Source organism: Rhizobium sp. CNPSo 3670, assembly GCF_057784555.1.
Genome location: NZ_JBXSOL010000004.1, coordinates 1 through 55,042, shown reverse-complemented (window position 1 = coordinate 55,042; position 55,042 = coordinate 1). Strand labels below are relative to the sequence as shown.

56 protein-coding genes, 1 tRNA gene and 1 pseudogene are annotated in these 55,042 nt (G+C 61.8%); 35 read left to right on the top strand and 23 right to left on the bottom strand.

Features of this window, described 5'->3' with window-relative positions; genetic code table 11:
• Window positions 1–119: 119 nt before the first annotated feature.
• Both AC13QO_RS04970 and AC13QO_RS04965 read right to left on the bottom strand, forming a co-directional pair.
• Window positions 120–731, bottom strand: a complete 612-nt coding sequence (locus tag AC13QO_RS04970; protein ID WP_085778243.1) for a PilZ domain-containing protein — start codon at window positions 729–731, stop codon at window positions 120–122.
• A 125-nt stretch (window positions 732–856) separates the two neighbouring features.
• Window positions 857–1,471, bottom strand: coding sequence for a PAS domain-containing protein (locus AC13QO_RS04965; protein WP_488540036.1), 615 nt, complete (start codon window positions 1,469–1,471; stop codon window positions 857–859).
• Window positions 1,472–1,756: 285 nt separating this feature from the next.
• On the opposite strand from AC13QO_RS04965, the gene AC13QO_RS04960 reads away from it, so the two are divergent.
• On the top strand, window positions 1,757–2,545 hold the full coding sequence (locus tag AC13QO_RS04960; RefSeq protein ID WP_285193707.1) for a rhomboid family intramembrane serine protease: 789 nt from the start codon (window positions 1,757–1,759) through the stop codon (window positions 2,543–2,545).
• Window positions 2,546–2,640: 95 nt separating this feature from the next.
• Complete coding sequence (locus tag AC13QO_RS04955; RefSeq protein WP_085778240.1) at window positions 2,641–3,075, top strand: CBS domain-containing protein; 435 nt, start codon at window positions 2,641–2,643, stop codon at window positions 3,073–3,075.
• A gap of 50 nt (window positions 3,076–3,125) precedes the next feature.
• Here the strand turns inward: AC13QO_RS04955 and AC13QO_RS04950 are convergent, their stop codons facing one another.
• The 3 genes from AC13QO_RS04950 to folE all read right to left on the bottom strand — a co-directional run bounded on the left by AC13QO_RS04950 (window position 3,126) and on the right by folE (window position 5,297).
• A complete protein-coding gene (locus AC13QO_RS04950) occupies window positions 3,126–4,088 on the bottom strand; it encodes a patatin-like phospholipase family protein (RefSeq protein WP_488540035.1) in 963 nt (320 codons plus the stop codon).
• Window positions 4,089–4,204: 116 nt separating this feature from the next.
• The gene (gene hisI, locus AC13QO_RS04945; RefSeq protein ID WP_085778238.1) at window positions 4,205–4,657 is read right to left on the bottom strand and encodes a phosphoribosyl-AMP cyclohydrolase; all 453 of its coding nucleotides are present in this window, start codon (window positions 4,655–4,657) and stop codon (window positions 4,205–4,207) included.
• Between the two features lie 25 nt (window positions 4,658–4,682).
• Window positions 4,683–5,297 (bottom strand): GTP cyclohydrolase I FolE, encoded by a 615-nt coding sequence (gene folE, locus AC13QO_RS04940; RefSeq protein WP_097599323.1) that lies wholly within the window; start codon window positions 5,295–5,297, stop codon window positions 4,683–4,685.
• 311 nt (window positions 5,298–5,608) lie between these two features.
• Between folE and AC13QO_RS04935 the strand changes: the two genes are divergently transcribed.
• From AC13QO_RS04935 to thrS, 5 genes are all read left to right on the top strand, one after another.
• Window positions 5,609–6,055: an iron-sulfur cluster assembly scaffold protein gene (locus tag AC13QO_RS04935; RefSeq protein WP_088393840.1), complete on the top strand. Its 447-nt coding sequence runs from the start codon at window positions 5,609–5,611 to the stop codon at window positions 6,053–6,055.
• Window positions 6,056–6,060: 5 nt separating this feature from the next.
• Window positions 6,061–6,465 (top strand): membrane protein insertion efficiency factor YidD, encoded by a 405-nt coding sequence (gene yidD, locus AC13QO_RS04930; RefSeq protein ID WP_488540034.1) that lies wholly within the window; start codon window positions 6,061–6,063, stop codon window positions 6,463–6,465.
• Window positions 6,462–6,890: a DUF2267 domain-containing protein gene (locus tag AC13QO_RS04925; RefSeq protein WP_488540179.1), complete on the top strand. Its 429-nt coding sequence runs from the start codon at window positions 6,462–6,464 to the stop codon at window positions 6,888–6,890. Before yidD ends, AC13QO_RS04925 begins: the two co-directional genes overlap by 4 nt.
• The gene (locus AC13QO_RS04920) at window positions 6,887–7,414 is read left to right on the top strand and encodes a DUF1697 domain-containing protein (protein ID WP_285193704.1); all 528 of its coding nucleotides are present in this window, start codon (window positions 6,887–6,889) and stop codon (window positions 7,412–7,414) included. Before AC13QO_RS04925 ends, AC13QO_RS04920 begins: the two co-directional genes overlap by 4 nt.
• Before the next feature lie 120 nt (window positions 7,415–7,534).
• Complete coding sequence (gene thrS / locus AC13QO_RS04915) at window positions 7,535–9,541, top strand: threonine--tRNA ligase (RefSeq protein ID WP_488540033.1); 2,007 nt, start codon at window positions 7,535–7,537, stop codon at window positions 9,539–9,541.
• A gap of 223 nt (window positions 9,542–9,764) precedes the next feature.
• Here thrS and AC13QO_RS04910 read toward each other — a convergent pair whose 3' ends face one another.
• Window positions 9,765–10,868, bottom strand: a complete 1,104-nt coding sequence (locus tag AC13QO_RS04910) for a hypothetical protein (protein ID WP_488540032.1) — start codon at window positions 10,866–10,868, stop codon at window positions 9,765–9,767.
• Between the two features lie 113 nt (window positions 10,869–10,981).
• Between AC13QO_RS04910 and AC13QO_RS04905 the strand changes: the two genes are divergently transcribed.
• The 3 genes from AC13QO_RS04905 to AC13QO_RS04895 all read left to right on the top strand — a co-directional run bounded on the left by AC13QO_RS04905 (window position 10,982) and on the right by AC13QO_RS04895 (window position 13,430).
• Entirely contained in the window at window positions 10,982–11,566 is a 585-nt protein-coding gene (locus tag AC13QO_RS04905; RefSeq protein WP_488540031.1) for a nitroreductase family protein, read from the top strand.
• Window positions 11,566–12,183 carry a flavin reductase family protein gene (locus AC13QO_RS04900; protein WP_488540030.1) on the top strand — a complete coding sequence of 206 codons (618 nt, stop codon included), beginning with the start codon at window positions 11,566–11,568 and terminating at the stop codon, window positions 12,181–12,183. Before AC13QO_RS04905 ends, AC13QO_RS04900 begins: the two co-directional genes overlap by 1 nt.
• A gap of 101 nt (window positions 12,184–12,284) precedes the next feature.
• Complete coding sequence (locus AC13QO_RS04895) at window positions 12,285–13,430, top strand: DUF2336 domain-containing protein (RefSeq protein WP_488540029.1); 1,146 nt, start codon at window positions 12,285–12,287, stop codon at window positions 13,428–13,430.
• Here the strand turns inward: AC13QO_RS04895 and AC13QO_RS04890 are convergent.
• Complete coding sequence (locus AC13QO_RS04890; protein WP_097599330.1) at window positions 13,427–13,846, bottom strand: hypothetical protein; 420 nt, start codon at window positions 13,844–13,846, stop codon at window positions 13,427–13,429. The genes AC13QO_RS04895 and AC13QO_RS04890 overlap by 4 nt on opposite strands.
• Before the next feature lie 129 nt (window positions 13,847–13,975).
• On the opposite strand from AC13QO_RS04890, the gene AC13QO_RS04885 reads away from it, so the two are divergent.
• Window positions 13,976–14,434, top strand: a complete 459-nt coding sequence (locus AC13QO_RS04885) for a GNAT family N-acetyltransferase (RefSeq protein ID WP_285193697.1) — start codon at window positions 13,976–13,978, stop codon at window positions 14,432–14,434.
• An 18-nt stretch (window positions 14,435–14,452) separates the two neighbouring features.
• Here the strand turns inward: AC13QO_RS04885 and AC13QO_RS04880 are convergent, their stop codons facing one another.
• The 3 genes and pseudogenes from AC13QO_RS04880 to parE form a co-directional block, all read right to left on the bottom strand.
• Window positions 14,453–15,655 (bottom strand): AI-2E family transporter, encoded by a 1,203-nt coding sequence (locus AC13QO_RS04880; protein WP_097599332.1) that lies wholly within the window; start codon window positions 15,653–15,655, stop codon window positions 14,453–14,455.
• A gap of 115 nt (window positions 15,656–15,770) precedes the next feature.
• Window positions 15,771–15,953 (bottom strand): annotated as a pseudogene (locus AC13QO_RS04875) (esterase-like activity of phytase family protein); the annotation flags it as partial.
• Between the two features lie 282 nt (window positions 15,954–16,235).
• On the bottom strand, window positions 16,236–18,308 hold the full coding sequence (gene parE / locus AC13QO_RS04870; protein ID WP_085780072.1) for a DNA topoisomerase IV subunit B: 2,073 nt from the start codon (window positions 18,306–18,308) through the stop codon (window positions 16,236–16,238).
• 220 nt (window positions 18,309–18,528) lie between these two features.
• Here parE and AC13QO_RS04865 point away from each other — a divergent pair, with 220 nt between their 5' ends.
• From AC13QO_RS04865 to pyrG, 4 genes are all read left to right on the top strand, one after another.
• Window positions 18,529–19,428, top strand: coding sequence for an alpha/beta hydrolase (locus tag AC13QO_RS04865; protein WP_488540028.1), 900 nt, complete (start codon window positions 18,529–18,531; stop codon window positions 19,426–19,428).
• A 127-nt stretch (window positions 19,429–19,555) separates the two neighbouring features.
• A complete protein-coding gene (gene tpiA, locus AC13QO_RS04860; protein WP_097599334.1) occupies window positions 19,556–20,326 on the top strand; it encodes a triose-phosphate isomerase in 771 nt (256 codons plus the stop codon).
• Between the two features lie 118 nt (window positions 20,327–20,444).
• Window positions 20,445–20,969: a preprotein translocase subunit SecG gene (gene secG / locus AC13QO_RS04855; protein WP_488540027.1), complete on the top strand. Its 525-nt coding sequence runs from the start codon at window positions 20,445–20,447 to the stop codon at window positions 20,967–20,969.
• Window positions 20,970–21,111: 142 nt separating this feature from the next.
• The gene (gene pyrG / locus AC13QO_RS04850; protein WP_004673124.1) at window positions 21,112–22,740 is read left to right on the top strand and encodes a CTP synthase; all 1,629 of its coding nucleotides are present in this window, start codon (window positions 21,112–21,114) and stop codon (window positions 22,738–22,740) included.
• A 59-nt stretch (window positions 22,741–22,799) separates the two neighbouring features.
• Here pyrG and AC13QO_RS04845 read toward each other — a convergent pair whose 3' ends face one another.
• Complete coding sequence (locus AC13QO_RS04845; protein ID WP_285193693.1) at window positions 22,800–23,888, bottom strand: citrate synthase/methylcitrate synthase; 1,089 nt, start codon at window positions 23,886–23,888, stop codon at window positions 22,800–22,802.
• An 83-nt stretch (window positions 23,889–23,971) separates the two neighbouring features.
• Between AC13QO_RS04845 and AC13QO_RS04840 the strand changes: the two genes are divergently transcribed.
• The 5 genes from AC13QO_RS04840 (at window position 23,972) to AC13QO_RS04820 (ending at window position 30,372) form a co-directional block, all read left to right on the top strand.
• Window positions 23,972–25,117 (top strand): citrate synthase, encoded by a 1,146-nt coding sequence (locus AC13QO_RS04840; protein ID WP_488540026.1) that lies wholly within the window; start codon window positions 23,972–23,974, stop codon window positions 25,115–25,117.
• A gap of 124 nt (window positions 25,118–25,241) precedes the next feature.
• The gene (locus tag AC13QO_RS04835) at window positions 25,242–25,760 is read left to right on the top strand and encodes a FecR domain-containing protein (protein ID WP_285193691.1); all 519 of its coding nucleotides are present in this window, start codon (window positions 25,242–25,244) and stop codon (window positions 25,758–25,760) included.
• 5 nt (window positions 25,761–25,765) lie between these two features.
• Window positions 25,766–27,622 (top strand): CHASE2 domain-containing protein, encoded by a 1,857-nt coding sequence (locus AC13QO_RS04830; protein ID WP_488540025.1) that lies wholly within the window; start codon window positions 25,766–25,768, stop codon window positions 27,620–27,622.
• A 98-nt stretch (window positions 27,623–27,720) separates the two neighbouring features.
• Window positions 27,721–29,670, top strand: coding sequence for a DEAD/DEAH box helicase (locus tag AC13QO_RS04825; RefSeq protein WP_488540024.1), 1,950 nt, complete (start codon window positions 27,721–27,723; stop codon window positions 29,668–29,670).
• A 42-nt stretch (window positions 29,671–29,712) separates the two neighbouring features.
• Complete coding sequence (locus tag AC13QO_RS04820) at window positions 29,713–30,372, top strand: class I SAM-dependent methyltransferase (RefSeq protein ID WP_488540178.1); 660 nt, start codon at window positions 29,713–29,715, stop codon at window positions 30,370–30,372.
• Between the two features lie 16 nt (window positions 30,373–30,388).
• Here the strand turns inward: AC13QO_RS04820 and AC13QO_RS04815 are convergent, their stop codons facing one another.
• Genes AC13QO_RS04815 through AC13QO_RS04795 form a run of 5 tightly spaced genes read right to left on the bottom strand, consistent with a single transcriptional unit; the run spans window position 30,389 to window position 35,847 of the window.
• Window positions 30,389–31,612 carry a molybdopterin molybdotransferase MoeA gene (locus AC13QO_RS04815; RefSeq protein ID WP_488540023.1) on the bottom strand — a complete coding sequence of 408 codons (1,224 nt, stop codon included), beginning with the start codon at window positions 31,610–31,612 and terminating at the stop codon, window positions 30,389–30,391.
• Entirely contained in the window at window positions 31,609–32,106 is a 498-nt protein-coding gene (moaC, locus tag AC13QO_RS04810) for a cyclic pyranopterin monophosphate synthase MoaC (RefSeq protein WP_488540022.1), read from the bottom strand. The genes AC13QO_RS04815 and moaC overlap by 4 nt, the downstream gene beginning before the upstream one ends.
• A gap of 1 nt (window position 32,107) precedes the next feature.
• Complete coding sequence (trpC, locus tag AC13QO_RS04805) at window positions 32,108–32,920, bottom strand: indole-3-glycerol phosphate synthase TrpC (RefSeq protein ID WP_488540021.1); 813 nt, start codon at window positions 32,918–32,920, stop codon at window positions 32,108–32,110.
• A 9-nt stretch (window positions 32,921–32,929) separates the two neighbouring features.
• Window positions 32,930–33,946: an anthranilate phosphoribosyltransferase gene (trpD, locus tag AC13QO_RS04800; protein ID WP_085778215.1), complete on the bottom strand. Its 1,017-nt coding sequence runs from the start codon at window positions 33,944–33,946 to the stop codon at window positions 32,930–32,932.
• A gap of 8 nt (window positions 33,947–33,954) precedes the next feature.
• Window positions 33,955–35,847, bottom strand: a complete 1,893-nt coding sequence (locus AC13QO_RS04795; protein WP_221128323.1) for a peptidylprolyl isomerase — start codon at window positions 35,845–35,847, stop codon at window positions 33,955–33,957.
• A 219-nt stretch (window positions 35,848–36,066) separates the two neighbouring features.
• Between AC13QO_RS04795 and AC13QO_RS04790 the strand changes: the two genes are divergently transcribed.
• A complete protein-coding gene (locus AC13QO_RS04790) occupies window positions 36,067–36,348 on the top strand; it encodes a hypothetical protein (protein WP_085780070.1) in 282 nt (93 codons plus the stop codon).
• A 72-nt stretch (window positions 36,349–36,420) separates the two neighbouring features.
• Here the strand turns inward: AC13QO_RS04790 and AC13QO_RS04785 are convergent, their stop codons facing one another.
• Window positions 36,421–36,675, bottom strand: a complete 255-nt coding sequence (locus AC13QO_RS04785) for a GlsB/YeaQ/YmgE family stress response membrane protein (RefSeq protein WP_064802691.1) — start codon at window positions 36,673–36,675, stop codon at window positions 36,421–36,423.
• A gap of 546 nt (window positions 36,676–37,221) precedes the next feature.
• On the opposite strand from AC13QO_RS04785, the gene AC13QO_RS04780 reads away from it, so the two are divergent.
• The 3 genes from AC13QO_RS04780 to AC13QO_RS04770 all read left to right on the top strand — a co-directional run bounded on the left by AC13QO_RS04780 (window position 37,222) and on the right by AC13QO_RS04770 (window position 39,709).
• Entirely contained in the window at window positions 37,222–37,380 is a 159-nt protein-coding gene (locus tag AC13QO_RS04780; protein ID WP_085778213.1) for an entericidin, read from the top strand.
• Window positions 37,381–37,865: 485 nt separating this feature from the next.
• A complete protein-coding gene (locus AC13QO_RS04775; protein ID WP_097599347.1) occupies window positions 37,866–38,759 on the top strand; it encodes a transglutaminase family protein in 894 nt (297 codons plus the stop codon).
• Between the two features lie 143 nt (window positions 38,760–38,902).
• The gene (locus tag AC13QO_RS04770) at window positions 38,903–39,709 is read left to right on the top strand and encodes a transglutaminase-like domain-containing protein (RefSeq protein ID WP_097599348.1); all 807 of its coding nucleotides are present in this window, start codon (window positions 38,903–38,905) and stop codon (window positions 39,707–39,709) included.
• Between the two features lie 38 nt (window positions 39,710–39,747).
• Here AC13QO_RS04770 and AC13QO_RS04765 read toward each other — a convergent pair whose 3' ends face one another.
• Together AC13QO_RS04765 and AC13QO_RS04760 are read right to left on the bottom strand one after the other, a co-directional pair.
• Window positions 39,748–39,972 (bottom strand): alkylphosphonate utilization protein, encoded by a 225-nt coding sequence (locus AC13QO_RS04765; protein ID WP_184459645.1) that lies wholly within the window; start codon window positions 39,970–39,972, stop codon window positions 39,748–39,750.
• 497 nt (window positions 39,973–40,469) lie between these two features.
• On the bottom strand, window positions 40,470–41,156 hold the full coding sequence (locus tag AC13QO_RS04760) for a TetR/AcrR family transcriptional regulator (RefSeq protein ID WP_488540020.1): 687 nt from the start codon (window positions 41,154–41,156) through the stop codon (window positions 40,470–40,472).
• Window positions 41,157–41,352: 196 nt separating this feature from the next.
• Here AC13QO_RS04760 and AC13QO_RS04755 point away from each other — a divergent pair, with 196 nt between their 5' ends.
• Complete coding sequence (locus tag AC13QO_RS04755; protein WP_285193683.1) at window positions 41,353–41,844, top strand: RidA family protein; 492 nt, start codon at window positions 41,353–41,355, stop codon at window positions 41,842–41,844.
• A 46-nt stretch (window positions 41,845–41,890) separates the two neighbouring features.
• Here the strand turns inward: AC13QO_RS04755 and AC13QO_RS04750 are convergent.
• Together AC13QO_RS04750 and AC13QO_RS04745 are read right to left on the bottom strand one after the other, a co-directional pair.
• Window positions 41,891–41,980 (bottom strand) — tRNA-Ser (locus AC13QO_RS04750).
• 169 nt (window positions 41,981–42,149) lie between these two features.
• Window positions 42,150–42,971, bottom strand: coding sequence for a cadherin-like domain-containing protein (locus AC13QO_RS04745; protein ID WP_488540019.1), 822 nt, complete (start codon window positions 42,969–42,971; stop codon window positions 42,150–42,152).
• A 519-nt stretch (window positions 42,972–43,490) separates the two neighbouring features.
• Here AC13QO_RS04745 and AC13QO_RS04740 point away from each other — a divergent pair.
• The 4 genes from AC13QO_RS04740 (at window position 43,491) to AC13QO_RS04725 (ending at window position 47,782) form a co-directional block, all read left to right on the top strand.
• Window positions 43,491–44,591: a septal ring lytic transglycosylase RlpA family protein gene (locus tag AC13QO_RS04740; protein ID WP_285193681.1), complete on the top strand. Its 1,101-nt coding sequence runs from the start codon at window positions 43,491–43,493 to the stop codon at window positions 44,589–44,591.
• Between the two features lie 71 nt (window positions 44,592–44,662).
• Window positions 44,663–45,856 (top strand): D-alanyl-D-alanine carboxypeptidase family protein, encoded by a 1,194-nt coding sequence (locus tag AC13QO_RS04735; protein WP_488540018.1) that lies wholly within the window; start codon window positions 44,663–44,665, stop codon window positions 45,854–45,856.
• 214 nt (window positions 45,857–46,070) lie between these two features.
• Window positions 46,071–46,751 carry a dTMP kinase gene (gene tmk / locus AC13QO_RS04730; protein WP_488540017.1) on the top strand — a complete coding sequence of 227 codons (681 nt, stop codon included), beginning with the start codon at window positions 46,071–46,073 and terminating at the stop codon, window positions 46,749–46,751.
• Window positions 46,752–46,759: 8 nt separating this feature from the next.
• Window positions 46,760–47,782, top strand: coding sequence for a DNA polymerase III subunit delta' (locus tag AC13QO_RS04725; protein ID WP_285193678.1), 1,023 nt, complete (start codon window positions 46,760–46,762; stop codon window positions 47,780–47,782).
• A gap of 16 nt (window positions 47,783–47,798) precedes the next feature.
• Here the strand turns inward: AC13QO_RS04725 and AC13QO_RS04720 are convergent, their stop codons facing one another.
• On the bottom strand, window positions 47,799–48,587 hold the full coding sequence (locus AC13QO_RS04720) for a sulfite exporter TauE/SafE family protein (protein ID WP_285193677.1): 789 nt from the start codon (window positions 48,585–48,587) through the stop codon (window positions 47,799–47,801).
• Between the two features lie 231 nt (window positions 48,588–48,818).
• Here AC13QO_RS04720 and metG point away from each other — a divergent pair, with 231 nt between their 5' ends.
• The 3 genes from metG to AC13QO_RS04705 are packed head-to-tail and all read left to right on the top strand — an operon-like array spanning window position 48,819 to window position 51,978.
• Entirely contained in the window at window positions 48,819–50,369 is a 1,551-nt protein-coding gene (gene metG / locus AC13QO_RS04715) for a methionine--tRNA ligase (protein WP_488540016.1), read from the top strand.
• A gap of 4 nt (window positions 50,370–50,373) precedes the next feature.
• A complete protein-coding gene (locus tag AC13QO_RS04710) occupies window positions 50,374–51,156 on the top strand; it encodes a TatD family hydrolase (RefSeq protein WP_097599356.1) in 783 nt (260 codons plus the stop codon).
• 3 nt (window positions 51,157–51,159) lie between these two features.
• Entirely contained in the window at window positions 51,160–51,978 is an 819-nt protein-coding gene (locus tag AC13QO_RS04705; protein WP_085778201.1) for an MBL fold metallo-hydrolase, read from the top strand.
• Window positions 51,979–52,045: 67 nt separating this feature from the next.
• Here AC13QO_RS04705 and AC13QO_RS04700 read toward each other — a convergent pair whose 3' ends face one another.
• A complete protein-coding gene (locus tag AC13QO_RS04700) occupies window positions 52,046–52,654 on the bottom strand; it encodes a TerC family protein (protein WP_488540015.1) in 609 nt (202 codons plus the stop codon).
• Between the two features lie 256 nt (window positions 52,655–52,910).
• On the opposite strand from AC13QO_RS04700, the gene AC13QO_RS04695 reads away from it, so the two are divergent.
• The 3 genes from AC13QO_RS04695 to AC13QO_RS04685 all read left to right on the top strand — a co-directional run bounded on the left by AC13QO_RS04695 (window position 52,911) and on the right by AC13QO_RS04685 (window position 54,922).
• Complete coding sequence (locus AC13QO_RS04695; RefSeq protein WP_488540014.1) at window positions 52,911–53,576, top strand: hypothetical protein; 666 nt, start codon at window positions 52,911–52,913, stop codon at window positions 53,574–53,576.
• 58 nt (window positions 53,577–53,634) lie between these two features.
• Entirely contained in the window at window positions 53,635–54,006 is a 372-nt protein-coding gene (locus AC13QO_RS04690; protein ID WP_488540013.1) for a hypothetical protein, read from the top strand.
• Between the two features lie 382 nt (window positions 54,007–54,388).
• On the top strand, window positions 54,389–54,922 hold the full coding sequence (locus tag AC13QO_RS04685; protein ID WP_488540012.1) for a GNAT family N-acetyltransferase: 534 nt from the start codon (window positions 54,389–54,391) through the stop codon (window positions 54,920–54,922).
• The last annotated feature ends 120 nt before the right edge of the window (window positions 54,923–55,042 follow it).

Genomic DNA, 55,042 nt, shown 5'->3' with positions numbered 1-55,042 from the left:
CCTGACCCGGTGCACGACAGACCCGGTGCGGCTCCGATTTGACAAACGCTTTCGGAGCTGTCCGTCATCAATGGACCCGCCACAAAGGCTCGCGGCAGGGCATCGGTTTTTTCAGGCTGTCAGAGGAATTCGCGCAGCGTCTCGCGGGACTGGATCGACAGAAATTCGATCGCCACGCCTTCGACGAAGTGACGCACGACGCGGCCGCGCATGTTGCCGAGGCGCACCGCCGTTCCGATCGAGGGACGCATTTCGACGTCAATGGCGGCGCCGGACAGCGACAGGTCCATGATCCGGCAGGTATAGCGCGTGCCATCCTCGAGCGTGAGTTCGGTCTTCGTATCACGCGGCGTCAGACGGTCGTGGCGACGATCTTCCGGCAGGCCGAGCTCGTGCTTGTTGGCAAGCCAGGTGAGCTGGGCGGCGAGCTTCTCGCGCTTGCGCTCGGTGGCGTTGATCGACATGGTGAATCCGCGGCCGTCGAGTGTCTGGACGTAACCTTCAACCCGCCCGAGATGATCGATATAGGCGACGACGCGTTCGTTGGCGCGCGGCCGGCCGGAGCAGGTGACGTACATGTCGCCGGGCGACATGTCGATCACCATGCATTCGAATTCCTCGTAATTCGCAAGCATCAGCCGGCCCTGCATATTGATCGGCACACGCTGGAAAACGCCTTGTTCAGGGCGCGGCGCAGGTCGTTGCGTCTGAGCTGGCTGGAACGAGTGCATCAAAGGGCTTCTTCATGAAAACTGGAGAGATTAATCCTTACCTCCAATCCATTAACAGAAGGTTGTTTCGACCCATTGTGACATAGCCGAAAACGAGTGCGCGCCGTGTCCCGAAACGAGACGCTTTAACGCGCCTCGGCGCTCAGCAGCTGTGACACCATGCGGCGCATGGCCTGGCCGAATCCGATGCCTTTTGCCGCGACGACCTCGTGGATCGAGCGCAGTTCGGTCGGCGTGGCCTTGCTGAATTTTTCGGACAGCAGACGGCTGCGGTCGAGCGCCAGGAATTCCAGCGGCACGATCTCCAGCCAGCTCGCAGCCGCTGTCGGAGCGATCGCGCCGAGCAGCCGGTCGCAGGCGCCGTTAGACGAGCGCAGCGGCATCATGATGATCTCGAAGGAGGCCTGATGACCGACGGTGCTGTAGCCGGTGGTGTTGAACAGGGCCGGCATGGCATGGTCCATGACGCCCATCGCCGTGCGTTCGATGTCCGCATGCTGGCCATGCGCCCAGAGGGATGAAAAATGTTCACCGCGCAGGTCGCGCCCGAAGAAATCGCAGATGCGGGTGCCGGCGAGCCGGAAAACGATGTCTCCGTCGTCGCGCGTCTCAAGGATAAAGAGACTTTGCAGAAGATGGGGAACGGCAGAGGGTTCAACCTGTGATTTCAGCGGCGCATCGGCAGCGCCACGGATACGGTTCCAGTAGTCAAAAATTTCGATGGTCGTTTGCACACGCATTTCACCCTGTCCCATTCCGGAGCATTTTCGGGCAGTCATTGCCCGTACAGCTTTTACCTTGCGGATTTCATGCCAGATCCGGGCCGTTAAGGTTAAGAAAGGGTTTCGGTTGAGGCGCGGTGTCTATCGTGACAATGTCCAGCCATCGCTCCGACTTTCGGAGTTCAGCACAATCTGCCGATCCGGGGTCTTTCCAGGAATTCGGGTTACGCCGCCCGGCACTACGGGCGGCTTTTTTTTTGGTCATGCCTCCTGTATGGCTGAGGCCTCAACGAGGCGATAAAGATGAACGAGCAGACGGGCGCGCCAGACAAGGCGCCCGAACCTTCCGAGGCCGAGCCGCCGGCGCGGCCCCCGCGCGTACCGGTCTTCAACCTTCCGCCGGCGCTGCTCTTCAGCCTATGCCTGCTTATCCTCATCTATGCAGTGCAGGCGCTCGTTCTATCGGACGATGCGGCGGGCTGGCTGCTGTTTACCTTCGGTTTCGTCCCCGCTCGCTACGTGATTCCGCTATCGCAGCAGGGGCTGGAGCTGTTCTGGACGCCCGTTACCTATTCGCTGCTGCACGGCAGCACCCAGCATATCCTCTTCAACGCCTTCTGGCTGATGGCCTTCGGCGCACCGGTCGTGCGCCGCATCGGGACGTTACGCTTCCTGTTCTTCTGGATCTTGTCCGCCGCCGCTTCCGCCGCCCTGCACGCGATCCTGAATTGGGGAGACGTATCGCTGCTGATCGGCGCGTCGGGCGTCATTTCCGGGCTGATGGGGGCCGCCTGCCGATTCGCCTTTCCGGCCGATCGGCGACCGATGCCGGTTGCGCATCTCAACGCCCGGCTTTCTGTCGTCGACGCCCTGAAGAGCCGGACCGTCGTCATTTTCATTCTTCTCTGGTTGGTCGGTAACGCCCTGATCGCCGTCGGCATTCCGCTCGTCGGCGACAGCGACCAGGAGATCGCCTGGGATGCGCATATTGGCGGCTTCGTCTTCGGCTTCCTCTTGTTTTCACTGTTCGACCGGGCGCCACGGCCGCCTGCAGAACCGAAGGGAGCGGAGAAGGATATGTTGCAATCCTGAGCGGGGCAGTGCACGATCGAACGATCCGCGATTGGGGGGAGAAGCCGTCGCGGATGCCTGTGACACATGTCACAGGCTCGACAAAGGAGGTTCGAATGACCAGTTCAGTCAAAGCAATCCTCGACCTGAAGGGCAGGGACGTCGTCACCGCCGGGCCGAACACCACCGTCGCCGAGGCAGCCGCGATTCTGAGCAAGAAGAAGATCGGCGCCATCGTTGTCGTCGGCATGGAGAACCGGATTTCCGGCATGTTCACCGAGCGCGATCTCGTGCATGCCATCGCCAAACACGGCAAGGGGAGTCTCGATCAGCCGCTCTCGCAGGTGATGACTTCAAAAGTCTACCGTTGCCACGAGGAGACGACCGTCAACGAGCTGATGGAACTGATGACCAGCCGTCGCTTCCGCCACGTACCGGTGGAAAGTAACGGTAAGCTTGCCGGCATCATCTCGATCGGCGACGTAGTAAAATCCCGGATCGCCGAAGTCGAGCGCGAAGCCGAGGACATCAAGGCCTATATTGCCGGCTGAGGGTCCGGCTGTTCGTTCAAACGTGCTGTCGCTCCTGTCGGGGCGACGCGTCACGGAGCGTTGGCGTAGACTTCCTGCATGCGCTTGATCTCGGGAAGCCTGGCTCGGGCTTCCTCGTAGCCCCGCTCGATGGCCTCGCCGGCGCGATGGAATTCCGAGAGGCCGATATAGCTCAGGCGCGGCTGCAGCGAAATGTCGGGCGGATCGCCGGCAAGGCGAGCGCGGGCAATTCTGTCCTGGATAATGTTGAAGGCCTGCACCATGACTCCGGTCATGCCGAGGCGGGCATAGGGCGCCTCTTCCTGTTTCTGCACTTCCTGCTGCGAGAGGCTGGCATTGTGCCGGACGACGGCCGAGCGGCCGTAGAGATCGTAATTGAGATTGACGGCGACGACCAGCGGCTGCTCATAGGCGCGGCAGACGGAGACGGGAACCGGATTCACCAGCGCGCCGTCGACCAGCGTGCGGTGATTGCTGCGGACCGGCTCGAAGATGCCGGGTAGCGCATAGGAGGCGCGCAGCGCCGTGATCAGCGAACCATTGGCGATCCAGACCTCATGGCCGGTATTGACCTCGGCCGCGACTGCGACGAACGGCCGGTCCAAATCCTCGACGTTCAGGCCCTCGAGATGCTCCTGCATGCGTTTGGTCAGCCGCATGCCGCCGAACAACCCGCTGCCGCCGATCGTCAGATCGAGCAGACTGGCGATGCGGCGCATGGTCAGCGAGCGCGCGAAGCTTTCGAGTTCATCGAGTTTGCCGGCGAGATAGCAGCCGCCGACCAGCGCGCCGATCGATGTGCCGGCGATCATGCCGATCTCGATCTTTGCTTCGTCCAAAGCACGCAAGACGCCGATATGGGCCCAGCCGCGGGCCGCGCCGCCGCCAAGAGCGAGCGCGATCTTGATCCTGGTGACAGGCGCGGGCGCAGGGATTGTCTCGAGTATCGTCGCCATGCCAGAACCGGAACCTTCGCCTTCAGCGCTTTGACGGTGCAGACTCCAGTTCAGCATTGCGCTCTCCCCTCCAGTAGAACACGTAAGTCTTGATAGTGTGCCCGATCGGTTGCCAAATGGTATATAGAACTGGTTTCTGGCACAATAAGGGGCAAATGCGAGTATAGTTCAGTCTATTTTCCGTAGACGTCCTGCGGATCGAAATGACGCTCGTCATCGACGATGTCGAGCATCGGCTTTCCGTCGCGCAGCGTCACCGTTCGATAGAAGCAGGAACGGCGGCCGGTGTGACAGGTCGCGTCATGGCCGGCGACCTCGACCTTCAGCCATATGGCATCCTGATCGCAATCGGTGCGAATTTCCTTCACCGTCTGAAGATTGCCCGAGGTCTCGCCCTTTTTCCAGATCTTGCCGCGCGACCGGCTGAAGTAATGGGCCGTGCCCGTCTGGATGGTCAACGCCAGGGCCTGGGCATTCATATGCGCCACCATCAGCAGTTCGCCATCGCCGGCGTCGGTGACGATCGCAGTGATCAGGCCACGGTCATCGAAACGCGGCGTGAAATCGCCGGCGTCTTCCAACGCCGACTTGTCCTCGGATGGTTGATTGAAGATCAGTTGACTCATTGCGGCCCTCCCGAGGGAGCCGGTATCAGCGGCTCCGCACCATGCTCATGAAACGGGCCTGATCGGCCGGCTCGGTCTTGAACGTTCCGGTAAACGTCGTGGTCAAGGTGGTCGAACCCTGCTTCTGAACGCCACGCATCGCCATGCACATATGTTCGGCCTCGATGAGTACGGCAACACCGCGCGGGTTAAGCGTATCGTCAATGGCCCGGGCGATCTGCGCGGTCATCGTTTCCTGGGTCTGCAGGCGCCGCCCATAGATCTCGACGACACGGGCAATCTTCGACAGGCCGAGCACGCGGCCATCAGGCATGTAGGCGACATGCGCCTTGCCGATGATCGGAACCATATGGTGTTCGCAATGCGAGTAGAACGGAATGTCCTTGACGAGGACCATGTCGTCGTAACCGGCGACCTCCTCGAAGGTTCGGCCGAGCACGTCTTCCGGCGCCATGTCGTAACCGGCGAAAAGCTCGCGGTATGCTTTGGCGACACGAGCCGGCGTCTCGATGAGGCCTTCGCGCGTCGGATCGTCACCGGCCCAGCGCAACAGAACGCGAACGGCTTCTTCCGCTTCCTGCTGGGAGGGGCGGTCCGATTCACGGTTCGGCTGCGGAAAGTTCTTTACGATGGCGTCCATGATCAATGGTCTCCTGGCCCGCATCGCGGACCCATCTGTCGGAATCGCCACTGGTCAGTCCCATGCGGGAATTCATGCACCTTTGGCAGGCTCCGGGGCTTTCAGGGCTGATTTCAAGCGCCCCTCCGGCACGGTTTCCCAATCAAACTTACACAAGGCCATTGCATTTTCATGGCCTTGGAACGACATACATATAGGAAGACGGCCATTATATGTAAGTATCCTCGGATGACACGGTGTGTTTTTTGTTTCAACGACAATGACAGCCCTATTTAGGCCGATCCGCAGCGATTTTGGAGCGGAAATCCAGCATGGACGACATCTACAACAGCAAAATCCTCGAATTCGCCGGCAATATTCCGTTGACCGGGACGCTTGATGATGCCGATGCGACCGCCCAGGCGCATTCCAGGCTTTGCGGCTCCAAGGTGCGGATCTGGCTGAAGATGGATGGCGATGTCGTGACCGGTTTTTCCCATGACGTAAAAGCCTGCGCGCTCGGCCAGGCCTCGTCCTCGATCATGGCCCGTCATGTCGTCGGCGCGACATCGGGCGAATTGCGGCAGGCGCGACTGGACATGCTCGCTATGCTGAAGGCGGACGGGGCAGGGCCTGGCGGACGGTTCGAAGACATGCGTTATCTCCTGCCCGTGCGGGACTACAAGGCTCGTCACGCTTCCACGATGCTGACCTTCGACGCCGTCGTCGATGCGATCGGGCAGATCGAGGCGAAACGAGCGGAAGTTGTCGAGGCGTAACCGAAATGTGCGAGTCTTGCGTCCGGCATGCTGACGATGAGGACGATGGCGGTGCGGCCGCATCGAGACGGCCGCACGCGAGAACTGCGCACTACTCCCGCAATTATAGCGGACCGTTTCGCAAGACCCCGGACCGCCTGCTCGGCATGGGGTTTATCCGCCTCTATCAGCTGACTCTTTCCGGCTTTGTCGGCAATGCCTGCCGCCATGTCCCCACCTGCTCGGAATATGGTTACGAGTCGATCGCCCGCCACGGATTATGGGCCGGCGGCTGGATGACGCTGTTTCGAGTGGGCCGTTGCGGCCCGGGCGGCACCAGCGGCCTCGATCCCGTTCCGGAAGTGCTTGACGACGGCTTCCGCTGGTGGACACCGTGGCGGTATCTCTCGCTCGGACGCAAGAGAGGTTGAGGATGATGACGATGCCCGGCGAGTACAGGCGTGCATCCTCAGATTTCGACGCCTACCTGGACGACGTCCGCACCGATACGCTGATCGACAGCCGAAATGCGATCTGTACGATAACCCAGGGTGTCTTCCAGACGTTTCGCCGACGGCTTGATAACGAGGAGGCGATCCGCTTTGCCAAGCTGCTGCCGCCGGTGCTGCGGGCGATTTTCGTCGCCGACTGGGATCCCGATGAGGTCCAACGTCCCTTCGAGGATCGCAGGACGATGACTCGCGAAGTTCAGTCACTGCGGAGTGACCACAATTTCTCGCCCGACACCGCCATTCGCGACGTGGCGGCGGCCGTGCGGAAACGAGTCGACGAAACGGCATTCGACAGGGTGCTACAGACCTTGCCAGAAGGAGCAGCGGAGTTCTGGCGGCCATGAGCACGTTCATCGCCCTGCTGCACAGCATCGTCCTGGCGCCAGGTCGCCGGGTGATCATGGAAGAGTTGCGCGCGCTTGCCAGAGAGCTTGGCTATCGCGAGCCGCGCACTCTGGTTTCAACAGGCAATCTCGTTTTCGAGGCCGACGACATGCGTCCGCATGAAATCGAGGTTGCGCTGGAAGAGGCCTTTGAAGAAAAGTTCGGCAAACATGTCGATATCATCGTGCGCAGCGACTGCACCTGGATGGCGCTCTGCGGCACCAACCCCTTCAGGGACGGCAGCGGCGACCAAGTGATCGTCCGGGTGATGCGCCTGCCGATCGATCCTGAGAAGGTGGAGGCGCTGAAGCCGCTGATGGCGGAAGGGCAACGCATCGCCGTCGTCGGCGGCGACCTCTGGATCGATTTCGCCGGCAAACCGAGCCAGTCAAAACTGCTTTCGGCGCTGACGACCAAGCGGCTTGGCGTCGGAACGATGCGCAACTGGAACACCGTTTGCGGTCTTGCGCAAATGATCATGTGAGCCGGTTGCTTCTTTACTCCCGAGCGAAACCTGAGTATCAGGCGGCAGCGCCTCCCGCTTGGGTGTCGCGTCATTTCAACCACCCGCATTCGTTGGCGGGACTGGACAAGGAGAATTTCGATGTCCCAATCCGTTTCCCTGACATTTCCTGATGGCTCCGTGCGCAGCTTCCCGGCTGGCGCAACCGGCAGGGATGTCGCCGAATCCATTTCCAAGTCGCTTGCGAAGAGCGCCGTCGCCATTGCGATCGACGGCGACGTGCGCGACCTTTCCGATGCCGTGACCGACGGCAGGATCGAAATCATCACCCGCAAGGACCCCCGCGCGCTGGAGCTCATCCGCCATGACGCCGCGCATGTGATGGCCGAAGCGGTGCAGGAACTTTGGCCCGGCACTCAGGTTACGATCGGCCCGGTCATTGAGAACGGCTTCTATTACGACTTTGCCAAGAACGAACCCTTCACGCCCGACGATCTGCCGAAGATCGAAAAGAAGATGAAGGAAATCATCGCCCGCAACGCGCCCTTCACCAAGCAGATCTGGTCGCGCGAAAAGGCCAAGCAAGTCTTCGCCGCCAAGGGCGAACAGTACAAGGTCGAGCTTGTCGATGCGATCCCGGAAGGGCAGGATCTGAAGATCTATCATCAGGGCGACTGGTTTGATCTCTGCCGCGGCCCGCATATGGCCTCCACCGGCCAGGTCGGCACGGCCTTCAAGCTGATGAAGGTTGCCGGCGCCTATTGGCGCGGCGACAGCAACAACGCCATGCTGTCGCGCATCTACGGTACGGCATGGGCCGACCAGGCCGATCTCGACAATTACCTGCATATGCTGGCGGAAGCCGAAAAGCGCGACCACCGCAAGCTTGGCCGCGAAATGGACCTGTTCCACTTCCAGGAAGAGGGCCCGGGTGTCGTCTTTTGGCACGGCAAGGGCTGGCGTATCTTCCAGACGCTCGTCGCCTATATGCGCCGTCGGCTTGCCGTCGATTATGAAGAAGTCAACGCGCCACAGGTGCTCGATACGTCGCTCTGGGAAACCTCCGGTCACTGGGGCTGGTATCAGGAAAACATGTTCGGCGTAAAATCGGCGCATGCGATGACGCATCCCGACGACAAGGAAGCGGATAATCGCGTCTTCGCGCTGAAGCCGATGAACTGCCCCGGCCACGTGCAGATCTTCAAGCATGGCCTGAAGTCCTATCGCGAGCTGCCGATCCGTCTGGCGGAATTCGGGCTGGTGCATCGCTACGAGCCTTCGGGCGCGCTGCATGGTTTGATGCGCGTGCGCGGCTTCACGCAGGACGACGCGCATATCTTCTGCACCGACGAGCAGATGGCCGCCGAATGCCTGAAGATCAACGATCTGATCCTCTCAGTCTATGAAGACTTCGGATTCAAGGAAATTGTCGTCAAGCTTTCCACCCGTCCGGAAAAGCGCGTCGGCTCCGACGCCCTCTGGGATCGCGCCGAAGCCGTCATGACCGATGTGCTGAAGACGATCGAGGCTCAGTCAGAGGGCCGCATCAAGACCGGCATCCTGCCGGGCGAGGGCGCCTTCTACGGTCCGAAGTTCGAATATACGTTGAAGGATGCGATCGGCCGCGAATGGCAATGCGGCACGACGCAGGTCGACTTCAATCTGCCGGAGCGCTTCGGCGCCTTCTACATCGACAGCAACTCCGAAAAGACGCAGCCGGTGATGATCCATCGCGCCATCTGCGGCTCGATGGAACGTTTCCTCGGCATCCTGATCGAGAACTTCGCCGGCCATATGCCGCTCTGGGTGTCGCCGCTGCAGGTGGTTGTCGCAACGATCACATCGGAGGCTGATGCCTACGGGCTTGAAGTGGCCGAGGCGCTGCGCGAGGCCGGTCTCAACGTCGAGACCGACTTCCGCAACGAGAAGATCAACTACAAGATCCGCGAGCATTCGGTCACCAAGGTTCCTGTCATCATCGTCTGCGGCAGGAAGGAAGCCGAGGAGCGCACGGTCAATATCCGCCGCCTCGGCAGCCAGGACCAGGTTTCGATGGAGCTTGACGCCGCAGTCGAGAGCCTCACCCTCGAGGCCACGCCGCCCGACATCCGTCGCAAGGCCGACGCAAAGAAAGCCAAGGCGGCCTGAAAATAAGGGGAATACGACAGCGCCGACTTCGGCGCTGTCGGAAATTTCTTTCGCGAAGGGCAGCCGCCCGTGCGCCTCCTGTCTGCACTTCCAGATCTTCCTGTCAATGAATGAAATCCGCGCCTAGCGTATCGGACGATGCGTAGATCCAAAATGACCGCGTCTTTGCGCGTCTGATCAGACGCGCGATCGCTGGCACGCCGCAGAAGCGTGCCTGGTAGAATCAATCCAGGCTGGCGCCGTCGCCGCCGCCCTGCGGCACGAGCTGTTCGTAGGAGGGCAGAGGCTCCTCCGGAGCCGACTGGACACCCGGAGGCGGCGGCGTGCCGGCCGGCGGCTGCTGCACCGTGCGGGCCGCCGGGCTCTCGGGCTGCTGCGGCTCCTGGTCCTTCATTAGAACCTCTACATCGGTATTCCGGCCGGCAACCACTGTAAAATCGCGCTGATAGATCTTGTCCTTGTTGCGGGCGATGGCAGAATATTCGCCTTCGGCAAGGACCATGGTCGGAAAGGCGCTGACGCTTTCGCCGACACTGTCGCCGGCGGCAGTCAGGATCGACCAAGCCGTGTCGGCAATCGCCTCGCCGCCGGCTTCGGAGACCAGCTTGAAGGTCATCTGGGCGGCGCGGTGCTGGATCGTTGCCTCTGTGAGCTTGCCGGCCTCGACCTGGATGTCGGCTCGAATGACGGCGTTGACGCTGCCATATTCGGAAACGATGTGATAGGTGCCGGCATTGAGGCGCACGACGGTGTTCGGCGAGACGTCGGCCATGACGAGGCCACGCTCGCCATCGTCACGCACTTCCGAGGAATAGATCGAGAAGCTCAGCTGGTCGGGGCGGATGCGGGCATCAGTGCCGGAGACGGCATTGAGCAGCAGGCCGCCGGCATCAAGGACCATCACCTGCTTGTCGACCTCGCCGTCAGCAGGCACGGTCAGCTTCTTTGTGACGCCGGCGCGGCCGAAGGAGACATTGACGAAATAATCGCCCGGAGCGAGCTGGAAGGCGGCGGGTCCGCCCTTGGCGCTGGCGATCAGCGGCAGCTTGCCGTCGGCGCCGGCGATCGGGCTGAAGACATACCAGGAAAGGCCATCCTCGACAGGCGTACCGTCGGCCGTCAGTTTGGCTTCCATCGCGACGTCGCGCAGCTTGGCGCCCTCAGGCGCGGCGCCGGGCGCGATGAAGGCATTGAGCTTAGGCATCTTCGACGTCGAGTCGAGCTGTTTGAAATCCTTGAAGGCATCCTGCGCACCGGCGCCGAGGGGCATCAATACCATCAGGGCGATGGCGAGGCCGATGCGTGCAAGAGGCGAAATGCCAAACATCTGTTTCGTGAACCGATTGACTTCTGAAATTGCAAAGGCCACTTCAAGACCAACGCGATGGCAAATTCAAGACCCACGCTTTGCAGCAGCATAAAAATGAAAGTTTCTCCCGCATGAAATCCGATATCAAGCTGATCGATTACCTCGCCGTGCGCCGTTCCATTCCCGCTTTCCAGATGTGCGAACCCGGCCCGGAAAAGGCCGAAATCGAAGAGATCCTGCGGCTTGCTTCGCGCGTTCCCGACCACGGCAAGATCGCTCCCTGGCGCTTCATCGTCTATCGCGGAGATGAGCGTGCGCGCCTTGGCGAGGAGCTTCTCAAACTGGCGCTCGAGGCAAAGCCGGACCTTTCCGAAGAGATGACCCAAGTCGAGCGCACCCGCTTCACCCGCGCGCCGGTCGTGGTCGCCATTGTTAGTAAGGCCGGGCCGCACATCAAGATCCCGGAATGGGAGCAGGTCATGTCGGCGGGCGCGCTTTGCTTCAACGTCATTCTCGCCGCCAATGCCAACGGCTATGTCGCCAACTGGCTGACGGAATGGTTCGCCTATGATGAGCGCGCCTATCCTCTGCTCGGCGTCGGTCCCGGCGAAAAGGTGGCGGGCTTCATCCATATCGGCTCGACGACATTCCCGGCGATAGAGCGGCCGCGGCCGGAGCTTGCCGATACCGTGACCTGGGTCGGCGGAGCGGACTGATGTTCTACACCACCGACAGCAACCGGCACGGCCTTGCACATGATCCGTTCAAGGCGATCGTATCGCCGCGGCCGATCGGCTGGATCGGCAGCAAGGGCAGGGACGGCTCAATCAACCTTGCGCCCTATTCCTTTTTCAACGCTGTCGCCGACCGGCCGAAACTGGTGATGTTTTCTTCCGCCGGTCGCAAGGACAGCCAGCGCAACGCGGGGGAAACCGGCGCCTTCACCTGTAATTTCGTCAGCCGCGATCTCGCCGAAAAGATGAATCTGTCCTCGGCGGCGCTGCCCTACGGCAACAGCGAATTCGATTTCGCCGGGCTGACGCCGAAACAGTCCGAACTGATTGACGCGCCCTATGTCGGCGAGGCTTGCGCCGTGCTCGAATGCAGGGTCACCGAAATCATCGAGCCGAAAACGCTATCGGGGGAGCCGTCTGAAAACGTCCTCGTCTTCGGCGAGGTGGTCGGCATCCATATCGACGAGGCGATCGTCAGGGACGGCCGCCTCGACATGTCGATCGCCCGCCCTGTCGCCCGCATGGGCTACATGGATTACAGCGAAGGCAGCGACGTTTTCGAGATGTTCCGGCCTCAGATACCAAAGGCGAGAGCCTGAGGGCAAGGCATAGAAAGGCTTAAGAAATATGGTGAACCAATCTTAAACCTTTTGTCGCTACGATCTCAGCATTGAATGAAACGCGAAGGAATCGCGTTCAAGTGCTGGGGCGTCGCGTGATCGTAGAAGCTTTCCTTCGTTGGATCGAAACGGCCAAGACCGGTGATCGGGCCCGGGCCGCGAACGCACTCGGTCGAGCCTATCTGCAATCCGAGATGAGCGGGGAGGAACGGGCGGCAGCCGAGATGGCGATGACCTTTCTTCTCGATGACCCGTCGCCGCGTGTGCGGCTTGCACTGGCCGAGGCGATCGCCTGGTCGCCCGACGCGCCGCGCGGCCTGATCCTTTCGCTCGCCGCGGACCAGCCCGAGGTTGCCTGCCACGCCGTTACCTGTTCGCCGCTTCTCAGCGACGCCGATCTCGTCGACCTCGCCGCGCGCGGCAATGGCGCCACCCGCATGCTGGTCGCGGCCAGGGCCCATGTCACGCGCCCGGTCTCGGCTGCACTTGCGGAGGTCGGCGATGAAGACGAAGTGCTCTGCCTGCTCGAAAACGATGGCGCTGCCATCTCCAGCCAATCGTTGAAACGGATCGCCGAGCGGCTTGGCGATTGCTGCGATATTCGCAACCTGCTGCTCGACCGCAGCGATCTTCCGGCTGATGCCCGCCAGTTGCTGACCCAGCATGTCAGCAATGCGCTGGTCGGCCTGCCGTTGGCGCAGGCGGCGATCGGCCTGCAGCGGCTTCAGCGCATCAGCCGCGAGGCGACCGAGGCAGCCATTGTTTCGATCGCCGGTGATATCGCGCCGCGGGAGATCCCGGATCTCGTGGAACATCTGCGCCTCAACGACCGCCTGACGCCGTCCTTGCTGATGCATGCGCTCTGCGCCGGCAAGCTGGACTTCTTCGCTGCTGCAATCGTCGATCTGACAGCGTGCAGCGAGCGCAGGGTGCGCTCGATCCTGGCAACCGGGCGCATGCACGCGGTTCGCGCCCTCTACGAATCTGCCGGCCTGCCGAGGGATATCAGCGTGATCTTCGTCGAGGCGACGCTTCTGTGGCGCGACGCCGCTCGAAGGGCGCCGGGCAGCATGCTGGGGACCGTCGGCGGCCGTCTTCTCGAAAAATTCCGCCATCACTATGGTGCACACGGCGCGGCCGGTGAACTGCTCGACATGGTCGAAAAGCTTCATGTCACCGAGCAGCGCCAAACGGCCCGCGTCTATGCGGCGCTTGCGGCGGCTTAGTCGTTCAGCCGGGTCACCACCCAGGAATAGCTGGTGGATACGAAATGCACGGGTTTGGAAAGCGTCTCCCTGACGTCCCGGCCGGATGGCAGATGTGCGCGGACCTGGCCGGCGATGTTTTCAGCAAAGCCGGCGAGGCCTGTCGGTTCTTCGGGTGCCACAGGAGCGGTGTCGGCCGCGGCGGCAGGCAAGGGCGCCGGTTTCGGCGGTTCGGCGGCGGCCAGCGCTTTCGGCGCCTCGCACACGGCGATGACAGAGGGATAGCTGACATTGGCATAGGCCTTGAGCCGACGTTCGGCTTCGGCATCGCAAGCGGCAACGGTTTCCCAGCGTTTGTCGACCGTTGCGACATAGCTGCATTGACTGACGGAATCGTCGCAACCGAGAATGGTCATTGCGATGAGCACCGCTTGCATATTCTGCCTCCTTGGCTATTGAACCTTGAGATCGCCTTAGACGGCGCAATTCCAACCGAAACAAGGCGAAGGCATTAACTCTTCGTCATGTCGCAAAATTTGCGCCTACCGCAAACATTGGAAACCATCATGTCCGTCACTATCGCCCAGGAGCCGCCGCGTCAGGACGGCGTCATCCGCCTTCTCGATCTTTCCGACGCCTATGCAGCGTCGCTCTATCCCGCGGAGAGCAACCACATGGTCGACCTCTCCTTGCTGGAGAAACCTTCGGTAAGCTTCTTCGTCGCCCGCAATGAGGGGGCAATCGTCGGATGCTGCGCGCTGGTCGAGGCCGGCGACGGCACGGCGGAGATCAAGCGCATGTTCGTTGACCCGCAGGCGAGGGGATTGAAGATCGCGAGCGGATTGATGAATGCGCTGGAGGCGATCGCGGGGGAAAAGCGGCTGACGGCGATCCGGCTCGAGACCGGCATCCACCAGCCGGAGGCGATCGCCCTCTACCGCAAATACGGATACCGGGAGATAAAGGCTTTCGGCACCTATCTTCCGGATCCACTCAGCCTGTTCATGGAAAAGCGGCTGGGATAGCAGCTTGCGAAGGCAGGTTCAGCCTTCGGCGACGCGTGGGATCGGTTTCGCCGGCGGCGCCTGTTCGTCGATGACGATCTGCGGCACCCTTTCGCTGCTCTCGGCGTTGCGGGCCTCGTGGATCCATTCGCGCCAGATGGCGACGATCAGCGCCATCAGCACCGGACCGATGAAGAGGCCGAGAAAACCCATCGTCTTGACGCCGCCGATAAGGCCGAAAAAGGTCGGTAGGAAGGGCAGCTTGATCGGCCCGCCGACGAGCTTCGGTCGCAGCGTCTTGTCGACGATGAAGAGCTCGACAGTGCCCCAGACGAAGAGGCCGATGCCGGCGACATGCGAGCCGCTCGCCAGGAGATAGATGGAGACGAGCGTGAAGGAGAGCGGCGCACCGCCGGGTATCAGCGCCATCACCCCCGTGAGCACGCCGAGCGTTACCGGCGACGGCACGCCGGCGATCCAATAAGCCACACCGAGCACAATGCCTTCGCCGATCGCAATCAGCGTCATGCCCATGACGGTGGAGCTGATCGTTGCCGGGACGACGCGGGAAATGCGTTCCCAACGGTTCGGCAGGATGCGCTCGCCCAGCATGTCGATCTGCTTGGAGAAGGAGAAGCCGTCGCGATAGACGAAGAACAGCGCGATCAGCATGAAGAGCAACGTCAGGAGAAGATGGAAAGCGCCGCCGCCAGCTGCCAGCACGGCGCGATAGATGTTGCCGATATGAGCGCCGCTGATCGCCTGAATGAGTTCGCCGAGCGCGCCGGGACTGCCGACATATTTGGTCCAGAGATCATCGAGATAGGGGCCGGCAAACGGCAAGGCGACGATCCAATCCGGTGTCGAGGCGCCGGCGCGGTTGGCGTGGATCGCCCACGCGAGCCAGGTGCGCACTTCGCCCGTCGTATAGGTGACCGCGAGCCCGATCGGGATGACCAGGAAGGTAAGGATCATGAGGATGGCGATGGTGGCGGCGACCGTCGTATTCCCGCCAACGCGGGCAAGCAGCTTGCGATAGAGCGGCCAGCTGGCAAAGCCGATGACCAGGGCAGCAAGCACCGGCACGAGAAAACCATAGAAGAAATAGACTCCAGCGGCGACGACCAGTACTAGCAGCCAGCGCGCCGCAGAGATGGAGGGAATCAGCGGCGTGCGCGTCGGCGCCGATGGCCCCAGCCATCGCGGCTCATGATTGGTTTTCTGACGGTCGAACACACCCACGCGCGCCTCTTCTTATTGTTGTACTCTGGTTATGGGCCATGAACCCGGCGGTTTCAAGGTGCGCACGGTGAAAGCCCATACAAAGCGTCGCAGTTCGACCATTCGAAACCGTATCTTACTGTTGCGACCGGCGGAGAACCTTGAAGGCGTAGAATTGCGACTTCTGGCTTGTCGAGAAATTATTGTCGGAGCTGAGGATGAGAACGTCGGTACCGTCCCGGGCCTTGCCGAGCGACATCGCCCCGCTGTTGTCCGGGACGAGACCGATTGGCGTCAGATCGAGAACCTGGCTCTCGCGGGGCAGGCACTTCGTAGGTGGCGCCGACCGTTGCGGTGCTGGACAGGAGAACGAAAACGGAAGTCGCGGCAAATCGCTTCGTCATGGCAAGATCCGGCAAGGTTGAAAACGATTCGAACCGACGCACCCACCATTTCCTGGAAAGGTCGCGCGCCGTCCGCTTCATGCGCCGGTTCTTTGACGGAGTTGTTACGGTTCTTCGTCAGTTCCGTGAAATCGCTGATGCTAAAATGCGGCGCGCCGGGCGTATCAGTCAGATCGCTCGGCGCGCCTTACACGTGTTTAAATATCGAGGTTTTCGGCGAAAGCCGCGCGCTCCTGGATGAAGCGGAAGCGGGCTTCCGGCTTGGTGCCCATCAGATCGTCGACGGCGCTGCGGGTGCCTTCGAAGTCCACCTCGTCGATCAGCACCCGGAGCAGGGTGCGCTTGGCCGGGTCCATGGTGGTTTCCTTGAGCTGGGCGGGCATCATTTCGCCGAGACCTTTGAAACGGCTGATCTCCACTTTGGCCTTGCCCTTGAATTCCGTCTGCATCAGCTCGGCGCGATGATTATCGTCGCGCGCATAGGCGGATTTCGCTCCTTGCGTGATCTTGTAGAGCGGCGGCACGGCGAGGAAGAGATGACCGCCACGCACCAATTCCGGCATTTCCTGATAAAAGAAGGTGATGAGCAGCGAGGCAATGTGAGCGCCGTCGACATCCGCATCGGTCATGACGATGATGCGCTCGTAGCGCAGATCTTCCTGCCGGTATTTCGAGCGCGTGCCGCAGCCAAGCGCCTGAATGAGATCGGCGAGCTGCTGGTTGGCGCCGAACTTCTCGCGGCCGGCGCTGGCGACGTTGAGGATCTTGCCGCGCAGCGGAAGGATCGCCTGATTGGCGCGGTTGCGCGCCTGCTTGGCCGAACCGCCCGCCGAATCGCCCTCGACGATGAAGAGTTCGGCGCCCTCTGCGGTATTCTGAGAGCAATCGGCGAGCTTGCCGGGCAGGCGCAGCTTGCGCACCGCCGTCTTGCGGTTGACTTCCTTTTCCTTGCGTCGGCGTAGGCGCTCCTCGGCGCGCTCGATCACCCAGTCGAGCAGCTTGGCCGCCTCGTTCGGATTGTCGGCAAGATAGTGGTCGAAGGGATCGCGCAGCGCGTTCTCGACGATGCGCTGGGCCTCGACCGTCGCAAGCTTGTCCTTGGTCTGGCCGACGAATTCCGGCTCTCGGATGAAGACCGACAGCATGCCGACGGCCGAGATCATCACGTCGTCGGTGGTGATCTGGGCAGCGCGCTTGTTCTGCGTCAGCTCGGCATAGGCCTTCAGGCCCTTGGTCAGTGCGATGCGCAGGCCTGCCTCATGCGTGCCCCCTTCAGGCGTGGGGATGGTGTTGCAGTAGGAATGCACCTGCGGATCGCCTCCATACCAGGTGATCGCCCATTCCATCGAACCGTGGCCGCTGGCCTTCTCGGTCTTGCCGGCGAAGATTTCGCGGGTGACGGTGAATTCCTTTCCCATCGTCGCCTGGAGATAGTCCTTGAGACCGCCGGGGAAATGGAATGTCGCCTTGTCGGGCACCTCCGACCCTTCGGGCAGTACGCCAGGCTCGCAGCTCCAGCGGATCTCGACGCCGCCGAAGAGGTAGGCCTTGGAGCGCGCCATGCGAAAGACGCGGGCGGCTTCGAACTTCATGTGCTCCCCAAAGATCTGGGGGTCGGGATGGAAGCGCACGCGCGTGCCGCGGCGATTGTGGACGTCGCCCAGTTCTTCGAGCCCGCCTTGCGGCAGGCCGCGGGAAAAGCGCTGGCGGTAGAGCTTGCGGTTGCGCGCCACCTCGACTTCGAGGAAGTCGGAGAGGGCATTGACGACCGAGACGCCGACGCCGTGCAGGCCGCCCGAGGTCTCGTAGGCCTTGCCGTCGAATTTGCCGCCGGCATGCAGTTTGGTCATGATGACTTCGAGCGTCGACTTGCCAGGGACCTGCGGATGGTTCTCGACCGGAATACCGCGGCCGTTGTCGGTGACGGTCAGATAACCCTGCAAATCGAGATGCACTTCGATGAAATTGGCGTGTCCGGCGACCGCTTCGTCCATCGCATTGTCGATAACTTCGGCGAAGAGGTGATGCAGCGCCTTTTCGTCGGTGCCGCCGATATACATGCCCGGGCGCATGCGCACTGGCTCGAGGCCCTCGAGAACGCGGATCGACGAGGCGCCGTAATCATCCGCGTTGGAGGCGACGGAGGCGGGACGGGGAGAGACGGGCTGTGCAGCCGCCGGCGCACGCTCGGGCGCGGCCGCAGGCTTCTGCGCCTCCTCGCGTTTTTCAGAAAGAGGCAGTCCGGAAAAAAGGTCGTTGCTGTCGTCCATGGAGCCGTTCAGATCTTCGTCCTGTCTTGGGTCTGGCTTGGCACTTGCATCCGCCGCCGACCCAAAATCACCGCATTTCATGTCACGTTTGCGAATCAGGCAGATTCTGCCAGAAAGCGCCGCGAGACGCGACACCGCCGGATTGGCGGGGTTTTGACACATGATTTGCGTTGCCGGGCGCGGAATGGCAAGCGGCGGCAGGCTTCAGGAAACCATCCGCATGCGAATGTCCACAAGTGATTACACCGTTATATCAGCAATTGCGGCCTTTTTCTTGTCAGCAGCCGTTCTTTCCGCCGGCGGACCGGCGCGGGCGGCCGACACCCTGCCGCCTTTCAAGGACGATCTGTTTTCGAAGCAGACTGTGCTCCAGACGAGCGACGGTGGCGCCTCCGAGGTTATCGACTACGACGAGATGCGCGATATCAACGACCGCGACCAGATCCCGGAGAAGCGGGCGCAGCAGAAATATGTGTCTCTCGCCATCCGCAAGGCCCAGGCGGACGAAACCCTCTCACTCGACGGCGTCAGGCTCGATGTCACCAGGGTGGGACCGGCCCAGAATGCTGCCTTCACGGTGATTTTCATCCACGGACGCGATGGCGACCGCCGGCTCGGGGCCAATGATTACAGCTTCGGCGGCAATTTCAACCGGCTGAAGAACCTCGTCGCCGGTAATGGCGGCGTCTATTATTCGCCGACAGTCAGGAGTTTCGACAGCAACGGCGTTGCCGCGATCGAAGGCCTGATCCGTTATGCCAGCGCGCAATCACCGGGCCGGCCCATCGTCCTTTCCTGCGCCTCGATGGGCAGCCAGATTTGCTGGGGCATTGCGCGTGACGGCGACAGCGTCAAGCGGCTGAAGGGCATGCTCGTCATGAGCGGTGTCACCGATCCCGATTTCACCAGGAGCGCGTTTTACAAGGCGAAACTACCGCTCTGGTTCGCGCATGGCAGCCGCGACCCGGTCTATGCCGCCGCCGACCAGCAGGCGCTGTTCGAGAGCCTGCGAAAGGCGAAATATCCGACGCACTTCACGCTATTTCAGACCGGCAATCACGGAACGCCGATCCGGATGATCGACTGGCGCAGGGCCTTGAACTGGATCCTTGCGGCTTAACGGGCGTTTTCCGGCAGAAATATGCTCGAGATCGCGGAGATTCCCGTTACGTCAGGGGCATGATGCTTTTCTTTACCGCAAGCTTTTGATAATGCGGCCGGGGATATGAAGTTTGTGGAAGGCCGGCATGACACCTGACGTGCGCCCGCTGGTGGCGGGAAACTGGAAAATGAACGGCACGCGTGCCTCGCTCGATCAGATCAAGGCGATCGCCGAGGGCGTTCGCCCGCCGCTCGCCGACAAGGTCGAGGCGCTGATCTGCCCGCCGACGACGCTGCTCTACGTGGCAACCGCGCTCTGCACCGACAGCCCGCTTGCGATCGGCGCGCAGGACTGCCACCAGAAGCCGTCGGGCGCGCATACCGGCGACATCTCGGCCGAGATGATCGCCGATAGCTTCGGCACCTATGTGATCGTCGGCCATTCCGAACGTCGCACCGACCATGCAGAGACGGACCATCTGGTGCGCGCCAAGGCGGAAGCGGCTTTCGCCGCCGCGCTCACAGCGATCATCTGCATCGGCGAGACGGCGGCCGAGCGCCGGGCCGGGCAGGAGCTCGACGTCATCAAGCGCCAGCTTTCCGCCTCGGTTCCCGATGCCGCAACCGCCGAGAACACAGTCATCGCCTACGAGCCGATCTGGGCGATCGGCACCGGGGTCACGCCGACATCAGGCGATGTCGAAAAGGCGCATGCCTTCATGCGTGCGGAGCTCGTCTCTCGCTTCGGCGATGAAGGCCGCAAGATGCGGCTTCTCTATGGCGGCTCGGTTAAACCCGCCAATGCCGGAGAACTGCTGGGCATCGCCAACGTCGACGGCGCGCTGATCGGTGGAGCGAGCTTGAAAGCCGCCGACTTCCTCGCCATCTACCGGGCTTATGAGGCGCTGCTCGCCTGACGCGTTGTTCATAGCTCGGTTTATTCCGGCAGAAGGGCTTGGAATAGGCGAGAGCCTCATGTAAAGAGCCGCCAGAATTCTTACTTATGTCCGTCTCCAGGCGGGCAGGACTGGACCCATGCAGACAGTATTGATTGTCATCCATCTCATGATCGTGCTCGCCCTCGTCGGCGTCGTGCTCATCCAGCGCTCGGAAGGCGGCGGCCTCGGCATCGGCGGCGGTTCGGGCTTCATGTCGGCCCGCGGCACGGCCAATGCGCTGACCCGCACAACCGCGATCCTGGCGACCCTGTTCTTCCTCACCTCGCTCGGTCTCGGCATATTGACGCGCTACGAGGGCCGTCCGAGCGACATCCTCAACCGCATCCCCGCGACGAGCGGCCAGGGCAACGGCATTCTCGATTCGCTCGGCGGCGACACACAGCCCCCGGCGAACCAGCCGGCCGGCAACGGCGTTCCGAGCAGCGGTGCGGCTGCGCCCGCACAACAGGCTCCGGCCGCGCAAGCTCCCGCAGCAGAGGCTCCGGCAGCCACCGCGCCTTCGACGACTGCTCCGGCAGCAACTGCCCCATCGACGACTGCGCCGGCAGCCCCGGCCGCGCCGGCACCGGCTCAGCCCTCCGGCGTCCCGACGGGACAGTAAACCGGGCTTCGACATAAACCGCCGGCAGGCCCTCGGGTCTGCCGGTTTTCTTTTGTGCAGATTCCCGGTCAGGCTCCGAAAATTCTGGAAAAGAATTTTTGGGCTGGTGGAATCGTTTTTGAAAAGGTATCCGGTGAATCCCATGGCGCGATACGTATTCATCACTGGCGGCGTGGTTTCCTCTCTCGGAAAAGGAATTGCGGCCGCGGCTCTCGGAGCGTTGCTGCAGGCCCGTGGATATCGGGTACGGCTTCGTAAGCTCGACCCCTATCTGAACGTGGACCCGGGCACGATGAGCCCGACCCAGCACGGCGAGGTCTTCGTCACCGACGACGGCGCGGAAACCGATCTCGATCTTGGCCACTACGAGCGCTTCACGGGCCGTTCGGCGACCAAGACGGACAACATCACCACCGGCCGCATCTACAAGAACATCATCGACAAGGAACGGCGCGGCGACTATCTCGGCGCGACGGTGCAGGTCATTCCGCACGTCACCAACGAGATCAAGGATTTCGTCACCGAGGGCAATAAAGATTACGACTTCGTCATCTGCGAGATCGGCGGCACGGTCGGCGACATCGAGGCGATGCCCTTCATGGAGGCAATCCGCCAGCTCGGCAACGACCTGCCGCGCGGCACCGCCGTCTACGTGCATCTGACGCTGATGCCTTACATTCCGGCCGCCGGCGAGCTCAAGACCAAGCCGACCCAGCATTCGGTGAAGGAGCTGCAGGCGCTTGGCATTCACCCAGATATCCTGCTGGTGCGCGCCGACCGCGAAATTCCGGAAGCCGAGCGCCGCAAGCTGTCGCTGTTCTGCAACGTGCGTCCGTCGGCCGTCATCCAGGCGCTCGATGTGGCCAACATCTACGACGTGCCGATGGCCTACCACAAGGAAGGCCTCGACGACGAAGTGCTCGCGGCTTTCGGCATCGAGCCGGCGCCGAAGCCGCGCCTCGACCAGTGGGAAGAGGTCTGCAACCGCATCCGTACGCCGGAAGGCGAGGTGACGATCGCGATCGTCGGCAAATATACCGGTCTGAAGGACGCCTATAAGTCGCTGATCGAGGCGCTGCATCACGGCGGCATCGCCAATCGGGTCAAGGTCAAGCTCGAATGGATCGAGTCGGAGGTCTTCGAAAAAGAAGATCCCGCACCTTATCTCGAAAAGGTGCATGGGATCCTGGTGCCCGGTGGCTTCGGCGAGCGCGGCTCCGAGGGCAAGATCCATGCGGCGCGCTTCGCCCGCGAGCGCAAGGTGCCTTATTTCGGCATCTGCTTCGGTATGCAGATGGCCGTCATCGAGGCGGCGCGCAATCTCGCTGATGTGCCGGACGCGTCGTCGACCGAGTTTGGCCCGGCGAAGGAGCCGGTGGTCGGCCTGATGACAGAGTGGGTCAAGGGCAACGAGCTGCAGAAGCGCACGGCGGCCGGCGATCTCGGCGGCACCATGCGCCTCGGCGCCTACAAGGCGGCGCTGAAGAAGGGCACGAAGATCTCGGAGATCTACGGCTCGACGGATATTTCCGAGCGTCATCGCCACCGGTACGAGGTCAATATCGACTACAAGGACCGGCTCGAGAGCTGCGGCCTCGTCTTCTCCGGCATGTCGCCGGATGGCGTGCTGCCGGAGACGATCGAATATCCCGATCATCCCTGGTTCATCGGCGTGCAATACCATCCCGAACTGAAGAGCCGGCCGCTCGATCCGCATCCGCTGTTTGCAAGCTTCATCGAAGCAGCAACCGAGCAGAGCCGTCTCGTCTGACGACTGCGGCGCCAGATCGCGCGGCTATCGCGCGATCTCGTCAATCAGCCATTCTATTTTCAGGCAGCGGTCGGCAGCGGCCCGATATAGACCGAACGCGGGCGGATCAGCCGGCCGTCGAGCGCCTGTTCGCGAGCATGCGCCAGCCACCCCACAGTGCGGCCGATCGCAAAGACGCCGGTGAAGGCCTGGCGCGGGAAGCCCAGCGCTTCGAGCAGCAGCGCGGTATAGAATTCGACATTGACCTCGAGCCGCCGGTTGGGCTTGCGCGCTTTCAGGATCGCCAATGCGGCGGCTTCCACCGCCTCGGCGAGTTCGACGCGGGCGCTGTCGACCTGGCCTGACGAGATCAAAGGCGTTAGCGCGCCTTTCAGCGCATCCGCGCGGGGATCGCGGACGCGGTAGATGCGGTGGCCGAAGCCCATCAGCCTTTCGCCGCGATCGAGTGCATCGGCGAGCCATGTGCCGGCATTATCCGGCGTTCCCACCGCATCCAGCATATCGAGGACGGGACCGGGCGCGCCGCCATGCAGCGGCCCCTTCAGCGCGCTCAACGCCGCCAGAACCGAAGAGGTGAGGCCAGCCTGCGTCGAGGCGATGACCCGCGATGCGAAGGTCGAGGCGTTGAGCCCATGGTCTGATATCGTCACGAGATAGGCGTCGAGTGCCGCCGTCTGCTCCCTGGTCGGCAATCGTCCGATCAGCATGCGCAGGATATCGGCCGCTTGTGGCAGCGAGGCGTCGGGCGCGATCGGTTTTTGCCCGCGCTGCAGCCTGAGAACCGCCGGCAGGAAGACCGCCGGCGCTGCCAGAAGGCTGAGCGCGACGTCGAAATCCTCGCCATCGGAGAGCCGGGCTAACAGTGCCCGCATCGCATCGACCGGCGGCAAGGCGATCAAGGCGGCGTCGGCGGCTTTGATATGGGCGAAAACCTTCGTTCGTGCCTGTGCCAGCCAGTCGCGTAAGAGCGCCTCATCGAAGCTTCGCTCCATCAAGCCGTCGAGCAGCAGTGCAGCGACGCGCTCATAGGTGCCGCCTGCGACCAGATGATCCAGCGATACGCCGCGGATGATCAGTCGACCCGCTTCGCCATCGACATCCGACAGCTGCGTTTCGGCGGCAATAACATCTTCCAGGCCGTTTTTCATGTGGGTTCTCCTTTACGGCTCGAATGATCCGACCTAGTCTTATTGACGTCAATCTTGACGCAATTGATCAATGTGAGGCTGTGATGCCGTGGTTGACCACCCACGAGGCGCTGCAGGCGCTGAAGACCAAACCGCAGACGCTCTACGCCAATGTCAGCCGAGGGCGCATCCGCGCCAAGCCCGATCCCGCCGATCCGCGCCGCAGCCTCTATCACGCTGCCGACGTGCGGCGGCTTGCAGATCGCCATGCCGGCCGCCGCAAGGCCGAAATAGTGGCGGCCGAGACGATCCGCTGGGGCGATCCAGTACTTTCCTCGGCAATCTCCACCGTGACGGGCGGACGCCTTTTCTATCGTGGGAAGGATGTGGCCGGTTTCGCCGAGACGGCGACGCTGGAGCAGACCGCGGCATTGCTGTGGAATGGAGCGGAGACGCCTGCCTCCTCGACCGCGACCACGCATGGCTCTCCATCGCTTCAGGCCGCGTTCCTGGCGCTTGCCGGGCGGGTGACATCGGACCTGCCGTCGCTTGGCCGCTCGCCGGCGGCACTCCGGCGTGAGGCGCAAGGAATTCTCGCCACGATCGCAGATGCGTTGGCACCAGGCGCTTCGGACCGGCCGCTGCATCTCAGACTTGCGGCAAGCTGGCAGCGGCCGGAGGCCGGCGAATGCCTGCGTCGCGCGTTGGTGCTGCTTGCCGATCATGAACTCAACGCCTCGGCCTTTGCTGCACGAGTCACGGCCTCATCGGGTGCGGCGCTATCGGCCGCCGTAATTTCCGGCTTGGCGACGCTGACGGGACCGCTGCACGGCGCCGCCTGGCAGAGCGTTGATGCATTGATCGAGGCAGCCTGCGCCCTCGGTCCGGCGCAGGCAATCCGCCGCACCCTTGCCCAGGGCAATCGCTTATCAGCCTTCGGTCATCCGCTTTATCCGGACGGAGATATCAGAGCGTTGGCGCTGCTTTCGCAATTTTCACTGCCACCTGAGTTCGCCGAGGTCAGGGATAGGGGCGAGGAGATCATCGGGGAAAAGGTCAATGTCGATTTCGCTCTTGCCGCGATGTCCGCCGCCTTCGATCTGCCGAGAGAGGCGCCGATCGTCATTTTTTCGCTTGCACGCTGCACCGGCTGGCTCGCGCATGCGATGGAGCAGATCGAAAGCGGCGAATTGATCCGGCCACGGGCACGTTATACCGGACCGGCGCCCGATATGAAGAGCAGCACTTGAGGATGCGGGGTTCGCTTTTTTCGCCTATTGAAATATCCGAATTCGGCTATCATGCCTCGTATGGAAGAAGACGGTTGGCGGGCGCTTTCGCAGATGCAGTTCCGCCCGGTCACGGGGGCTTTCCATGAATATAACGGTTCTCAAGCTGTTTGCCGCCGGGCTCGCTGCCGGCCTCATTCCGCAGGGCGCGGTACTCGCGCAATCTGCGGGCTGCGCGATCTCGCGCGATGGCGGCGCCCGCCAGACGCTCAGTTGCCCTGGTGGCGTCAAGGTGACGGCGGAGGCCGGCGCGTCTTTCCAACTCTCCGACCGCAATCGCGACGGCAGTCCCGATTCGGCGTCGCTACGGCGCAAAGCGATCCTCGTCGATGTCGACGGCAGCCAGCATGCGGGTGGTTTCCAGGTGGTGACACCGCAGGCGATCGCTGCCGTGCGAGGCACACAATGGGCTGTCGACGTCGCGGGCGACAAGACCTCGGTCCTTGTCGTCAGAGGCAGCGTGGGCGTCCGCCGGCCTGCCGGCGAGCCGGTGGTGCTGTCACCGGGCGAGGGCGTCGATGTTAGCAGCGGAACCGAACCGCTGGTCGTGCGCCGCTGGCCCGCGCCCCGCGTCGCCGCCCTTCTTGCCCGCCTCGGCCAATAAATGCCATGAGTCACCGCTTGCTGACCGTGATCGCGCTGCTGCTCGCCGGTCTTTGGGGGGCGGCGCTCGGCTATCTCAATCTCAATGGCGGGATAGGCTTTCTCGACCGGATGGAGGCCTCGCTCGCCGACATTCGCAGCATCGTCGTCGGAGCGAAGGCGCCGCCTCCCGTCGTCTCGATCGTCGCAATCGATGACCGTACGGCGGCGGCCCACGGCTATCCCCTGGACCGGGCGACACTGGCGCGTCTGGTCAATGCAATCAACGCTTTGAAGCCGAAGGCTCTGGCTCTCGACATCCTCCTCGTTGATCCGGGACCGGAGGAGGGCGATGCAGCACTGACCGCTGCCCTTGGAGAGGGACCGAGCGTGATTGCGGCGGCGGCCACCTTTGCGCAGAGCCGGCAGCGGGTTACCGACTTGGCGGACGATCCGCTTGCCGCCATCCCTGAAGCAGATCAGCTTCTCTTGCCGCTTCCGCGCTTTGCCAGCGCGGCCGCGGTCGGTGTCGTCAATGTCGCCACCGACCAGACCGGCACGCCTCGTTTCATTCCACTGATCTCGCGCGCCGCAGACCGGTTGGATCCGGCTTTTCCGCTGCGAACCGCCTCGGTGGCGCTCGGTGTCGATCCCAGCATCGAACGCGATGCGATCACGCTCGGAGCATTGCGCATTCCCACGGATATTGGCCAGCGCCTACCGGTGACCTTCTATGGCCGGCGCGGCAGCATCGCCACGTCAAGCGCCGCCGACGCGCTTGATGGCAAGCTGGCGGCGGACGCGGTCAACGGCCGCATCGTCGTCATCGGCTCGACTGTCACCGGCGGCGGCGACGTCTTCCCGACGCCCTTCGATCCCGTGATGCCGGGCGTAGAGGTGATGTCCACCGCGATCACCCATCTCGTCACTGGCGACGGCATGGTGCGCAACCACAGGATCAGGCTGATCGATGCCGCCATCGCCGTCGGGCTGGCGATCATGCTGGTTTCGCTGACCGCCTGGCGGCGAAGTGCTGCGGGCTATGCCATCATAGTGTTGGTGCTGGTCGTCTGGGCAATGCTTAATCTGGCGGCGTTTGCGCATGGCTATTGGCTAAGTGCCGCCCTGCCGATCGCCGCAGCGTTGCCGCCAGTGCTGATCTTCGGCGCAGCCGAGCTCTGGCTCGACCGCGGCCGCGCTCGCCATTTCGCCGAGCAGAGCGCGCTGCTGCAGCGCATCGAGGCGCCCGGTCTTGGAGAATGGCTGGCGCGCCATCCGAACTTCCTCGCCGCCCCGGTGCGCCAGAACGCGGCCGTCGTCTTCATCGATCTCTCTGGCTTCACCGGCCTCAGCGAAACCCTCGGGCCGGTCAAGGTGAGCGAGATGCTGAGTGGTTTCTTCGAAATCATCGATGAGGAGGCACGGGGCCACGGCGGCGCCATTACCAGCTTCATGGGCGACGGGGCGATGATCCTGTTTGGCCTGCCGGAAGTCGCCGACGACGATGCCGCCCGGGCCATCGCCTGCGCGGTGCGGCTCTGCGAGCGCACCCGCGCCTGGCTTCGAACGCAGGGGGGCTTTGCCGGGAAGAAAATCGGTTTCAAGGTTGGCGCCCATTGCGGGCCGATCGTCGCCTCGCGGCTCGGCACCGGCGACAGGCAGCAGATCACGGCGGCGGGCGATACGGTGAACGTCGGGAGCCGCCTGATGGAGGTCGCTGCCCGCCATGGCGTCGAGCTGGCACTCAGCGCCGAAATCGTCGGCGCCGCAGGCCCGGACAGCGTGCTCCTCAAATCAGGCCGGATCGAAGGGCCGCTGGAAACCGAACTGCGCGGCAGGGCAAGCCATATTGATGCCTGGCTGTGGCGCAGCCGCACGCTTTGACAATCGCTGCGGGAGCGGCTAGGAACGGCGCAAATATCCCGCCGGCTGGCTCCGGCCATGGCGCATTTCGCGCCTGAAAGCTCCGAAAGATCGAACTCATGACAGAATTCAACGGCGTCGTTCCGGCGATCGCCAAGGCGTTGCAGAAACGCGGTTACGCCGAACTCACCCCGGTACAGCAGGCGATGCTCGATCCGGCGCTTGCCGCTTCGGACGCACTCGTCTCGGCCCAGACCGGCTCCGGCAAGACCGTCGCCTTCGGATTGGCGCTGGCGCCGACGCTTCTCGACGGTAGCGAGCGCTTCGGTGCTGCCGGCGCCCCGCTTGCGCTGGTCATCGCGCCGACGCGGGAGCTTGCCCTGCAGGTGAAGCGCGAACTCGAATGGCTTTATGAAATGACCGGCGCGGTGATATCAAGCTGCGTCGGCGGCATGGACATCCGCAGCGAGCGCCGGTCGCTCGAGCGCGGCGCCCATATCGTCGTCGGCACACCCGGCCGGCTCTGCGATCATATCCGCCGCCATGCACTCGACATGTCGGAGCTGAAGGCCGCTGTGCTCGACGAGGCCGACGAGATGCTCGATCTCGGCTTCCGCGAGGATCTGGAATTCATTCTCGACTCGGCGCCGGACGAGCGCCGCACGCTGATGTTTTCGGCAACGGTGCCGGCGGCGATCGCCAAGCTCGCCAAGAGCTACCAGCGCGATGCCGTGCGGATCAGCACCGCGGCCGAGCAGAAGCAGCATATCGATATCGAATATCGGGCGCTTGTCGTGGCCCCGAGCGACCGCGAGAACGCGATCATCAACGTGTTGCGCTATTACGAGGCGACCAACGCCATCGTGTTCTGTTCGACGCGCGCCGCCGTCAATCATCTGACCGCGCGCTTCAATAACCGCAATTTTTCCGTGGTAGCGCTGTCCGGCGAGCTGACGCAGAACGAGCGCAGCCACGCGCTGCAGGCGATGCGAGACGGGCGCGCCCGCGTCTGCATCGCAACCGACGTCGCCGCCCGCGGCATTGACCTGCCGGGTCTCGACCTCGTCATCCATGCCGACCTGCCGACCAATCCGGAAGCGCTGCTGCATCGCAGCGGCCGCACCGGTCGCGCCGGTCGCAAGGGCATCAGCGCCATGATCGTGCCGCTGAATGCCCGGCGCAAGGCCGAGCGCCTGCTCGAGAATGCCGGCATTTCCGCTGCCTGGGCGCGGCCGCCGTCGGCCGAGGAGGTGAGCGAACGCGACGACGAGCGGCTGCTCGCCGATCCGATCTTCCACGACGCGCCGCAGGAGGAAGAGCGGGGACTGGTGCAGCAACTGCTTTCCAGCCATGGCGCCGAAAAGCTCGCCGCCGCTTTCCTGCGCCTTTACCGCACCAATCATTCGGCGCCGGAAGATCTGATCGAGGTTACCGTTCAAGACGATCGCAGCCGTAGGCGCCGTGACAATGCCGCCCCCTTCGAGCCGGCGCAAAAGGGACCGCGCGAAGATTTCGGCGCGAGCGTCTGGTTCTCGGTCTCGGTCGGGCGCAAGCAGAATGCCGAGCCGCGCTGGCTGATCCCGATGCTCTGCCGCAACGGCAACGTCACAAAACGCGAGATCGGCGCGATCAAGATGCAGCCCGAGGAAACCTATGTGGAGATTGCGGCAGCGAGCGCCGAGAGCTTCCTGAACGCCATCGGACCGAACAAGGCGCTCGAACGCGGCATCCGTGTCACAAGGCTTTCCGGCACACCTGACCTCAGCCGCGCGGCTGCTGCGAAGCCCTATGCCGGCAAGGCATCGCGAGATGAACGGCCGGGCGAGGAGTCCCGCGACGAGCGGCCGAAGAAAAAGTTCGGCATGGGTTCGAGCGGCGGCTATGCGGCAGCCGACAATGGCGGCGGAGAACGGCGCGACGCCAAGCCTTGGAACAAAAAGGCCGGCAAGATCGGCTACGATGGCGCGAAATCCGACAAGCCTAGATATGACAAGCCCAAATTCGAGGGCGGCAAATATGAAGGCAAGGGCGGAGCGAAAGGCAAATTCTCGAAGAAAAAGCCGGGCTGATTTCTATCAAGCAGGATTCTTGACCGGCAGGATCAGATGACGATGAAACACTCCGGCATATCTCGTGTCGATCCGGCCGCCTTCATCAAGGCCAATCTGCCGATAGCAGCGGTCCCGTCTATCCCCGAGATCCTGCTCCACTCGGCCGGGCCTGCGAGCGGCCTCTGGCGGCTCGCCGACCGCGGAGAGGCCGATACGCCGCCGTACTGGGCCTATCCCTGGGCCGGCGGCGTCGTGCTTGCCCGCCATCTGCTCGACTGCCCGGAAAAGGTCGCCGGCCGCCGCGTCCTCGATCTCGGTGCCGGCTCCGGGCTGGTGGCCATCGCGGCGGCGAAGGCTGGAGCAGCGATGGTGATGGCGGTCGATGTCGATGCCAATGCGATTGCAGCAATCGGTCTCAACGCAGCCATCAACGGCGTGACCATCTCGGCGGTCGCCGCCGATATCCTCGATGCGCCGCCACCGGAAGCGACTGATCTGATCGTGGTCGGCGATCTTTTCTATGATCCCTCGCTTGCCCTGCGTGTATTGGCCTTTTTGCGGCTTTGCCGGGCAAGCGGCATAGAGGTGCTGGTCGGCGATCCCGAGCGAGCCTATTTGCCGGATCGAGAACTCAGGCGAATCTCGACACAGGCGGTTGCGGACTTCGGCGCGATTGCCAGCAGTAGCGCGGTGCAAGCGGGCGTTTTTTCGCTCTCCTGATCGGGAAGAGGCGAGACTATACGAGAAGATCCGGCCGCAGCAGCATGACAGGGCAGTGTGCTCCGGCCGGGAGTTCCGGCGCGTGCGGCGGACGGATAATGAGACAGTCGGCTTGCGCGAACACCTTCATCATCGAGGAATCCTGCTTGCCGAAGGGCTCGGCGAGCCAGTTTCCGGAAACGGACTTCGTAAGTTTCGCTCTGATATAGTCCTGCCGGTGATCATTGGCGCGCAGTGTGACGGCAGCCTCCACCGTCGTCTCACGCCGTACCGGCGGCAGGGAGGCGAGCTTGCGAATCAGTGGCTCGAGGAACAGCAGCGAACAGACGAGGCTTGAAACCGGATTGCCGGGCAGGCCGAGCACATGGGTTTCGCCGAAGCTGCCGACCATCAGCGGTTTGCCGGGGCGCATGGCGATGCGCCAGAAATTGAGCTGCATCCCGGCTTCCATCAGTGTGGCCTGCACCAGATCATGATCGCCAACCGACGCGCCGCCGAGCGTGACGATGACATCGGCCTTGGCATCCCGGGCCTTATCGACCGCTGCGGTGATTTTTGCCTTGTCGTCGGGCACGATGCCGAGATCGAGTACATCGGCGCCGGCTTTCCGGGCCAGAGCTGCGATACCGAAGGTATTGGAGGCGATGATCTGCGAAGGTCCGGGAGTGCTTCCGGGCGGCAGCAATTCGTCGCCGGTTGCCAGGATGGCAATCAGCGGGCGCTTGAGAACCTCGACATCGGGCCGGTTCATGCCGGCCGCGACCGTCAGTCGGGAGAAATCGAGCACGGTGCCGGCAGGCAGCACCGCTTCGCCTTCGGCGAAATCCTGACCGCGGGGGCGCACATGCTGGCCTAGCCGCACCGGGAACCTGGTTCTGATGCCGCCGTCGATCTTCTCCGCATCCTCCTGCAGCAGGACGCTGTCGGCGCCCGGCGGAACAGGCGCGCCGGTGAAGATACGCACGGCCTCTCCCTGGCCGACGCTTCCGTCGAAGCCGTGGCCGGCGGCCGACGTGCCGATGACCTTCAGTTCAGCACCCGGCTCCGGTGCGTCCTCGCGGCGCAGCGCATAGCCATCCATGGCCGAGGCATTGAAGGGTGGCTGGGTCAGGCGCGCGGTAAGATCAACCGCCAGAACGCGGCCTTCAGCCTCGGCCAGCGGCAGCGCCTCCGACGCAGCGACGGGCCTGGCGCGGGAGAGCAGGCGGTCCAAGGCGTCGGCGACCGGCAGAAGGTTCATCTTGCCTCCGGATGACGGAAATCGCCTGATTTGCCGCCGGACTTTTCGAGCAGCCTGATGGCGCCGATCTCCATGGCCTTGTCGGCGGCCTTGGCCATGTCATAGATCGTCAGACAAGCGACCGAGACGGCGGTCAGCGCCTCCATCTCAACACCGGTCTTGCCGGTCAGCTTGGCGGTGGCGGTGACGCGCAGGCCGGGCAGGGCGGCATCTTCCTCGATTTCGACCGTGACCTTGGTCAGCATCAGCGGATGGCAGAGCGGGATGAGATCGGCGGTGCGTTTCGCCGCCATGATGCCTGCAAGGCGCGCCGTGCCGATGACATCACCCTTCTTGGCATTGCCCTGACGGATGAGCGCAAGAGTTTCCGGCGCCATCTTCACATGACCCTCGGCGGTGGCGATGCGCACCGTCTCGGCCTTGTCGGAGACATCGACCATATGCGCCTCGCCGGAGGCATCGATATGGGTCAGACCGGGCTTTTCGCCGCTCATATCATTCGGCCGCGATGGCGGCTTCGCCGAAGAGCAGCGCGCGGGTGGCCGCCGCCACGTCGTCCTTGCGCATCAGGCTCTCGCCGACAAGGAAGGTATTGATGTCGACGGCCTGCAGGCGCTGGCAATCGGCATGGGTGAAGATGCCGCTTTCTCCGACGAGGAGCCGATCACCGGGGACCATGGAGGCAAGCGTCTCGCTGACCGTCAGGCTGACTTCGAAGGTCCGCAGGTTGCGGTTGTTGATGCCGATAAGCGGCGAAGAGAGCTTCAGCGCCCGCTCCATTTCCGGCGCGTCGTGAACCTCGACCAGCACGTCCATGCCGAGCGAAGAAGCTTCGTCCTGCAGACGCTCTGCATCGTCATCGCTCAGCGACGCCATGATCAGCAGAATGCAATCGGCCCCCCAGGCGCGCGCCTCGTGGACCTGATAGGTCTCGAACATGAAATCCTTGCGCAGGGCGGGCAGCGCGCAGGCAGCACGGGCCGCCGTCAAAAATTCCGGTGCGCCCTGAAAGCTCGGCATGTCGGTCAGCACGGAAAGGCAGGCGGCGCCGCCGGCTTCATAGGCTTTTGCCAGCGCCGGCGGATCGAAGTCCGGGCGGATTAGGCCCTTGGATGGGCTTGCCTTCTTGATCTCGGCAATGAGACCGAACTGGCCAGCCTCACGCTTGGCAAGGAGCGCCCGATGAAATCCGCGAGGCGCTGACTGATCGGCCTGCATCGCCTTCAAATCGGCGAGCGACACCGTAGCTTTGGCGGCGGCTATTTCCTCGCGCTTGTAGAGTTCGATCTTTTTCAGGATATCGGTCATCGGCCAATCCTAATCGATATCGTTGGAAACTGCGATGAGTTTGTCGAGGGCGAGCGCCGTGGCGCCGCTATCAAGCGAATGCGCGGCCAGCGCCATGCCGTCGCGGATCGTCTCGGCTTTGCCCGCGATGACGAGCGAAGCGGCGGCATTGGCGAGCGAGACATCGCGATAGGCATTCCTGGCGCCGCCGAGCACTTCGCGAAGCGCTGCGGCATTGGCGACGCCATCACCGCCCTTGATATCGGCGAGCATGCAGGGGCTGACCCCGAAATCGGCGGGCGACAGCTCGAAGGTACGGATCTTGCCGCCTTCGAGCGCCGCCACCTTGGTGACGCCGGTCGTGGTGATTTCGTCGAGGCCATCGCCATGCACCACCCAGACGCATTCGGAACCGAGATCGCGCATGACTTCCGCAAGCGGCACTAGCCATTGCGGCGAGAAGACGCCAAGGAGCTGGCGGCGGACGCCGGCTGGGTTGGAAAGCGGCCCGAGCAGGTTGAAGATTGTGCGCGTGCCAAGTTCGACACGCGAGGGGCCGACGTGGCGCATGGCGGAATGATGCAGCTGGGCGAACATGAAGCCGACCCCGGCATCCGCGATGCAGCGCGTGATGATCTCGGGACCAACATCGATGTTGACGCCGAGAGCTGCCAGATTGTCTGCTGCGCCCGATTTCGAGCTCAGTGCCCGGTTGCCGTGCTTGGCGACGGGCACACCGGCACCGGCGACGATCAGTGCAGCCAGCGTCGAGATATTATAGGTGCCGCTGGCATCGCCGCCGGTGCCGACGATGTCGATGGCATCGGCCGGCGCTTCGACGGTCAGCATTTTCGACCGCATGGTGTTGACGGCGCCGACGATCTCGTCGACGGTTTCGCCACGCACGCGCAGCGCCATCAGGAAGCCGCCGATCTGCGAGGGCGTCGCCTGGCCAGACATCAGGATCTCGAAGGCGGCACGGGCCTCGTCACGCGTCAGCGGCTCGCGGCTTGCGGCCTTGGCCAGGAACGGCTTCAGATCGGTCATAAAACCTCCTAGCGGACCGCCGCCTGTTCGGCGAGCGTCTGGTTGATCGAAGCCCCATACTGTGTCTGCAGCAGGTTGACCATCTGGTCGAGAATATCATCGCCGGCGGCATTTGCCATGGCGGTGAGCTGGGCGTCGCGGTTGTTCAGCACGTCGCCGGTCGGCTGGCTGTTGACCTCGGTGACCTTCATCAGGATCTGCGTCGAGGGATCGGCGCCGACCGCGCTCGCAACCGTATCGACAGGGCCGGAGAAAGCGGCCTTGACAGCGGCGCGTCCGAGAACCGGATCATCGGTGGAGCGCGTGATACCGCTCTTGCTTTCGACGGCAATGCCGAGCGGCGCTGCAATGTCCGCAAGGGCGGTGCCCTTTTGCGCCTGGGCCTTCAATTCATCGGCTTTCTTGGCGAGTTCGGCCTTCTGCTGCTCTGCTGTCCAGTCCTCGACGGCTTTCTCGCGCACCTCGGCAATCGGGCGGTCCCGGTCCGGCGTGATTTCGCGGACGTTGAACCAGACATAGCCGTCATTGCCGATCGGAAGCGGCGAGGCATCGACGCCGACGTCGGTCTTGAAGGCTTCGCCGAGCAGCTGCTGCTTGGCGGGAAGATCCTTGACCTCTTTGCCGTCCTTGTCGGCACCGGTCGCATCGACGGCGTCGACGGTCACCGCCTTGAGCTTCAGCTGACCGGCGATATCTTCGAGCGTCGCGCCGCCGGCGCGCATATCCTCGATACGGTCATGAACATTGATCACTTCCTGAGAAGCGTTGGAAAGCGCCAGCTGCTTGCGGATGTCTTCCTTCACCTCGTCGAAGTTCTTGACCGTTTCCGGCTTGATGTTGGTGATGCGCAGGATGACCGGGCCGAACGAGCCATCGACGACAGGCGTCGTGCCGCCATCCTTCGACACCGCAAAAGCGGCATCGGCGACGGCCTGGTCGGGAACCTTGTCCTTGGTGAACTCGCCGAGCAGCACGTCGCTTGCCGTCTTGCCCTGGTCGGTGACCAGCTGATCGAAGCTGGTGCCGCCCTTCAGCGCCGTTTCGGCGGCGGTGGCGAGATCCTTGCTGGTGAAGGTCAGCTGTTCGATCGTCCGGCTTTCCGGCGTGCGATAACTGTCCTTACCCTTCTCGAAAGCTTCGCGGATCTGGTCGTCGGTAACGGTTGCGGCATCGGCGATATCGGCCGGCTGCAGCTTGAGATAGATGAGCTTGCGGTATTCCGGTGCGCGGTAGCGTTGCTTGACGCCTTCGAACCAGCTCGCCAGCACGTCGTCGGCGGGCGCCTTGATCGGCTCGATATTGGCGTTGGTCAGCAAAAGGTAGTCTATGCTGCGGCTTTCATCGCCATAAAGCTTCAGTGCGTCGATCAGCGTCTTCGGCGCGGTAAAGCCGTTGGAAACGGCATCGACGATCTGGCTGCGGACGGCGACCTTGCTGCGCTCCCTGATGTAATCGTCCTGGCGAATGCCGGCATTGCGCAGGCGCGAAACGAACAGCTCGCGATCGAACTGGCCGTTGACAGCCTTGAAGGCCGGATCGTCGGCAATCAGCTGGGCGAGACGATCCTCGGACAGGCCGAGGTTCATATCTTCGGCGAGCTGGTCGAGCGAGGCGCCCGCAACGAGCTGTGACAGCACCTGCTGCTCGACTCCGAAGGCGCGGGCCTGCTCGGGCGTGAGGCGCATGCCGAACTGCTGGCCGATGCTTGCCACCTGACGCTGATAGGCAAGGTGGAATTCGTTCACCCCCACCTTCTGATCGCCGACGGTCACGACAGTGGTGCTGCTGCCGCCAGATATCAGCTCGCGCGATATGCCCCAGATGCCGAAGGAGGCCACCAGGAGAAGCAGGAGCAGCTTGGCAACCCAGGTCTGAGCAGCTCTTCTCAGAAGATGGAACATGGAAAAGCAAACCTCGCAGTATTATTGACCCGCGCACGGGCAGACATTCGACGTTCCTTAAAACAAAGCCGACAGGAAATGAAGGGTTGTCACGCGAAAAGCTGCGCATGGCCGCAAGCGCGACGCAAGGCGTTGATGGCGAACAAAAGATCGGCTGCCGGCGGAACCTTTCAGGCCGCCATTTCGTTGAAGCGGCATCCCATGAAACAGGAGCAGACCATGGCAGAATTGAAAACCGCTTCCGCCGAATCCACCGCTGCGCGCGTCAAGGCGGATATCGCAGCAGACGATCTGTCGGCACAGGTTACGGCACTCCGTGAAGATCTCTCCAGATTGACGGACAGTGTGCGGGCGCTGGGGCAGGGGGCAAAGTCGGTGGTTACGGACGAAGCTTCGCTGATGACGGAACGGCTGCGCGACAAGGTTCGCGAAGAACCGATCATGGCGCTCGCGGTAACGGCAGGCGTAGCCTATCTTTTCGGCCTGCTGAGCCGCCGCTGAACACGGACTTCGGGACAGAAAAGCCGGACGCAAGGCGCGCCCGGCTTTTAGTCATGTCTGCCAGTTATGCAATCAGCGGCGGATGGCGCGGCCGATGAAGATCAGAATGCAGGCACCGATGAAGCCGGTGATCAGGTAACCAAGCCACCCCGCCAACGGCTGGATGTGCAACAGACCCAAGATCCAGTTGGCGACGATCGCGCCGACGATGCCGAGCAATATATTCATGAGCACGCCCATATTGCTGCTCATGACCTTTTCTGCCAACCATCCGGCAATGCCGCCGATGATGATGGCCGCAATCCAACCCACGCCTGCGTTTTCCATAGTGATCCCTCCTGGTGAAACAACTCGCAAGAATGCATGAAACAACGGAAAGTTCCACTCCTGGAGGAACTTAGGGATGCAGCACGGTGACCGGGGTTTCCAGCAGGTACACGACGAGTTGGAACATTAGGCCGCTTAGCGCAAGAATTGCGAAGCCGAAAGGCATGATCAGGCTTTTGCTAAACATTCTCTCCTCTCCCGTTTTGAGTAAAGCATAAGCCGAAGTGCGTGCTACGCAAGGTTATTACTAACAATTGGTTAAGTGAGATATTTAAGTAAAATGATAAATTCCAAGCGTGATCCCGCACGTTGTTCGCGGATATCATTCTGAAAGACACGGATAAATGGTATGTGCCTTCGATTCCCGCCCGGCAATTCTACGTTTCGGAGAGTTTTGGCTGAAGTAATCCGTTTCTCGACGGAACAGGGAGCCGTCGGATGCATCAATTCGGCGCAGGTGCTGAGTTATGTCCGGCCGCCGGCGGATTGATTTTGGCTCGGACTGCGTCATTTTTCCGGGGGTTCGTTCAATCAGGGAAAACCTCGATGCCAAAAGCTGCAATCGCTATCGCCTGCTGCCTCTGCCTGCTTACGCTCGCCGGCTGCGGCAATACCGCATACGGACTGAAGAAGGATGGACAGGAGGCGAGCCACGCAATGGATAATGCGACCCATCGGGTGCTTTCGGCCGGTGCCAAGAAGTAATGGCGGCTGCCGGCGACACGCAGCAAATCTTGCATGAAAAAAGCCCGCCTGGGGTGAGGCGGGCTTAGCATAACAGAGAGAATGGACGGACCAAAACCGTCCCGACTGATACAGCATTTCCTTAAGGGGCCGCCGTACGTCATTCGACGTAGCCGCGACCGTTCCGGCAGCGCGTCAGGATCGGGTCAGAAGTTGCCCCAATTCTGAGCGCGGGCACGGGCGCGAATAATCCGGTATTCGCGACCGCCATAGAGCGAACCGATGGTCAGCAGAAGCGTCAGAACGTCCCAGATGATATGCATGTTATCCTCTCAGGTTGGACGGCTCTGCCGTCGATCGGTGAAGGTACAATAGCAATCTTTCGATCCTGCTTATATGACAAGAAATCGGGATGAGCAGGGAAAGGAGCAGGGCGCTTGCGGCGTCTGATAAGACGCGCGGCGCTGTAGGAGCAGCAACGTGAACAAATCAGCCGGCGCCAGCCCATGACGATTTTCTCCGTCCGCCACATCACGTCCTATCGTTACCGCCGGGAGGTCGATTTCGGCGAGCATCGCCTGATGTTCCGGCCGCGCGACAGTTTCGACCAGCGGCTGATCGAGGCGTCGCTGACCACCTATCCGGAGCAAAGTCATGTGCGCTGGATCCACGATGTTTTCGGCAATTGCGTGGCGCTCGTCGATTTTTCCCGGCCGTCGGTTGAGCTTCGTTTCGAAACCTGGATCACACTCGATCATACGCCGCAGCTCGCCCCGGACATTCGGATCGACGAGGCGGCGCTGACCTATCCTTTCTCCTACGACAAGGACGAAATCGCCGATCTCGCGCCGGCGATGCAGCGCCATTATCCCGATTCGGGCGATGAGGTCGGCCGCTGGGCGCGCCAGTTCGTGCGCCTGGGGCACCCGACGGAGACCGGGCACCTGCTGATGACGCTGTGTTATGCCATTCGCGAAAGCTTTGTCTATGCACGTCGCCAGGAACATGGAACGCAAACGCCGCTGCAGACCTTGCACCTTCGCTCCGGCACCTGCCGGGATTTCGCGCTTCTGATGATGGAGGCGGCACGCTCGCTAGGCCTCGCGGCGCGTTTCGTCACCGGCTATGTCTACGTCCCCGACCGGGACGGCTCCACCGTGCTGGGCGGCGGTTCCACCCATGCATGGTGCCAGGTCTATCTTCCCGGGGCCGGCTGGGCCGAGTTCGATCCAACCAACGGCATCGTCGGCAACCGCGACCTTATTCGCGTGGCCGTTGCCCGCGACCCGCGCCAGGCTGTTCCTTTGAGCGGCAGTTACGATGGGCAGGGCTCAGATTTCGAGAACATGACGGTGCAGGTCAACGTGACCACGCGACAGCCGTGGGTTGCCGAGGGGTAATGATGCAGTGGCGGGGCAATGGTGAATTGCCTGGGCCAAAGTGCTTTGCCCGGGAAGGTGCGAGGCATATCGCGGGAACCGGGCGGCGCGATCGACGTTCCATACTCACCTCCGCCCATGCCGGGAGGGACGAGGAAGCCACAATGAAGATACGCGCCGGGTTTCATCTGGGCTATAAATGCATACAGCCGACGCCGATGCTGCTGGTCCTCAACATTCATCCCTCCCGTCGCGCCGATCTTCTAAGCGAGCAGGTCCTGACATTCGACCGGCCGATCGAGGCGTGGGAATATACCGACAGCTTCGGCAATGCCTGCAGCCGGATTGTCGCTCCGCCGGGGCTGACGACGATTTCCACCGAGTTCGAGATCTATGACACGGGGCAAGCCGACATCGTTCCCGTACAGGCAGTGCAGCACGCAATCAAGGATCTGCCCGACGAGGTGCTCGTCTTCCTGCTCGGCAGCCGTTACTGCGACACAGACAGGCTTTCGGATTTCGCCTGGGCGACCTTTTCAGCAACGCCGCTCGGCTGGGCGCGCGTGCAGGCGATCTGCGATTTCGTGCATAACCACATCACCTTCGATTATCAGAAGGCCGACGTTCTCAGAACGGCGCATGGCGGCTTCACCGATAAGAGCGGCGTCTGCCGCGACTTCGCCCATCTCGCCATCGCGCTCTGTCGATGCATGAATATTCCTGCCAGATACTGCACCGGTTATCTCGGTGATATCGGCGTTCCTGCCGATCCGAATCCAATGGATTTCAGTGCCTGGTTCGAGGTCTTTCTCGGCGGGCACTGGCATACGGTCGATGCCCGCCACAACACCCCGCGTATCGGCAGAATTCTGATGGCGACAGGCCGAGATGCCACCGACGTCGCGATGTCGACGGCTTTCGGCCCGGCGATGCTTTCCCGCTTCGAAGTGATCACCGAGGAAGTGCCGTAAGTTGCAGCCATGGACTCACGGGCCGCCGCAGGTAGATCCTACGCCTTCTTCAGGAACTCGGTTTTCAGCACGAGGCCTTTGACCTGCTTGGTGTTGCACTCGATTTCGCCGGGATTGTCGGTCAGACGAATGCCTTTGACCAAGGTTCCACGCTTCAGCGTCTCCGAGGTCCCCTTGACCTTGAGGTCTTTGATCAACGTCACGGAATCGCCGTCGTGAAGCTGGGTTCCGTTGCTATCCTTTACGATAATGTCTTCGGCCATGATGTCCTCGCTTGATGATGCGGGGGGGAAATCACGACGATAACGGAGAGTCAATCACCGGCCCCATCCGATTCTGGTTCTCCTGCCCCCGATCCGCGGCTGACTTACCGCGGCGGAAGGGTGGTTACCGGGTTGCAGAAGAAAGCTGACGGCGGGCCTGTGAATCGGAACGCCGTCGAGTGAGACTGAGACCAAGGTCCGACCCGACCCGGACTTCATGCCGATACCCAACCCTCGGTCGCCGCAATAGGTTTTCGCGGTGGCATGAGTTTGCGGAGTTTTAGCGGTGACCAAGATTTTCGTTGTGGGGATGATACTGACGCCGGTTGTTTTCTGGGGTTCCATCGGTGCGCTGATCTACTCAATGTTGTCGTGAGCCGATGTTGCACTGTCAGTTCACGGCCAGAACCAGGCTTAGGGGCACATGCACCTTCGCCACATCAGCAAGCATGTTCCCGCTCGTCGAACCGGGTCATTCCTGTCCTCGCGCCTCTTGTTCATCGTCTCGGAACAAGTCCGTCAAGCAGGAAGTCCAGGCCTTTCCTGAAAACCCCGTCCCAATCATTGTCCAACAGCAGACGAGCACGCTCGATCGTCGGGTATTCTGCACCGAGATGAGCAAGGCGCTGCTGCCCGGCGAGCATGTCTTCGTCCGAAAGGTCGAAATTCGCACGAGTAATGGTCGCGCCCATCACATAGTTCCAGAGCGACCATATCCCGCCGTTCAAATCCGCCTCCTCGACACCGGCTCTGGATAAGACCCTGCCCAGCAGCTCCAGACGACCGAGGATATTCGGGCCAAGTGCCCGGCGCGGCAGCAGCGATGCCGACCAGGGATGGCGCAGCATGCTGGCGCGCCAGTCTTCAAGCATATGAAAGACCGCCTGACGCCAATCCGGCGATTCGATTATTTGCGACGGTCCGCGATATTCGAGCACCGAGTCGAGCGCGAGGTCAAAAACCTCCTCTTTGTTGGCGACGTGCCAATAGAGGCTCATCGCGCCCGAGCCGAGGCGATCAGCCAGCCGACGCATCTTCAATCCCTCAACGCCTTCGGCGTCCAGCAGTTCAACCGCGGTCGCTACGATCCGTTCGAGCGAAAGAGGCGGTTCCTGTACGGAGGGGACCGGGGCAGCTTTCCGGTGAGACCGTTTACTCTGAGTGCCGTCGCGTTGGGCTGCCATGTGTCTTTCCTAAAAAGATCGGGACATCGATTTAAGCCGGCGAAGCGACGGATGTCGATCCTCGCCAGTTGACTCGTACAATGTACGATGCGATGGAGTCGTACGTTGTACGAGTCTCACTTGCCAAAGAGTTAACAGCGCAATCCAGGAGGCGGTGAGGGTCGTTCCTCGCAGTCCTCAAGGCTGAAAGAACATCATGTCACACGCAATCAAACATCTGCTCATCGGAGGGCTGATCATCATGACCACAGGAATTCCCAACGCGACGACGGCGGCGAATGAAGGTGACCTCAAGCTGACTGTCGTCAATCCAAAAAACCTCTACGATCCGACGCCGAATGGCTATAGCACGGCGGTGATCGTCCCCCGCGGCGCCCGGTTGGCCTACATCTCCGGACAGGGTGGCCAGGATAGCTCGGGAGCCTTGTCGCCGGACTTCGCCGTCCAGGTGAAGCAGACCTACGCAAATCTGCGCAGCGCCCTCGACGGCCTCGGCGCAAGGCCGGATCAGGTCGCCAAGCTCACGGTCTTCGTGGTCGAACACGATGTATCCAAGCTCGAGGTGCTGACGAGGAACGTCAAAGAAATGTTCGGCGACGCACTCCCGGCCCAGACCCTTGTCCCCGTTCCCAAACTTGCAATCGATCCGATGCTGTTCGAAGTCGAAGCGGTCGTCATGCTTGAATAGTGGCTGCGACTGATCCGCCGGGCAGTTCTGATGGAGAAAATTGCAATGGCGGAAGAGGTGGGATTCGAACCCACGGTACGGTTTCCCGCACGCCGGTTTTCAAGACCGGTTCCTTAAACCACTCGGACACTCTTCCAAGTTTTTGGGAAGCCTGAAGAAAGTCCGTTTCGGTCTTTCCGGTGGATCGGTGGTTTCTGCCGATTTGCTGCCCATTCACTCACAGGCCGGCTTTTTAGCAGCTTTGATGGCAGCGTCAACTTGTTCTGCAGAGAAGCGGCTTTGACAGCCGCTTCTCTCTGCCGCCGTCAGACCAGGACGGTGAAGTTGTCGAATGCGAGCTGCGGAAAGCCCGTGGGCTCGACATCGGGCTGAATATCGAAGCGGACAAAATCGACCGCCCCCAAGGCTGCCAACGAAATGTGCTGGCCATCGGCAATGGTGTCTCCGTAGACCGTCAGCGACATCTCACTCACCTTGTTGCCGCCGATATAACCCTCGAAGGTGACGAGGGCATCGACACCTTCATAGGCGGGGTCGAAATTGGTTGCGACATCGACGCCCTCGATGGTGAAGAGCTTGCCATCAACGCGTTCGAAAAACGGATTATAGGGATTGGTGACGACGTACTCGTTGCCGCCGGATTCGGCGACCGCCCAAAGGTTGCCATCGAGTTTGTCGCCAAATTTGAATCCTCCATAGCCGGAGGCGATGTCAGGCAGCCCGGGATATTCGGTGGGAGCATTCTCGAAATCGATGGAATACTGCCCTTGCGGAGGAGTGTGGACGCCGATGTTGAGACTGGCGAGGTCGGTGCCGCCCTTTCCATCGGAGATCTTAAATGAAAAATTCTCGCCGAAGATTCCGCCGGGCTCAAGCGCGCTCGGATCATTGACCGTGTAACTATAGCTGCCGTTGCTCCAAATCGTCAGCGTCCCGTGCTCACCCTCAATGGTAAGATATCCCGGCTCGCCCGCCTTGTTGGGAATTCTCATTCCGTTGACGAACTGAACCTGAAGCAGATCGCCGTCGGAGTCCGAGGCGTTGTCGAGAAGGTTTCCTTCGATGGCCTCCGCTGGTGCGTAGTCGTGGACCTTCACGTCAGGCACTATTGGTTTGTGATTTGCCATGGCTCGTCTCCTAAAGATGAGCGTGGATAGGACGCCGGGCTGCGACGCGAACGCCGCAAATAAACTTTCTACTCCACTTTGAGTCAAGCAACAAACTACACGCGATAGGGGAGTGGCGCCAGATGTTGGCGCCGTGGGGACACGTATATTGGAGAGGAATAGGTGGTATACTACCCTGGGGAGAAAGTTCCGGTTGTAACCGACGTCCGAAGAGCAGCTGTTGCGCGTGCCGGTGTCTCAATCCGGTACCTCTCGGACTTTGAAAGCAGGTCGACGTGTACCATGTGGCCCGCGTCGGCACACCGATTTCGGCTCTGATTGCCACAACGGGAGAGCTTCCCGTTAGCAATTTATAAACCATATTTATTAGAATTATCGCTATCGCAGCGAAATCGTTCGCAAATTTGCCACGAACCCAGCAAGATTAAAGTCTCGTTAGGCGGGCGGGGATAAGGCGTTGTTGACCCAGGATGGGGCAGGGTTCCTTAACCATAACGATCTTTGAGCGGCGTGGGGCACATGAAACTGGAATACGGAGCGACTTTCGCAACGACAGCACGGTGGCTGGCGATATCGGCGATGTGTGCGACGGTTGCGGCGTGCGGCACGACACAGGCCGTGCCGAAGAAAAGAGCCCACGGCAAGGAATATTTCTCCGAATCCGAATATGGCGTTAAGGCCAGCCCCCGCGTCGCTACCGGCAACAATATCCCGAAGGGCGGCGGCCGCTACATGGTCGGTAACCCCTATGAGGTGAAGGGCAAGTGGTACTATCCGAAAGAAGACTTCGCCTATAACAAGGTCGGCGTCGCCTCCTGGTACGGCTCGGCCTTTCACGGGCGACTGACGGCGAACGGCGAAGTCTACGATCAGATGCATCTTTCCGCCGCGCATCCGACCTTCCCGCTGCCGAGCTATGCTCGCGTCACCAACCTTGAGAACGGCTCCTCCATCGTCGTGCGTGTCAACGACCGCGGCCCTTATCACGAAGGCCGCATCATCGACCTCTCCAACAAGACGGCCGACATGCTGGATCTGCAGCACAGCGGGACCGGCAAGGTGCGCGTGCAATATGTCGGCCGCGCCCGCATGGACGGCCATGACATGCCCTATCTGATGGCCTCCTACGTGCCGAAGGGCAGCCGCATTCCCGGCATCAATCCGGGAGGGCAGATCGCAACCGGCGTGATGGTCGCCTCCAACAGCCGCAAGATCACCCGCGATCAGTTGCAGAACGCCGAAGACTACGAGACGCCGGCGAATGTGCCGGTGCCGATGTCGGCGACCTCCTATGCCGGCTCGACGCCGAGCGCGCGCTACAATGCGGCGCCGGGCCTTGCGCCGGCCGCCCATGTTCTGGTGGCGCCGTCGGCTCCTTCCCCCAATGCCTCGCCCGGCTTCGATCAGATGGTGGTGCTGCCGGAGTTCGGTCCCATGCCTTATGAGCGGCCGTATGGCGGTTCGCAGGGCTCCCTCGCGCTCGGCTATCAGAACGAAGCGGTGAAGACAGTAACGGTCGATCTCGCCTTCGACGCGGTGATGGTGCGCAATGATGGCCTAACTCCGGCCTCCATCCTTGCCTCGGCCAGGCGCCAGCAGGCAAAATCGGCAGCGCGTTGAGCACGGCGATTGCATCGAATTTCGCCGCGCTCTAACCTTCTCAAAACGCCGTTGACCGATGGGAATTTGCGATGCTGAGGCCTGTGCTTCGTCTGCTTGCATGCCTGATGCCGCTCGCCGCCAGCGCACATGCCGCCGACGGGGGTGCAGCCGGTTTTGCCACCAAGGCGGCGCAGGCCTATATGATCGAGGCCTCCACCGGCACCGTGCTTCTCGCCAAGAATGAGGAGCAGAGCTTTTCGCCGGCGTCGCTCGCCAAGCTGATGACGATGGATCTGGTGTTCGATGCGGTGACCAAGGGCGAGATCACGCTCGACACCGAATATCCCGTTTCCGAATATGCCTGGCGCACCGGCGGCGCGCCGTCGAGGACGGCAACGATGTTTGCGGCCCTCAAATCACGCGTGCGCGTCGAGGACCTGATCAAGGGTGTCGCGATCCAGGGCGCCAATGACAGCTGCATCATCCTCGCCGAGGGGATGGCCGGAAGCGAGCAGCAATTCGCGCAGTCGATGACCCGCCGCGCCCGCGAACTCGGCATGGAGAAAGCGGTATTCGGCAATTCCACCGGCCTTCCGGACGGCAAGAGCAAAGTCACGGCGCGCGAGATGGTGACGCTTGCCGCTGCCCTTCAGCAATCCTATCCCAATCTCTATCCTTATTTCGCGCAGCTGGATTTCGAATGGAACAAGATCTTCCAGCGCAACCGCAATCCGCTGCTCGGGCTCGATCTCGGCGCCGACGGGCTTGCGACCGGCTTTGCCGAGGGAGAAGGTTATTCGATCGTCGCGTCGGTCCAGCGCGACGGCCGGCGGCTGTTTTTGGCGCTTGCCGGCATCGCGTCCGACAAGGAGCGGACGGAGGAGGCCAAGCGCGTGCTCGAATGGGGGCTGACTGCCTTCGAGAGCCGTCAGATCTTCACCGAGCATGAAGTGATCGGCGCAGCCAGCGTCTATGGCGGCTCGGCGCGCACCGTCGATCTCGTCGCCAAAGCGCCGGTCAGCGTCTATATTCCGATCAGCAACCCCGACCGGCTTTCGGCGCGCATCGTCTATCACTGGCCGCTGACGGCGCCGGTGAAGCCGGATTATCAGGCCGGCACGCTCAGGATTTTCGCTGGCAGTCGGCTGCTCAGGGAAGTGCCGCTCTATACCGCGCAGGCGGTCGGGGAGGGCTCACTCAGCAGCCGGGCGGTCGACGCAGTGCTGGAGCTCGGCGAATCGCTGTTCTTCTCCTGGCTCTGGGACAAGTCCGCCCCCGGCTGAACGCCGGGATGAGGCTCTCGCGCAGAGCTCTTCTTTTCCCGCGTGCCGTTGCCGCACAGTCATGCTCCAGACTTGAATGCCTGACCTTCTGCTACAATTTGCGGGGAAGGTGATTATGTCGCCGCCGCGAAAGGTTTTCCTTCCCGATGTCTTCGGATAGATAGAAGAGGCGGGGCGCGCGGGCGTGCGGCGTCCGGAATGCGGGAAGTTGTCATTGTCATCCGGTACGGGACTGTTCGTTACGTTTGAAGGCGGGGAAGGCGCGGGGAAATCCACGCAGATCCGCCGCCTCGCCGAAGCGTTGAAAGGCGAAGGGCATGACGTGCTGGTGACGCGGGAACCGGGCGGGTCGCCGGGCGCGGAAGCCGTGCGCCACGTGCTTCTTTCGGGCGCGGCCGAGCCCTTCGGCACGCGGATGGAGGCGATCCTCTTTGCGGCGGCGCGCAACGATCATGTCGAAGAGGTGATACGGCCGGCCCTGACATCAGGCAAGATCGTGCTCTGCGACCGTTTCATGGATTCTTCGCGTGTCTACCAGGGCATCACCGGCAATCTCGACCCTGATTTCGTTGAGATGCTGCAGCGGGTCGCCATCAATGGCGTCATGCCGGATTGCACCTTGATATTGGATATTCCCGCAAAGGTCGGCCTGGAGCGGGCGCAGAAGCGCAGCGCCTCGGACGGTCCCGATCGCTTTGAAAAGGAGCGGCTCGAAACGCACGAAAAACGGCGCGAAGCCTTTCTCGATATCGCCGCGCGCGAGCCGGAGCGCTGCCACGTGGTTGACGCCATGCAGACGGAAGAGGCGATTGCCGCCGAAATCCTGGCGATCGTCAAGCGGCTGATGTCGCCCGCAGACCGCGCTCGGATGCCGGAAGCCGCCCATTATGAGTGAAGTCCATTATGAGTGACGATCGGCCGGGACTGCTGGACGGCGCCATCTGGCCCGCCGAAAATACCAGGCTGTTTGGCCATGAGGAGGCGGAATCCTTTCTTGCCCAGTCCTACCGATCCGGCAAGGGTCATCACGCCATCCTGATCGAAGGGCCGGAGGGCATCGGCAAGGCGACATTCGCCTTCCGCTTCGCCAACCACGTCCTCTCGCATCCCGATCCCGATGCTGCGCCGGAGAAGATCGGCGATCCGGATCCCGCCTCGGCCGTCAGCCGCCAGATCGCCTCCGGCGCCTCGCACAATCTCCTGCATCTCGCCCGGCCGGTGGACGAAAAGACCGGCAAGGTGAAATCGGCAATCACCGTCGACGAGGTGCGCCGCGCCGGCAAGTTCTTCTCGCAGACCTCGGGCACCGGCAACTGGCGAATCGTCATCGTCGACCCGGCCGATGACATGAACCGCAATGCGGCCAACGCCATTCTAAAGATCCTCGAGGAGCCGCCGAAGCGGGCGCTGTTCCTGGTGCTTTCGCACGCGCCGGGCCGGCTGCTGCCGACGATCCGCTCACGCTGCCAGCCGCTGAAACTGGCGCCGCTTCCCGACGAAGCACTCGTTGCGGCCCTTGCCCATCTTGGCATAGCAGGCGAGGGCAGCGTGCTTTCGGCGGCCAAGGGCAGCGTCGGCGAAGCCTTGAAACTGTTGAACTATGGCGGCAGCGAAATCATCGCTGGTTATGACGAAGTGCTTTCCGCCGAGGGGCCAACCGCCCGCAAGGCGATGCACCGGCTGGCAGAGGCGCTCTCGGGCAAGGAAAGCGATACGATTTTCGATTTCTTCGTCAGCCACGTCGGCGACGACATCATGAGCCGCGCTCGCGCGGCGGCAGGCGAGGGGCAGATCGCCGCGGCCGAACGGCTGGCGCGGCTCTATTCGGAGGTTACCGAGCGGCTTACCGTTTCCGACGCATATAATCTCGACCGCAAGCAGACGATCATCAGTATTCTCTCCGATATCAAGCAGCCCAGACTCTAGCCAAGGTTTAGGCGGATCAGCCGGCCAGCAGCTTCCACGCAACGAGCGCAAGCGTGATGGCCAGGAGAATGCGAATAATACGTTCGTGCAGCTTCGGCGCCAGAAGGCTTCCCAGAATAATACCGGGAATCGAGCCGACGAGCAGGGCAAAGAGCATCGCCCAATCGATCTCGCCGATCAGCCAATAGCCGGTGCCGCCGATCAGGGTCAGGGGTACGGCGTGGACGATGTCGGAGCCGACGATTTCGCGGACATCGAGCCTCGGATAGAGCACGAGCAGGATCGTCACGCCAAGCGCACCGGCGCCAACCGAGGTCAAGGTGACAAGCACGCCGAGACAGAAGCCGAGAATGACGGTGAGGGCAAGAATGGTCGTCGGCCGCGGCAGGGTACGTTCGCCGATGGCGCGACGCGCAAATTCGAGGATCGGGCCACGAAAAATCAACATGAACGCGGTCATGACGAGAAGCCAGCCGAGGGCTGATGTAATGGTGTTGGTCACGCCGATGCTCTTGCGATCGACACCTGCCAGCAGCCAGAGCATCAGCAAGGCGGCCGGGACGCTGCCGGCGGCGAGGCTGCCGACGATCTTCCAGTTGACGCGCCCATGCACGCCGTGAACAGCGGTACCCGCTGTCTTGGTGATCGCAGCATAGAGAAGATCGGTGCCGACGGCAGTTGCCGGATGGACGCCGAAGAGCAGCACCAGCAGGGGTGTCATCAGCGAACCGCCGCCTACGCCGGTAATGCCGACAAGAGCGCCGACAAACAGTCCCGAAATCGAATAGAGAGGCTCGAATGTCAAGCAAGCGCCTCCAACGGCGCCCGGCCACGGGGATTGTGGTGGGTGAAAACTGGCACGTCGTTGGGTCCCGCCTCTCTTTCTGACGACCGGTAAATTGCGTGCGAGACGGAGTCAAGCTCACGGCCCCGTGTCCTGGAATTCATGGGCGGCAGCGAAACTTGATGTTTCGCTCGACGGTGACATGCGCTAAGAGCGGCTGACCATTGATAAATAAGCCGGACCTTGGCCGCCATGACAGACAAGACATCCTTCTATATCACCACCGCGATTTCCTATCCCAACGGCAAGCCGCATATCGGCCATGCCTATGAGCTGATCGCGACGGATGCGATGGCTCGCTATCAGCGCCTGGATGGCAAGGACGTCTTCTTTCTGACGGGCACCGACGAACACGGCCAGAAGATGCAGCAGACGGCGCGCGCCGAAGGGATCCCGCCGCAGGCGCTCGCCGACCGCAACTCCGGCGAGTTCCAGGCGATGGCCAAGCTGCTCAATGCTTCGAACGATGACTTCATCCGGACGACGCAGGAGCGTCATCACGAGACATCCAGGAATATCTGGACGCTGATGGCCGACAATGGCGACATCTACAAGGACAGCTATGCCGGCTGGTATTCAGTTCGCGACGAGGCCTATTACCAGGAAAACGAGACGGAGCTGCGCGCCGACGGCGTGCGTTACGGCCCGCAGGGCACGCCCGTCGAGTGGGTGGAAGAGGCAAGCTATTTCTTCAAGCTCTCCGAATACCAGGAGAAGCTGCTGGCCCATTACGAGGCCAATCCCGATTTCGTCGGCCCGGCCGAGCGCCGCAATGAGGTGATCTCCTTCGTCAAATCCGGCCTCAAGGACCTGTCGGTGTCGCGCACGACCTTCGACTGGGGCATCAAAGTGCCGAACGACCCTTCGCATGTCATGTATGTCTGGGTGGACGCGCTGACCAACTACATCACGGCGACGGGCTATATCGAGGACAAGAATGGCCCGAGGGCGAAGTACTGGCCGGCGGATGTGCACATCATTGGCAAGGACATCATTCGCTTCCACGCCGTCTATTGGCCGGCTTTCCTGATGTCTGCGAAGCTGCCGCTGCCGAAGCGCGTTTTCGCCCACGGCTTTCTGCTCAACAAGGGCGAGAAGATGTCGAAGTCGCTCGGCAACGTCGTCGATCCGGTCAATCTGGTGAATCATTTCGGGCTCGACCAGGTGCGCTACTTCTTCCTGCGCGAAGTCTCCTTCGGTCAGGACGGCAGCTATAGCGAAGAGGCGATCGGCACGCGCATCAATTCCGACCTCGCCAACGGCATCGGCAATCTCGCCAGCCGGTCGCTGTCGATGATCGTCAAGAATTGCGACGGCAAGATCCCGGAATGCGGGCCGCTGACTGACGAGGACAAGGCGATGCTTGCCCAGACCGATGCGCTGCATGCATCGACGCGCGAGGACATGAGCAAGCAGCTCATTCATCGCGCGCTCGCCTCGATCATTGCAGTCGTTTCGGAGGCCGACCGCTATTTTGCCGGCCAGGCGCCCTGGGCGCTGAAGAAGACGGATCCGGCGCGGATGGGCACGGTCCTTTATGTCACGGCCGAGGTGGTGCGCCAGATCGCCATCCTGCTACAGCCCTTCATGCCGGAATCGTCGGGCAAGCTGCTCGATCTTGTCGCCGCGCCTGCCGACAAGCGCGATTTTGCCGCGCTTGGCGAAGTTGGCCGCCTCGTTGCCGGGACGGTGCTCGAAGCGCCGACACCGGTCTTCCCGCGCTATGTGGCTCCGGAGGCCTGAGGCCGTGCTGATCGATACCCATTGCCATCTCGATTTTGCCGACTTCGAGGCGGAGCGCGACGAGATCGTCACGCGCGCCCACCAAGCCGGCGTCAAGCAGATGGTGACGATCTCGACGCGCGTGCGCAAGCTCGACGGGCTGCTCGCCATCACGGAGAAATATCCATCGGTGTTCTGCTCCGTCGGCACCCATCCGAACAATGCCGGCGACGAGCTGGACATCCAGACCGAAGAGCTGGTGCGCCTGGCGAAGGCGCATGAGAAAGTGGTGGCGATCGGCGAGGCGGGCCTCGATTATTTCTACGACACGCAGACACCAGAGGATCAGCAGACCGGCTTTCGGCGCCATATTGCCGCCGCTCGGGAAACGCAGCTTCCGCTCGTCATCCACAGCCGCAGCGCCGATGCCGATATGGCTGATATCCTGACCGAGGAAACGGGGAAGGGAGCCTTCCCCTTTATCCTGCATTGCTTCTCGGCAGGGCCGGATCTGGCGCGAACCGGTGTCGAACTCGGCGGCTACATCTCTTTTTCCGGCATTCTGACCTTCCCGAAATCGGAAGAACTGCGTGAGATCGCCAAGACGATCCCGCATGAACGGCTGTTGGTGGAAACGGACGCGCCCTATCTCGCTCCGAAGCGCTGGCGCGGCAAGCGCAATGAGCCGTCCTATGTCGTCAATACGGCCGAAGTGCTCGCCGAGACGATTGGCCTTTCCTATGCGGACGTCGCACGGATCACGACGGAGAACGCGTTTCGCCTGTTCTCGAAAATGCCAAGGATTTAGCAGGTGCTCTATCGGCGGCGCTTCACCATTCTCGGCTGTTCGTCGTCACCGGGCGTGCCGCGTATCACCGGCGACTGGGGCGCCTGCAATCCCGACAACCCAAGGAACCGGCGCACGCGCGCCTCATTCATGGTGCAGCAGTTCGCTCCTGATGGCGGTGTGACGACCGTCGTCATCGACACCGGACCCGATTTTCGTGAGCAGATGATCCGGGCAGGGGCCGACCATGTCGATGCGGTGCTCTACAGCCATCCGCATGCTGATCATATTCACGGCATCGACGATCTGCGCGGCTATTTTCACAATACGCGCCGGCGAGTGCCGATCTACGCTGACCAATTTACGATGGACAGGCTGCGTGAAGCCTTCGGCTATTGCCTGGAGACGCCGCCGGGCAGCAATTATCCGCCGATCGTGCTGCCTGTCGTCATCGAAAATCTTGACGAACCCGTCGAAATCCGCGGCCCCGGCGGCAAGATCGATTTTTTTCCGCATATCCAGCAGCATGGCGATATCAATTCGCTCGGCTTCCGCATCGGTGATGTAGCCTATTGCAGCGATATCAGCGATTTCCCGCCGCAGACCGTCGAGAAACTGAAAAATCTCGACGTGCTGATCATCGACGCCCTGCAATACACCTATCATCCGAGCCATCTGTCGCTGGAACAGTCGCTCGACTGGATCGGCCGGCTGAAGCCGAAAAGGGCGATACTCACCCACATGCATACGCCGCTGGATTATGACGCGGTAATGGCGCAGACGCCGGACCATGTGGTGCCGGCGTTCGATCAGATGAGCTTCGAGACGGAGTTTCTCGCTTAACCCAGCGATGCAGCATGCTTACACGCGTGCGGCAGGATCGGGGACTGAGCCGCGACCCTGGCGCAGGTCACTGCATATAGGGAAGAACCTCGACCGCGCCGCGATAGATCATGTCGAGCGAGACGTAGAGGATGATCAGCAGACCGATATAAGCGATCCAGCGACGGCGGCCGAGCAGACGGGCGATCAGGTTCGCGGCGATACCCATCAGCGCGATTGACAGGCCGAGGCCGATGACCAGGACGCTCGGATGTTCGCGCGCAGCGCCCGCAACGGCGAGCACGTTGTCGAGCGACATCGAAACGTCGGCAATGACGATCTGGGTTGCCGCCTGGAAGAAGGTCTTTTTCGGCGCGCCTTCGCCGCTTTCCGCTACGCGATCCTCGTTATGGCCGTCGCGAAGCTCGCGCCACATCTTCCAGCAGACCCAAAGCAGCAGCAGGCCGCCGGCCAGCAGCAGGCCGACGATCGCCAGCAGATAGACGGCAACACTGGCGAAGAGAATACGCAGGACCGTTGCGGCAAGAATGCCGACGATGATCGCCTTGCGCCGTTGTGTGGCCTCGAGGCCGGCAGCGGCAAGACCGATAACCACGGCGTTGTCGCCGGCGAGAACAAGGTCGATAGCAATGACCTGCAGCAAAGCCGTCAGACCGGCTGCCGTGAAGATGTCCATATGAAATGTCCCCAATGCGTCGAAAGCCGTGCTAGCGTCTCGATGGTTTGACGTCAACCGCCGAAGGCTGCAACAGACGGTGCGATTCACTGCCTGGTGTATCTGAAAAAGGACAGGCGGCAACGTTATGGAACTGCCGTGAAATGCCGCTGATCCGTCCCATTGCCGTGGAACATTCGTCTCGGCTGCCGGTTCTTCAAGTCAGAAACCAGTCGTCGGGTCGACGGCTGGAAGGAGACATCGAGAGGAGCGTTCCGTGAGCAACATTCACTACGATACTAACCCCAGCTCTTCAGGCCCGATGGGCGGCGGCAGCCTTACGGCATTTTTCGACAGCCGGTCCGAAGCCGAATCTGCGATCTCCCGTCTCGAGGACGCGGGCGTGCCGGTCGCAAGAATAAGATTGATGCCGGGCTACGAAGCGGACGGAAAGAATGCCGGCGCCATAAGCGACGACCGCAGCGGCTTCTTCGACGCGCTGGCCGACTTCTTCTTCCCTGATGAAGATCGCGCGATGTACGCAGAAGGGCTGCGGCGAGGCGGCTTCCTCGTTCAAGTCAACGATATCGACGACGCGCTCTATGAGACCGTTCACGATATTCTCGACGACGAAGGCAGCATCGACATCGATGAGCGGGCAGATCTCTGGTTGTCGGAAAGCGGCCGTCAAGGTGGGTCGAATACCGGTTTTGCCGGCTCGGCCCATGGCGGCAAAGCTGCGGATGACCTGGCCGTGTCCGAGAGCGCGTTCGAAGAAGAAACGCGACCGGTCGCGATACGCGACACCACGCATGGAAGCGCCAAGGTGCGCGCCTACACCTATCCTGGAGTCAGCTCGCCATCGACCGATCCTGGCCGGCAAATGCAGTCGCAGTCGCAAGGAGGGTCGAACCAAAGTCAGGGATTCCGACGTGATCACTGATATGTCGGCATGAGGAGCCGACCTCGTTCGCCCCTGGTCAATAATTGAGGAGACGTCCATGCAATCATCCATCAATCGCGACGGTTTCCTTCCGCCGGATCCCGATGAGCTGGTCGCGGAAGGTGAGCCGCCGTTTGCCGACGCCGCCACCGCGACTGCGCGCGAGAAGGCCGACCACGATCTCGACCTCCTACAGCACGAGGTAAGGCTGTTGCGCGCCCGGATCGGCATTCTGCGCGAGGATGCGGAATCGGCGCTGAAAGCCCACGCAAATCTGATTGATGCAAGCGCCCATGTCCAACTCGGCAACTATCCCTGGGCAAAGCTCGCCTTGGCCACGGGCGCGGCTTTCATCGCCGCCAGAATCGTTCGCAGCCTTCCGTTCGGCGCTTTGCTGGCCGGCCACCTCTCTGATGCGAGACGGTGGTGAAGGGCTGACCATCTGATACGCCCGGTCCTTTGACAATTCGGGGGAGAGCCCAATGTGCTGCCCGCGATCTGACTGCGGGCCGCACTTCGCAGCTGTTGCCCCAAACTCCTTTCTGACATTACCAACCGTCCGGGCACTGTGCCGCAGAGAGTCTGCAAGCCGGGAGGCGCCCCGATGATGCGTCACCGAGACAAAGATCGGAAAATGACGGCAGCTGAGCAACGATCAGTCTGCCTCGGCCAGACAGGTTCGTCGATTGATGTTGATGGCGTGACGATTGAGGATTAGCAAACCGCAGGGCTTCCATACCCCCCTGTTCGGAATGCCCGTGGGTGATGTGCGAGTCGAACCTGTCGAGCAATCGATCTAAAGGTACAGCCAGATGATTGATTTCAGGTCACTGACAGAAACAGATTTTCCGATATTGTGTGAGTGGCTAAATAAACCTCATATGCGTGCTCACTACCAGAAGACGCCGATAACGATCGAGGAAGTCCAGAGGAAGTATTCTGAGCGCCTGAGCCCAAGCCATCCTACCCATTGCCATATAGCTTGTTATAATGGTGAGCCTTTCGGAACATTGCAGTGCTATTTGCTTCGCGACTATCCCGACTTCGCGTCTGAGATGGGCGAGCACGACGGCGTAGCGGTCGACTTATTTATCGGTGATGAGCAGTTCATAGGGAGGGGCTTCGGGAAAACTATGCTTCGCTCATATGTGCTGAACGTGGTTCCTTCACTTTTTCCCCACGACTGCAAATGTTTCATTTGTCACGCTAAAGAGAACCAAATAGCTATTCGGGGTTCGCTGTCCGCAGGGTTTCTGCCGTATCGAGACGTCATCGAGGGAGGAGTGGAAAGTCTGCTACTTTCATTCGACCGATCGAACCAGGCATGTCTGCCTTTTGTCCGATAATCTCGTTCGGCGATAAATCCCGCTGACCATTGCGGAGAGACGGTTCGGGGCCAAAAGCAACAGTCGGAAAACCGCTCTCCTGTTCCATAATCTACCTTATGCGACCGTTTTGTGGCCGCA

Excerpts from the sequence above, each read along its gene's own strand:
- AC13QO_RS04765 (WP_184459645.1), bottom strand. The coding sequence starts at position 39,972 with ATGGCCGAAGACATTATCGTAAAGGATAGCAACGGAACCCAGCTTCAC.
- AC13QO_RS04700 (WP_488540015.1), bottom strand. The coding sequence starts at position 52,654 with ATGGACATCTTCACGGCAGCCGGTCTGACGGCTTTGCTGCAGGTCATT.
- AC13QO_RS04960 (WP_285193707.1), top strand. The coding sequence starts at position 1,757 with ATGAACGAGCAGACGGGCGCGCCAGACAAGGCGCCCGAACCTTCCGAG.
- metG (WP_488540016.1), top strand. The coding sequence starts at position 48,819 with ATGACAGACAAGACATCCTTCTATATCACCACCGCGATTTCCTATCCC.
- trpD (WP_085778215.1), bottom strand. The coding sequence starts at position 33,946 with ATGACCGATCTGAAGCCGTTCCTGGCCAAGGCCGCAAGCCGCGAGCCG.
- AC13QO_RS04775 (WP_097599347.1), top strand. The coding sequence starts at position 37,866 with ATGACGATTTTCTCCGTCCGCCACATCACGTCCTATCGTTACCGCCGG.
- AC13QO_RS04935 (WP_088393840.1), top strand. The coding sequence starts at position 5,609 with ATGGACGACATCTACAACAGCAAAATCCTCGAATTCGCCGGCAATATT.
- AC13QO_RS04965 (WP_488540036.1), bottom strand. The coding sequence starts at position 1,471 with ATGCGTGTGCAAACGACCATCGAAATTTTTGACTACTGGAACCGTATC.
- AC13QO_RS04830 (WP_488540025.1), top strand. The coding sequence starts at position 25,766 with ATGAGTCACCGCTTGCTGACCGTGATCGCGCTGCTGCTCGCCGGTCTT.
- yidD (WP_488540034.1), top strand. The coding sequence starts at position 6,061 with ATGTGCGAGTCTTGCGTCCGGCATGCTGACGATGAGGACGATGGCGGT.
- AC13QO_RS04900 (WP_488540030.1), top strand. The coding sequence starts at position 11,566 with ATGTTCTACACCACCGACAGCAACCGGCACGGCCTTGCACATGATCCG.
- AC13QO_RS04920 (WP_285193704.1), top strand. The coding sequence starts at position 6,887 with ATGAGCACGTTCATCGCCCTGCTGCACAGCATCGTCCTGGCGCCAGGT.
- folE (WP_097599323.1), bottom strand. The coding sequence starts at position 5,297 with ATGGACGCCATCGTAAAGAACTTTCCGCAGCCGAACCGTGAATCGGAC.
- AC13QO_RS04785 (WP_064802691.1), bottom strand. The coding sequence starts at position 36,675 with ATGGAAAACGCAGGCGTGGGTTGGATTGCGGCCATCATCATCGGCGGC.
- trpC (WP_488540021.1), bottom strand. The coding sequence starts at position 32,920 with ATGACCGATATCCTGAAAAAGATCGAACTCTACAAGCGCGAGGAAATA.
- AC13QO_RS04885 (WP_285193697.1), top strand. The coding sequence starts at position 13,976 with ATGTCCGTCACTATCGCCCAGGAGCCGCCGCGTCAGGACGGCGTCATC.
- AC13QO_RS04760 (WP_488540020.1), bottom strand. The coding sequence starts at position 41,156 with ATGGCAGCCCAACGCGACGGCACTCAGAGTAAACGGTCTCACCGGAAA.
- hisI (WP_085778238.1), bottom strand. The coding sequence starts at position 4,657 with ATGAGTCAACTGATCTTCAATCAACCATCCGAGGACAAGTCGGCGTTG.
- AC13QO_RS04690 (WP_488540013.1), top strand. The coding sequence starts at position 53,635 with ATGCAATCATCCATCAATCGCGACGGTTTCCTTCCGCCGGATCCCGAT.
- AC13QO_RS04790 (WP_085780070.1), top strand. The coding sequence starts at position 36,067 with ATGGCAGAATTGAAAACCGCTTCCGCCGAATCCACCGCTGCGCGCGTC.
- AC13QO_RS04955 (WP_085778240.1), top strand. The coding sequence starts at position 2,641 with ATGACCAGTTCAGTCAAAGCAATCCTCGACCTGAAGGGCAGGGACGTC.
- AC13QO_RS04910 (WP_488540032.1), bottom strand. The coding sequence starts at position 10,868 with ATGTTTGGCATTTCGCCTCTTGCACGCATCGGCCTCGCCATCGCCCTG.
- AC13QO_RS04735 (WP_488540018.1), top strand. The coding sequence starts at position 44,663 with ATGCTGAGGCCTGTGCTTCGTCTGCTTGCATGCCTGATGCCGCTCGCC.
- thrS (WP_488540033.1), top strand. The coding sequence starts at position 7,535 with ATGTCCCAATCCGTTTCCCTGACATTTCCTGATGGCTCCGTGCGCAGC.
- AC13QO_RS04815 (WP_488540023.1), bottom strand. The coding sequence starts at position 31,612 with ATGAACCTTCTGCCGGTCGCCGACGCCTTGGACCGCCTGCTCTCCCGC.
- AC13QO_RS04780 (WP_085778213.1), top strand. The coding sequence starts at position 37,222 with ATGCCAAAAGCTGCAATCGCTATCGCCTGCTGCCTCTGCCTGCTTACG.
- pyrG (WP_004673124.1), top strand. The coding sequence starts at position 21,112 with ATGGCGCGATACGTATTCATCACTGGCGGCGTGGTTTCCTCTCTCGGA.
- AC13QO_RS04890 (WP_097599330.1), bottom strand. The coding sequence starts at position 13,846 with ATGCAAGCGGTGCTCATCGCAATGACCATTCTCGGTTGCGACGATTCC.
- AC13QO_RS04950 (WP_488540035.1), bottom strand. The coding sequence starts at position 4,088 with ATGCTGAACTGGAGTCTGCACCGTCAAAGCGCTGAAGGCGAAGGTTCC.
- AC13QO_RS04905 (WP_488540031.1), top strand. The coding sequence starts at position 10,982 with ATGAAATCCGATATCAAGCTGATCGATTACCTCGCCGTGCGCCGTTCC.
- AC13QO_RS04825 (WP_488540024.1), top strand. The coding sequence starts at position 27,721 with ATGACAGAATTCAACGGCGTCGTTCCGGCGATCGCCAAGGCGTTGCAG.
- AC13QO_RS04835 (WP_285193691.1), top strand. The coding sequence starts at position 25,242 with ATGAATATAACGGTTCTCAAGCTGTTTGCCGCCGGGCTCGCTGCCGGC.
- AC13QO_RS04685 (WP_488540012.1), top strand. The coding sequence starts at position 54,389 with ATGATTGATTTCAGGTCACTGACAGAAACAGATTTTCCGATATTGTGT.
- tpiA (WP_097599334.1), top strand. The coding sequence starts at position 19,556 with ATGACACCTGACGTGCGCCCGCTGGTGGCGGGAAACTGGAAAATGAAC.
- AC13QO_RS04865 (WP_488540028.1), top strand. The coding sequence starts at position 18,529 with ATGCGAATGTCCACAAGTGATTACACCGTTATATCAGCAATTGCGGCC.
- AC13QO_RS04725 (WP_285193678.1), top strand. The coding sequence starts at position 46,760 with ATGAGTGACGATCGGCCGGGACTGCTGGACGGCGCCATCTGGCCCGCC.
- parE (WP_085780072.1), bottom strand. The coding sequence starts at position 18,308 with ATGGACGACAGCAACGACCTTTTTTCCGGACTGCCTCTTTCTGAAAAA.
- AC13QO_RS04840 (WP_488540026.1), top strand. The coding sequence starts at position 23,972 with ATGCCGTGGTTGACCACCCACGAGGCGCTGCAGGCGCTGAAGACCAAA.
- AC13QO_RS04740 (WP_285193681.1), top strand. The coding sequence starts at position 43,491 with ATGAAACTGGAATACGGAGCGACTTTCGCAACGACAGCACGGTGGCTG.
- moaC (WP_488540022.1), bottom strand. The coding sequence starts at position 32,106 with ATGAGCGGCGAAAAGCCCGGTCTGACCCATATCGATGCCTCCGGCGAG.
- AC13QO_RS04820 (WP_488540178.1), top strand. The coding sequence starts at position 29,713 with ATGAAACACTCCGGCATATCTCGTGTCGATCCGGCCGCCTTCATCAAG.
- AC13QO_RS04745 (WP_488540019.1), bottom strand. The coding sequence starts at position 42,971 with ATGGCAAATCACAAACCAATAGTGCCTGACGTGAAGGTCCACGACTAC.
- AC13QO_RS04795 (WP_221128323.1), bottom strand. The coding sequence starts at position 35,847 with ATGTTCCATCTTCTGAGAAGAGCTGCTCAGACCTGGGTTGCCAAGCTG.
- AC13QO_RS04845 (WP_285193693.1), bottom strand. The coding sequence starts at position 23,888 with ATGAAAAACGGCCTGGAAGATGTTATTGCCGCCGAAACGCAGCTGTCG.
- AC13QO_RS04770 (WP_097599348.1), top strand. The coding sequence starts at position 38,903 with ATGAAGATACGCGCCGGGTTTCATCTGGGCTATAAATGCATACAGCCG.
- AC13QO_RS04970 (WP_085778243.1), bottom strand. The coding sequence starts at position 731 with ATGCACTCGTTCCAGCCAGCTCAGACGCAACGACCTGCGCCGCGCCCT.
- secG (WP_488540027.1), top strand. The coding sequence starts at position 20,445 with ATGCAGACAGTATTGATTGTCATCCATCTCATGATCGTGCTCGCCCTC.
- AC13QO_RS04755 (WP_285193683.1), top strand. The coding sequence starts at position 41,353 with ATGTCACACGCAATCAAACATCTGCTCATCGGAGGGCTGATCATCATG.